This window comes from Proteiniphilum sp., from assembly GCF_034927365.1.
Lineage (GTDB): Bacteria > Bacteroidota > Bacteroidia > Bacteroidales > Dysgonomonadaceae > Proteiniphilum.
Map to the genome: position 1 here is coordinate 1 of NZ_JAYFQD010000018.1, position 57,671 is coordinate 57,671.

The 57,671-nt window shown below is 42.3% G+C and carries 52 protein-coding genes and 1 riboswitch (1 of these 53 running past the window's edge); of the genes, 20 read left to right on the forward strand and 32 right to left on the reverse strand.

Going from position 1 to position 57,671, the window contains the following annotated elements:
- Positions 1-212, reverse strand: a riboswitch (cobalamin riboswitch).
- A 66-nt stretch (positions 213-278) separates the two neighbouring features.
- The gene (locus tag VB073_RS12380) at positions 279-1,733 is read right to left on the reverse strand and encodes a hypothetical protein (protein ID WP_323404496.1); all 1,455 of its coding nucleotides are present in this window, start codon (positions 1,731-1,733) and stop codon (positions 279-281) included.
- Between the two features lie 52 nt (positions 1,734-1,785).
- Entirely contained in the window at positions 1,786-2,577 is a 792-nt protein-coding gene (locus VB073_RS12385; RefSeq protein WP_323404497.1) for a hypothetical protein, read from the reverse strand.
- A gap of 233 nt (positions 2,578-2,810) precedes the next feature.
- Here VB073_RS12385 and VB073_RS12390 point away from each other — a divergent pair, with 233 nt between their 5' ends.
- The 12 genes from VB073_RS12390 to VB073_RS12445 all read left to right on the forward strand — a co-directional run bounded on the left by VB073_RS12390 (position 2,811) and on the right by VB073_RS12445 (position 14,165).
- Positions 2,811-4,241 (forward strand): CCA tRNA nucleotidyltransferase, encoded by a 1,431-nt coding sequence (locus tag VB073_RS12390; RefSeq protein WP_323404498.1) that lies wholly within the window; start codon positions 2,811-2,813, stop codon positions 4,239-4,241.
- Positions 4,242-4,354: 113 nt separating this feature from the next.
- Positions 4,355-5,362: a TerC/Alx family metal homeostasis membrane protein gene (locus tag VB073_RS12395; RefSeq protein WP_323404499.1), complete on the forward strand. Its 1,008-nt coding sequence runs from the start codon at positions 4,355-4,357 to the stop codon at positions 5,360-5,362.
- A 122-nt stretch (positions 5,363-5,484) separates the two neighbouring features.
- The gene (locus VB073_RS12400; protein ID WP_323404500.1) at positions 5,485-6,363 is read left to right on the forward strand and encodes a cell division protein FtsX; all 879 of its coding nucleotides are present in this window, start codon (positions 5,485-5,487) and stop codon (positions 6,361-6,363) included.
- 14 nt (positions 6,364-6,377) lie between these two features.
- The gene (locus VB073_RS12405) at positions 6,378-6,626 is read left to right on the forward strand and encodes a DUF3098 domain-containing protein (protein ID WP_323404501.1); all 249 of its coding nucleotides are present in this window, start codon (positions 6,378-6,380) and stop codon (positions 6,624-6,626) included.
- 33 nt (positions 6,627-6,659) lie between these two features.
- Positions 6,660-7,544 (forward strand): undecaprenyl-diphosphate phosphatase, encoded by an 885-nt coding sequence (locus VB073_RS12410; RefSeq protein WP_323404502.1) that lies wholly within the window; start codon positions 6,660-6,662, stop codon positions 7,542-7,544.
- Positions 7,545-7,548: 4 nt separating this feature from the next.
- Entirely contained in the window at positions 7,549-8,265 is a 717-nt protein-coding gene (gene truB, locus VB073_RS12415) for a tRNA pseudouridine(55) synthase TruB (protein WP_323404503.1), read from the forward strand.
- Positions 8,266-8,286: 21 nt separating this feature from the next.
- Positions 8,287-9,339: a tRNA preQ1(34) S-adenosylmethionine ribosyltransferase-isomerase QueA gene (queA, locus tag VB073_RS12420; RefSeq protein ID WP_323404504.1), complete on the forward strand. Its 1,053-nt coding sequence runs from the start codon at positions 8,287-8,289 to the stop codon at positions 9,337-9,339.
- Positions 9,340-9,415: 76 nt separating this feature from the next.
- On the forward strand, positions 9,416-9,892 hold the full coding sequence (gene folK / locus VB073_RS12425) for a 2-amino-4-hydroxy-6-hydroxymethyldihydropteridine diphosphokinase (RefSeq protein ID WP_323404505.1): 477 nt from the start codon (positions 9,416-9,418) through the stop codon (positions 9,890-9,892).
- Between the two features lie 100 nt (positions 9,893-9,992).
- Positions 9,993-10,889 (forward strand): patatin-like phospholipase family protein, encoded by an 897-nt coding sequence (locus VB073_RS12430; RefSeq protein WP_323404506.1) that lies wholly within the window; start codon positions 9,993-9,995, stop codon positions 10,887-10,889.
- Between the two features lie 14 nt (positions 10,890-10,903).
- Complete coding sequence (locus VB073_RS12435) at positions 10,904-12,598, forward strand: alpha-amylase family protein (RefSeq protein ID WP_323404507.1); 1,695 nt, start codon at positions 10,904-10,906, stop codon at positions 12,596-12,598.
- A gap of 116 nt (positions 12,599-12,714) precedes the next feature.
- A complete protein-coding gene (locus VB073_RS12440; RefSeq protein ID WP_323404508.1) occupies positions 12,715-13,650 on the forward strand; it encodes a ribose-phosphate pyrophosphokinase in 936 nt (311 codons plus the stop codon).
- Positions 13,651-13,757: 107 nt separating this feature from the next.
- Complete coding sequence (locus VB073_RS12445) at positions 13,758-14,165, forward strand: DUF4332 domain-containing protein (RefSeq protein WP_323404509.1); 408 nt, start codon at positions 13,758-13,760, stop codon at positions 14,163-14,165.
- A gap of 67 nt (positions 14,166-14,232) precedes the next feature.
- On the opposite strand, the gene VB073_RS12450 is transcribed toward VB073_RS12445, so the two are convergent.
- The 3 genes from VB073_RS12450 to VB073_RS12460 all read right to left on the reverse strand — a co-directional run bounded on the left by VB073_RS12450 (position 14,233) and on the right by VB073_RS12460 (position 17,210).
- Positions 14,233-15,417 carry a 6-bladed beta-propeller gene (locus VB073_RS12450; protein ID WP_323404510.1) on the reverse strand — a complete coding sequence of 395 codons (1,185 nt, stop codon included), beginning with the start codon at positions 15,415-15,417 and terminating at the stop codon, positions 14,233-14,235.
- Positions 15,418-15,429: 12 nt separating this feature from the next.
- Positions 15,430-16,587, reverse strand: a complete 1,158-nt coding sequence (locus tag VB073_RS12455) for a 6-bladed beta-propeller (RefSeq protein WP_416349544.1) — start codon at positions 16,585-16,587, stop codon at positions 15,430-15,432.
- Between the two features lie 116 nt (positions 16,588-16,703).
- A complete protein-coding gene (locus VB073_RS12460; protein ID WP_323404512.1) occupies positions 16,704-17,210 on the reverse strand; it encodes a low molecular weight protein-tyrosine-phosphatase in 507 nt (168 codons plus the stop codon).
- 227 nt (positions 17,211-17,437) lie between these two features.
- Between VB073_RS12460 and VB073_RS12465 the strand changes: the two genes are divergently transcribed.
- Both VB073_RS12465 and VB073_RS12470 read left to right on the forward strand, forming a co-directional pair.
- Entirely contained in the window at positions 17,438-18,028 is a 591-nt protein-coding gene (locus VB073_RS12465) for a hypothetical protein (protein WP_323404513.1), read from the forward strand.
- 11 nt (positions 18,029-18,039) lie between these two features.
- Complete coding sequence (locus VB073_RS12470; protein ID WP_323404514.1) at positions 18,040-18,513, forward strand: YbaN family protein; 474 nt, start codon at positions 18,040-18,042, stop codon at positions 18,511-18,513.
- Between the two features lie 70 nt (positions 18,514-18,583).
- Here the strand turns inward: VB073_RS12470 and VB073_RS12475 are convergent, their stop codons facing one another.
- From VB073_RS12475 to tilS, 13 genes are all read right to left on the reverse strand, one after another.
- Complete coding sequence (locus VB073_RS12475; RefSeq protein WP_323404515.1) at positions 18,584-19,807, reverse strand: HD domain-containing protein; 1,224 nt, start codon at positions 19,805-19,807, stop codon at positions 18,584-18,586.
- A 26-nt stretch (positions 19,808-19,833) separates the two neighbouring features.
- A complete protein-coding gene (pyrF, locus tag VB073_RS12480; protein ID WP_323404516.1) occupies positions 19,834-20,661 on the reverse strand; it encodes an orotidine-5'-phosphate decarboxylase in 828 nt (275 codons plus the stop codon).
- A gap of 34 nt (positions 20,662-20,695) precedes the next feature.
- On the reverse strand, positions 20,696-21,781 hold the full coding sequence (prfA, locus tag VB073_RS12485) for a peptide chain release factor 1 (protein ID WP_323404517.1): 1,086 nt from the start codon (positions 21,779-21,781) through the stop codon (positions 20,696-20,698).
- A 9-nt stretch (positions 21,782-21,790) separates the two neighbouring features.
- The gene (locus tag VB073_RS12490; protein WP_323404518.1) at positions 21,791-22,966 is read right to left on the reverse strand and encodes an AIR synthase related protein; all 1,176 of its coding nucleotides are present in this window, start codon (positions 22,964-22,966) and stop codon (positions 21,791-21,793) included.
- 264 nt (positions 22,967-23,230) lie between these two features.
- On the reverse strand, positions 23,231-24,502 hold the full coding sequence (locus VB073_RS12495; RefSeq protein ID WP_323404519.1) for a hypothetical protein: 1,272 nt from the start codon (positions 24,500-24,502) through the stop codon (positions 23,231-23,233).
- A 130-nt stretch (positions 24,503-24,632) separates the two neighbouring features.
- Complete coding sequence (gene gyrA / locus VB073_RS12500; RefSeq protein ID WP_323404520.1) at positions 24,633-27,152, reverse strand: DNA gyrase subunit A; 2,520 nt, start codon at positions 27,150-27,152, stop codon at positions 24,633-24,635.
- Positions 27,153-27,323: 171 nt separating this feature from the next.
- Positions 27,324-30,623 carry a preprotein translocase subunit SecA gene (secA, locus tag VB073_RS12505; protein WP_323404604.1) on the reverse strand — a complete coding sequence of 1,100 codons (3,300 nt, stop codon included), beginning with the start codon at positions 30,621-30,623 and terminating at the stop codon, positions 27,324-27,326.
- A gap of 223 nt (positions 30,624-30,846) precedes the next feature.
- Positions 30,847-32,436 carry an alkaline phosphatase family protein gene (locus VB073_RS12510; protein ID WP_323404521.1) on the reverse strand — a complete coding sequence of 530 codons (1,590 nt, stop codon included), beginning with the start codon at positions 32,434-32,436 and terminating at the stop codon, positions 30,847-30,849.
- A gap of 25 nt (positions 32,437-32,461) precedes the next feature.
- Positions 32,462-33,697, reverse strand: coding sequence for a DUF4105 domain-containing protein (locus tag VB073_RS12515; RefSeq protein ID WP_323404522.1), 1,236 nt, complete (start codon positions 33,695-33,697; stop codon positions 32,462-32,464).
- A gap of 242 nt (positions 33,698-33,939) precedes the next feature.
- Positions 33,940-34,197: a type B 50S ribosomal protein L31 gene (locus tag VB073_RS12520; RefSeq protein ID WP_019540833.1), complete on the reverse strand. Its 258-nt coding sequence runs from the start codon at positions 34,195-34,197 to the stop codon at positions 33,940-33,942.
- A gap of 221 nt (positions 34,198-34,418) precedes the next feature.
- On the reverse strand, positions 34,419-35,690 hold the full coding sequence (gene serS / locus VB073_RS12525; RefSeq protein WP_323404523.1) for a serine--tRNA ligase: 1,272 nt from the start codon (positions 35,688-35,690) through the stop codon (positions 34,419-34,421).
- A gap of 113 nt (positions 35,691-35,803) precedes the next feature.
- A complete protein-coding gene (locus tag VB073_RS12530; RefSeq protein ID WP_323404524.1) occupies positions 35,804-35,941 on the reverse strand; it encodes a hypothetical protein in 138 nt (45 codons plus the stop codon).
- A 150-nt stretch (positions 35,942-36,091) separates the two neighbouring features.
- Complete coding sequence (tilS, locus tag VB073_RS12535) at positions 36,092-37,429, reverse strand: tRNA lysidine(34) synthetase TilS (RefSeq protein ID WP_323404525.1); 1,338 nt, start codon at positions 37,427-37,429, stop codon at positions 36,092-36,094.
- A gap of 144 nt (positions 37,430-37,573) precedes the next feature.
- On the opposite strand from tilS, the gene pheS reads away from it, so the two are divergent.
- The 3 genes from pheS to VB073_RS12550 are packed head-to-tail and all read left to right on the forward strand — an operon-like array spanning position 37,574 to position 40,607.
- A complete protein-coding gene (pheS, locus tag VB073_RS12540; RefSeq protein ID WP_323404526.1) occupies positions 37,574-38,593 on the forward strand; it encodes a phenylalanine--tRNA ligase subunit alpha in 1,020 nt (339 codons plus the stop codon).
- A gap of 12 nt (positions 38,594-38,605) precedes the next feature.
- Positions 38,606-39,685 carry a DUF4831 family protein gene (locus tag VB073_RS12545; RefSeq protein WP_323404527.1) on the forward strand — a complete coding sequence of 360 codons (1,080 nt, stop codon included), beginning with the start codon at positions 38,606-38,608 and terminating at the stop codon, positions 39,683-39,685.
- 52 nt (positions 39,686-39,737) lie between these two features.
- Positions 39,738-40,607 (forward strand): DUF3298 and DUF4163 domain-containing protein, encoded by an 870-nt coding sequence (locus VB073_RS12550; RefSeq protein ID WP_323404528.1) that lies wholly within the window; start codon positions 39,738-39,740, stop codon positions 40,605-40,607.
- 72 nt (positions 40,608-40,679) lie between these two features.
- Here the strand turns inward: VB073_RS12550 and VB073_RS12555 are convergent, their stop codons facing one another.
- A complete protein-coding gene (locus tag VB073_RS12555) occupies positions 40,680-41,249 on the reverse strand; it encodes a YceI family protein (protein ID WP_323404529.1) in 570 nt (189 codons plus the stop codon).
- 252 nt (positions 41,250-41,501) lie between these two features.
- Between VB073_RS12555 and sufB the strand changes: the two genes are divergently transcribed.
- Positions 41,502-42,953, forward strand: a complete 1,452-nt coding sequence (gene sufB, locus VB073_RS12560) for a Fe-S cluster assembly protein SufB (protein WP_323404530.1) — start codon at positions 41,502-41,504, stop codon at positions 42,951-42,953.
- A gap of 32 nt (positions 42,954-42,985) precedes the next feature.
- Here sufB and ung read toward each other — a convergent pair whose 3' ends face one another.
- The 7 genes from ung to VB073_RS12595 form a co-directional block, all read right to left on the reverse strand.
- Entirely contained in the window at positions 42,986-43,648 is a 663-nt protein-coding gene (gene ung, locus VB073_RS12565; RefSeq protein WP_323404531.1) for a uracil-DNA glycosylase, read from the reverse strand.
- A 134-nt stretch (positions 43,649-43,782) separates the two neighbouring features.
- The gene (gene asnA, locus VB073_RS12570) at positions 43,783-44,820 is read right to left on the reverse strand and encodes an aspartate--ammonia ligase (RefSeq protein WP_323404532.1); all 1,038 of its coding nucleotides are present in this window, start codon (positions 44,818-44,820) and stop codon (positions 43,783-43,785) included.
- 137 nt (positions 44,821-44,957) lie between these two features.
- A complete protein-coding gene (locus tag VB073_RS12575) occupies positions 44,958-45,869 on the reverse strand; it encodes a dihydroorotate dehydrogenase (RefSeq protein ID WP_323404533.1) in 912 nt (303 codons plus the stop codon).
- Between the two features lie 101 nt (positions 45,870-45,970).
- Entirely contained in the window at positions 45,971-46,738 is a 768-nt protein-coding gene (locus tag VB073_RS12580; protein WP_323404534.1) for a dihydroorotate dehydrogenase electron transfer subunit, read from the reverse strand.
- Between the two features lie 155 nt (positions 46,739-46,893).
- Positions 46,894-47,427, reverse strand: a complete 534-nt coding sequence (locus tag VB073_RS12585; RefSeq protein ID WP_323404535.1) for a class I SAM-dependent methyltransferase — start codon at positions 47,425-47,427, stop codon at positions 46,894-46,896.
- A 64-nt stretch (positions 47,428-47,491) separates the two neighbouring features.
- Positions 47,492-48,847 (reverse strand): APC family permease, encoded by a 1,356-nt coding sequence (locus VB073_RS12590; RefSeq protein ID WP_323404536.1) that lies wholly within the window; start codon positions 48,845-48,847, stop codon positions 47,492-47,494.
- 253 nt (positions 48,848-49,100) lie between these two features.
- Entirely contained in the window at positions 49,101-49,556 is a 456-nt protein-coding gene (locus VB073_RS12595; protein ID WP_323404537.1) for a helix-turn-helix transcriptional regulator, read from the reverse strand.
- Between the two features lie 918 nt (positions 49,557-50,474).
- On the opposite strand from VB073_RS12595, the gene VB073_RS12600 reads away from it, so the two are divergent.
- Entirely contained in the window at positions 50,475-50,966 is a 492-nt protein-coding gene (locus VB073_RS12600; protein ID WP_323404538.1) for a glutathione peroxidase, read from the forward strand.
- Positions 50,967-51,001: 35 nt separating this feature from the next.
- On the opposite strand, the gene holA is transcribed toward VB073_RS12600, so the two are convergent.
- Both holA and VB073_RS12610 read right to left on the reverse strand, forming a co-directional pair.
- Entirely contained in the window at positions 51,002-52,024 is a 1,023-nt protein-coding gene (gene holA / locus VB073_RS12605; protein ID WP_323404539.1) for a DNA polymerase III subunit delta, read from the reverse strand.
- A gap of 58 nt (positions 52,025-52,082) precedes the next feature.
- Positions 52,083-52,859 (reverse strand): AMP nucleosidase, encoded by a 777-nt coding sequence (locus VB073_RS12610; RefSeq protein WP_323404540.1) that lies wholly within the window; start codon positions 52,857-52,859, stop codon positions 52,083-52,085.
- A gap of 65 nt (positions 52,860-52,924) precedes the next feature.
- Between VB073_RS12610 and VB073_RS12615 the strand changes: the two genes are divergently transcribed.
- Entirely contained in the window at positions 52,925-53,392 is a 468-nt protein-coding gene (locus tag VB073_RS12615) for a type I restriction enzyme HsdR N-terminal domain-containing protein (protein WP_323404541.1), read from the forward strand.
- A gap of 24 nt (positions 53,393-53,416) precedes the next feature.
- Here the strand turns inward: VB073_RS12615 and panB are convergent, their stop codons facing one another.
- The 4 genes from panB to VB073_RS12635 all read right to left on the reverse strand — a co-directional run.
- Complete coding sequence (panB, locus tag VB073_RS12620; RefSeq protein WP_323404542.1) at positions 53,417-54,253, reverse strand: 3-methyl-2-oxobutanoate hydroxymethyltransferase; 837 nt, start codon at positions 54,251-54,253, stop codon at positions 53,417-53,419.
- Positions 54,254-54,388: 135 nt separating this feature from the next.
- Positions 54,389-55,942, reverse strand: a complete 1,554-nt coding sequence (locus VB073_RS12625) for a hypothetical protein (protein ID WP_323404543.1) — start codon at positions 55,940-55,942, stop codon at positions 54,389-54,391.
- Positions 55,943-55,972: 30 nt separating this feature from the next.
- Positions 55,973-57,415, reverse strand: coding sequence for a hypothetical protein (locus VB073_RS12630; RefSeq protein ID WP_323404544.1), 1,443 nt, complete (start codon positions 57,413-57,415; stop codon positions 55,973-55,975).
- 212 nt (positions 57,416-57,627) lie between these two features.
- Positions 57,628-57,671, reverse strand: partial view of an MBL fold metallo-hydrolase gene (locus tag VB073_RS12635; protein WP_323404545.1) — the end only. 715 nt of this gene lie beyond the right edge of the window; only the last 44 of its 759 coding nucleotides appear in the window; its start codon lies beyond the right edge, outside the window; it ends in the stop codon at positions 57,628-57,630.

Genomic DNA, 57,671 nt, shown 5'->3' on the forward strand with positions numbered 1-57,671 from the left:
GAAACTTGGTGATCTTGGCAGGTCTTCTGACTTACTCCCGTGCCGGACGCCTTCCCATCCCGGTTTATCGGAACAGTGGCAATTGTGGTATTTGTCCGGCACGTAAGCGGAGCTTACAGCAGCGGGTCTGTTCAGGATTTACACCTGATTCCCTTTTCATCATTCACTTCGAAGCCGTTAAAGTGAACAACACCAAAATTCGATACAAAGATAGTTATTTTATTATTCTTTTAAAGGTTTTTCTGTTTTTCGTGAAATTAACGGAATTTCATTTGGATTTAGGGGATTTTCTCCTGTATAGGTGATTCCGAATAAATTACGACAGGATGCCGGTCAATTTCATTTTCAATTAAATGTTCACGGATATTTTTATCAAATGTAAATTCTGTCTTATCTGCATTTTCGCCGTAAAATCCAAAATTATTATCACGGTATTGAATATAAATGTTATTTTCAATCCGGGGCAGGCTGGTACTTTCTTCAGCACTGATATAGATCAGCTTGTCTCTGCTGCGATCGAAAATATTTCCTCTGATCACAAAATTCTCAGCCGGATTCCTGTGAGGCCATGACTGTATGTGCATTCCCATCTTGTCAGGTCTTTGCCATCCCCAGCCATATCCGGCAAAGCGACAAATATTATTTTCAAAAAGGATATTTTTCATCTTATTTCGACCGGTATCTGACTGGTCCAAAAAATACTCTATTGAGTAGATACAATATTCAATCAGATTATCTCTATAAACAATATCTTCCATAAGGATGATTTCATCCGGTCCCGAAAACTTGTATTGATGCGTGATGCCGGCATCATATATCTGGTAGATATAACAGGATTCAACACGGTAATCGGTACAACCTCCCCATATTTCAACTGCATTCCCGTAACGGGTAGTTCCCGATAATATCGAACCGCCGATCCATCCTAATTCGCAGTTGGAGACATGCAGTCTATTTGTCGAACCGGAACCAATTCCATGGGCACCTCCATATTTTATACACAGGTTGTCTATAGTAATGTTATCTCCTCCTATCTTTACAATGTGGTCTTTTTGACAAACTTCAATGGAGGAGAACCGATCGGCCGGATTTCCTGTTTCCGAATAAAGATATACTTTGCTTTCTTCTAAATGATGGTACATATCCAAATCATTCCTTAACGCAGAGATCGATCCGTCAAATCCATCCACTCCCGCAATTTTTTTGAAAGTATGGGCTACACCATCATTGAAAACGATGACTCCCACATCATTTTTAATCTCCTCGTCGAGATAATAGACATTATCAACCCCTGTCTCTTTCCATTTATACTTTACAGAGTAATTTTGTCTTGATCCGAATATCTTCGGTTTTTCACCATTACCATAGGTAGAATAACTGACACCGGCCTGCGTGTGCAGACTTCCGCGCCAAAGTTCCCCCCGTTTGAAGAACACTGCATCCCCCGGATTGAGTATCGTATTTGATACTTTGTCGAGTGTTTTCCACGCTTTATCCGGAGATAATCCGTCGTTATTATCATCCCCGCTATTGGAAACATAATAGTAAGTACCGGGGGCAGTCAATGTGGTTTTAGAATGAACAATCTTATTTTTCAGATGATGAGCCAAAGCATCAACCTCTGTCGCATTTTTTATATTATACCGGTAAGAGTGTCCGGTTGGATCATTACCTATAAGCAGTTTACCACAAAATAAAAACAAGATTAAAAAGGAAATATGTAACTTATTCATAGGAGTAAGGTATTATTTTCGGACTGAGCTACCGGGAAAGATAATTCTGTTTTTATTTATTCCTGCTCTCGAGGTAACGGATCAACGCTTCACTTTTCTCCTTTTCCAGCTTTAACTGTTCAATATCCAGCAATAAGGAAGATAGTTCAAAGGAATCGCTGACACCTTTTTTTAGAGCATCACTCATCCCAACGGTTATCGTACGGTTACCGATAAACTGAACGGAGAGTGGATAATCGCGAAAGGTGTAGATGAAACCGGCAACTCCATTTTCACTTTTTCCGCTGAAGCGCACAATCTCGTAACTATTATCTATCGTTTTAAATTGATAATTCAAGCCGTCGGATGTGACGGGGAGGGTCTCTGCATAATTTCTATCCTTAGTGCTGATTTTTATCTTGTTATGCTTGATGGCGTTTCCCGATAGAATACTCTCGATAAAAAGTTCTCCTTTTTCGCGAACACCCGAACGGAGTCCACTCCGGCTTAAGGATGACTGGTACGGATATGCTTTAGAGTAATACTCACCAAACTCCTGATACCGTTCATCCCGTATATAATCGAAACGGGGGAGCATCTGGTCAAGTTGAGTGTACTTTTCACGGAGCATGGAATCACAATAGGATATATTCCGTCTGTTTTCTGCCATTCGTATGTCTTGCATCAGCGCAAATCCGGCATTGATCTCATCAAAAGATTTAGGAAAAAGAATTTTAATACTGTCAATCTTCAACTTAGCTAATTCGTAATTACCATCCTGATATGCTTTTCCGGCATCCGCAAGATATTCCTTGGCCCCCTTGTTTCCCGAACAGGAAAAGAGAAGCAAAGAGAAAAGGAACATAACAAAGATTTTAAAAGAAGAACACATCTTAATAATAGCATTTTTGGTCCGTAGGAGATACTCTCCGGCCGGTTTAATCTCTACAAAATTACAAATATATTCCTCATCAGAAGCTGTTATAAAGCACATTTATTGTAATTTTGTAATTCGTAACAGATAATAGGCTGTAATGTAATCACTTCGCAAGTGTATATATTCTTCTGCCTACTGAAAATAAAATATTAAGTACAATAATGGAAATATCCCGGGAAGAGATAGTGGCGCATTTGGATAAGAAGATTTTCAGATTAATTTCCGAAACGGCTGATGAGATGGGGGTGGCATGTTACCTGATTGGTGGTTATGTGCGTGATTTTTTTCTCTATCGCCCGTCGAAAGACATTGATGTTGTGGCTATCGGTCAGGGTATTGAATTGGCAAATGCAGTAACAGAAAAATTGGGGAAGAAAAGCCGGATTTCAGTTTTCAAAAATTTCGGTACGGCCCAGATAAAGTATAAAGAGTATGAGATTGAGTTTGTAGGTGCCAGGAAAGAATCATACCGGTTGGATTCCCGTAAACCCATCGTAGAGGATGGCACGTTGGAAGATGACCAGAGACGCCGTGATTTCACCATCAACGCGATGGCTTTTTGCCTGAACGGTGACCGGTATGGGGAGTTGTTGGATCCTTTCAACGGGACGCAGGACCTGGAAGACCTGATTATCCGTACACCCCTTGACCCCGATATCACTTTCAGTGACGACCCCTTACGGATGATGCGTGCCATCCGATTCGCCTCCCAACTTGGTTTTGATATTTATCCCGATACATTCGATGCCATCGGGCGAAACAGAGAGCGTATAACTATCCTTTCCATGGAGCGGGTAACTGATGAACTCAACAAGATCATCCTCTCTCCCAAGCCATCCATTGGCTTCATACTATTGGAAAGGACGGGGCTTCTTGATATTATCTTCCCGGAATTGACAGCCCTGAAAGGAGCCGAAACCAAAGACGGGGTGGGGCATAAGGACAATTTTTACCATACACTTACGGTCCTGGACAATATCGCACAACAGACCGACAACCTGTGGTTGCGCTGGTCGGCCCTTCTACACGATATCGCCAAACCTGTTACCAAGAGATGGGATCCCAAACTGGGATGGACTTTCCATAACCACAATTATATAGGGGAAAAGATGGTGCCCAGGATATTCCAAAGGATGAAGCTACCACAAAATGAGAAGATGAAGTTTGTGCAGAAGATGGTATCGTTGCATATGCGTCCCATACAACTTGTGGAAGAGGAGGTGACCGATTCTGCGGTGCGCCGACTGCTTTTTGATGCAGGAAACGATATAGATGATCTCATGACACTTTGTGAAGCTGATATCACATCCAAGAATCCGGAGAAAGTACGCCGGTTTCTCAATAATTTCAAGATCGTCCGACGCAAATTGGAAGAGATAGAGGAGAAAGACCGGATTCGTAATTTCCAGCCACCGGTAGATGGTAATGAGATCATGGAGATTTTTGGCCTTCCGCAGTGCAGGCAAATAGGATTATTAAAATCGGCCATCAAAGAAGCGATATTGGAAGGGGAAATACCCAATGAACGGGAGGCAGCATTCCAATTTATGCTGAAGAAAGCGGAAGAGATGGGGTTAAGATGTAGGACGTAAGATTTGGGAGTGAAAAGTGAATGAGATTGGCTATATATGAACTTTCCGTATAAAAATTTGTTGTAGAAGGGTAGATTTTTTTAGGTTATATCAATTTTTATACATTATCACAAATGGAAGTGAGTTCCGCGTTTTGGATAGGTTTTATTATCCTCATTATTGTATTGTTATTACTCGACATGTTTGCCTTTCACAAAAAAGGGGAGGTGATCAACGTAAAAAAAGCACTGTGGCTAAGTTTCTTTTGGATTTCCCTCGCACTTATTTTTAATGCGGGGATTTATTTTGTTTTCGGCAAAGAGCCGGCACTCGAATTTCTAACAGCCTATCTGATTGAAAAATCATTGAGTGTGGATAATCTCTTTGTCTTTATTCTGATTTTTACATCATTCAAAATTATTCCTAAATACCAACATGGCATACTTTTTTGGGGTATTCTGGGAGCTCTCATTTTCAGGGCAATATTTATTTTTGCAGGTATTGCACTCTTAGAACGTTTCAGTTGGGTCATGTACCTGTTCGGAGGTTTTCTTGTGATTACCGGAATAAAAATGGTCGTTGACTTTATCCGTGAAAAAAGAGAGGAAGAGAAAAAAGAAGAGAAAGACTTGAACAATAGCTGGTACGTCAAACTTACCCGAAGGATAATTCCCATGACGAATGATGTCTCGGAACCCAAATTTTTCAGGAGGATTGATCATAAGATAGTGGCAACACCTTTTTTTCTTGCATTACTTGTTATTGAAATGACCGATCTGGTTTTCGCGATAGATTCTATCCCTGCAGTTTTAGCCGTCTCTACTGATATGTTTATCGTCTATACGTCCAATATTTTCGCCATATTGGGTCTTCGTTCGCTCTATTTTGCACTCAGAGGAGTGATGGATTATTTTTACTATCTGAGATATGCACTTAGCGCTATTCTCCTTTTTATCGGATGTAAAATGATGTTCAATCATTTCGCTCATACCTATGGAACGGAATTTTATATTCCTACGACCACATCTCTGCTTATCATCACAACATTGATCGCCATATCAATCGTAGCATCTATCATCAGAAGCAGACAATCACAAAAGAGTATGGTGATGAATTTTCATAGGAAAGAGGGCACAGTCTAGTTTATTAAGGTCGGGCTGGATAATGATAGAAAATCCATGATAGTGAAAAGAGCTTAATATTTTACATTCTATCCTTTTTTCTGCAATAATTTTTATTACTTTGCAGTTTATTTGGAACTTCTATGACTGGCAAGAAAAAGGTATCCACAGCACGGTTCTTAAACGCTAAGATAACATCCACCATCAGTATTTCACTGGTTTTGGTACTTCTGGGTATCACCATACTAATCCTTTTTATGGGGAACGGCTTGTCGAAGTTTGTAAAGGAGAATATGAGTTTCAACGTGATGCTTTCTTCCGGAGTGACAGATGCCGAAATATTGAAGATCAGGAATAGTCTGGATGCACAACCTTTTGTCAAATCATCACGGTTTATCAGTAAGGAAGAAGCCAAGGAGCAACTCATCAAGGATTTGGGTGAAGATCCTGAGGAGTTGTTAGGATTCAATCCGGCGCAAGACTGTATTGAGATTTTCCTCCATTCGGAATATGCCAACAGTGATAGTATCTCAGTCATCAACAAGGTGATCCGCCAGAATAATAATGTGACAGATCTGCTTTATCAGCAGGAGTCGATTGATTTGATCAACAACAATCTCTCGAAAGTGATGACTGTTTTGCTGATCCTTACAGCCGTGTTGTTATTGATATCCTTCACACTCATCCGCAACACCATTCGCTTGAGTATTTACTCCAAACGGTTCCTCATCAATACGATGAAATTGGTGGGCGCCACCGGGGCCTTTATTAGAAAGCCATTCGTGGTAAATAATATTTTTACGGGGATTATTGCAGGAATAATAGCCGATCTGATTATTTTTGGCATCATCTCCTATTTCAGTAGGGGCTATGCCGAAATACAACCGATTGTTAGTTCTATGGACCTGATCATTATTTTTGCAATTATTATTTTGTTGGGAGTGATCATATCTACTATAGCCGCTGCTCTTGCAGTGAACCGATATGTAAAAATGAAATCAGACCAATTGTATTATGTATAAATAAATTACACAATATGTCTCAAAAAAGTATTGCTTTAAGTAAAACGAATTTCATTATCTGTGGCATCGCTATTCTTCTTATCATTGCCGGTTTTCTGTTGATGACAGGGTCGGCAACAACTCTTGAAGGAGGATTCGAACCCGATATTTTCAGTGCCAGACGTATAAAATTGGCTCCTATAGTATCTCTTGCCGGTTTTGTGCTGATGGTAGTGGGTATCTTGTATCCCTCGAAAGAGAAAAACAGTGTAGCCGAAAAATAATTCAATCATCGGACACTGTAAAATAAATTATCCATGAACGTATTACAAGCAATTATCATTGCGATTGTAGAGGGGCTCACAGAGTTCCTTCCGGTTTCGTCTACCGGCCATATGATTATCACACAGGCTTTGCTGGGAATGGAAAGCACTCATTTTGTGAAAGCATTTACAGTGATTATCCAGTTTGGTGCAATTCTGTCTGTGGTGGTTCTCTACTGGAAACGTTTTTTTCGTCTGAACCCGATTATTGTTTTCGATAAAGAAGCGGTTCACGGTATGCCTGCCGGGAAAAAAGGGTGGACTTATCTTAGCCGGTTTATCCATAGATTCGATTTCTACTGGAAACTCTTTATAGCCGTTATCCCCGCCGGAGTCATTGGGTTGCTCCTCGGAGACCAGATCGATGCGTTGCTTGAAAATGTAACTGTGGTAGCAGTGATGCTTGTACTGGGTGGAATTTTCATGTTATTCGTGGACAAATGGTTCAACAATCCCTCGCAGGAGCAGTCGATGGGATGGAAGAGAGCCTTGAAGATAGGTTTTTTCCAATGTATCGCGATGATTCCCGGCGTATCACGTTCCATGGCTACCATAGTAGGGGGGATGACCACCGGACTCACCCGTAAGAATGCCGCTGAATTCTCATTCTTTTTAGCTGTTCCAACGATGGCTGCGGCAGCAGGGTATAAACTCTATCAATTACTGAAAGATCCTGTTAGCTCCGCAATGTTGAAAGAAAATATACTGTTGCTCGTTATCGGTAATGTAGTAGCATTCGTAGTAGCCATTCTGGCTATTCGGTTTTTTATTGATTTTCTCACCCGCTATGGGTTCAAAGCATTTGGTGTGTATCGCATTATCGTAGGGACCATACTGCTTATTTTGGTTTTCTCAGGCGTAGGCCTGAGTATGGCATAAAGATATGGATTTTATTGAAGGTGAAATTCTATATATTGACAAACCGCTACACTGGACTTCCTTCCGGGTAGTTCGGATAGTCCGTGCCAAATTATGCTACAGGCTGGGAATAAAAAAGCTCAAGGTGGGACATGCCGGGACACTTGACCCTTTGGCTACAGGAGTGATGATCCTCTGTACCGGGAAAAAGACAAAGCTGATAGAGCGTTTACAGGCTGATACAAAAGAGTATATTGCACATCTGCGGCTCGGTGCGACCACTCCTTCTTTCGATCTTGAGACAGAGATCGATGCCGAATATCCGACGTCGCATATCACCCGGGAGACGGTGGAAGATGCACTTTCCCGTTTCAAAGGTACGATAGAGCAGGTTCCACCTGTTTTTTCGGCTGTCAAAGTCGACGGAAAGAGGGCATATGAATTAGCCAGAAAAAATCAGGATATTGAACTAAAACCCAAATTATTGGTTATAGATGATATCGAATTGATTTCTTATAATATTCCGGATATCAGTATCCGGGTAGTTTGCAGTAAGGGCACCTATATAAGAGCGTTGGCCAGGGATATCGGGAAGGCGCTGGATACCGGTGCGCACCTTACCGGTTTGCGACGTACAAGGGTAGGGGATATAACAGTGGCTGACTGTCTGAATATGGATGATATCGATCGATTTTTAGACGGAAATATTCCTCATGCAACAAAAGAAACAGATAAAATATAATTGATACAGGATTTTTAACTTATGAAGCTTTCTCAATTTAAATTCAATTTGCCCGAAGAACTCATTGCGAAATACCCATCGGCACATCGTGATGAGTCCCGGTTACTGGTTGTCCACAAAAAATCGGATCAACTGGAACATAAGACATTTAAAGAGGTATTGGACTACTTCAATAAAGGTGATTTTTTTATTTTCAACGACACCAAGGTCTTTCCTGCAAGGTTGTTTGGTAACAAAGAGAAGACAGGTGCCAAGATAGAGGTATTTTTATTGAGGGAACTCAATCCCGATCAACATCTGTGGGACGTACTGGTCAATCCGGCACGGAAGATACGTATTGGCAACAAACTCTATTTCGGAGAGAATGAAGAGTTGGTAGCAGAGGTGATCGATAACACCACTTCCCGGGGACGTACCTTGCGTTTTCTTTACGACGGACCTTATGACGAATTTAAGAATCAGCTGTTCTCGATCGGTGAGACACCTATTCCTGAATACCTGGAACGTAATGCTGAGCCGGATGATGTGGATAGATACCAGAACATATTCGCGCAACACGAAGGAGCTGTGGTTGCTCCGGCGGCAGGCCTACATTTCAGCCGTGAGTTGATGAAAAGGATGGAGATAAGGGATATTGATTTTGGTTATCTTACTCTTCATAACGGATTAGGAGCCTATCGCATGATCGACGTGGAAGATCTGACGAAGCATAAAATGGAGTCGGAACAGATGATTATTACGGAAGAGTTGTGTGACAGGGTGAATAAAGCCAAAGATGAAGAAAAAAATATCTGTGCTGTAGGAACATCCGTACTTCGTGCAGTGGAAACTACTGTCAGCACTGACGGACACTTGAAACCACGGGATGGGTGGACCAATAAATTCATATTTCCTCCCTATGACTTCACGCTTACGAATAGCCTGATCACCAACTTTCATTTGCCCTATTCCACATTATTGATGATGTCCTGTGCATTTGGCGGGTATGAAAAGGTGATACATGCCTACGAAGAGGCTATCAAGGAAAAATATACCTTTGGAGCTTACGGCGATGCAATGCTTATAGTAGATTAGTTATTCGATTGTAATTCAATTACATTTGCGTGCGAAGCATGAATAACTATTGAATAACGGCGAAGCCAAAAATAATATGAACGAAACAAATGAATATACCGTTTATTTAGCATTGGGATCCAACCTAGGCGACAAACAGAAGAATATTGAAGAGGCTTTGGATAAAATAGAAGAGCGGATAGGGAGCATTATTTCCCTTTCCGCTTTTTATTTAACAACACCCGTTGGATTCCAATCGGAGAACATATTTGTTAATTGCGTTTGCGAAGTAGCTACTTTTATGAATATTTATAGTGTATTCTCAAAGACACAAGATATTGAAAAAGAGATAGGTAGAACCGTTAAAAGCAGGAATGGTCAATTTTCAGACAGGGTTATAGATATCGATCTGATAATGGTAGGAAATCTGGTGATAAATACGCCGGATCTGATCATCCCTCATCCCCGATTCCATAACCGTTCGTTTGTCCTTGACCCCTTGTATGAAATTGCGCCCGACCTCATCCACCCGCTGTTAGGAAAATCAATTCGGGAATTGAAGGAGAAACTATAGAGGTGGACAGGTGGATTAGCGAATAGGTGATTTTTTCGGTTGAAAGTTCGAAAAAAAGTGCCATATTTGTGTTACGAAATATCTGAAAGGAGATAAAATCATGGCAATCTTCAGTAAAAGCTACGATCATTTTTTAGGTTATGCCCTGAGTGGTGGTGGTGCCAAGGGGTTTGCTCATCTGGGCGCACTGAAAGTGTTGGAAAAATGTGGATTGAAACCCGATGTGATTGCGGGCACCAGTGCCGGGGCGCTTGCCGGTGTTTTCTATGCCGACGGCTACCATCCTGATGAAATAGTGGAACTCTTCCGTAAAAAAGAGTTCCGTGAGTTTGTGGAGTTGACCATTCCCACCGCCGGTTTTTTCAAAAGCACCGGATTGCATAATTTTCTGAAAAAAAATCTCAGGGCAAAACGTTTTGAGGAGCTACAAGTCCCGTTCTATGTGGTGACAACCGATTGGGAGAGGGCCTGCACTGTTACTTTCTCCAATGGAGACGACCTGGTAGATGCTGTAGTTGCCTCCTGTTCTGTACCCATCGTATTTCATCCCCAAATGATCCATGATGTACCCTATGTGGATGGAGGTCTATTGAAAAATTTCCCCGTTTCGGTCATCAGGAAAAAATGCAAATATGTGATCGGGGTGAATGTCTCCCTGATCCTGCCTCCGCCGGAGAAAAACAATATCCGAAGGATGCTGGAACGTACATTCAACCTAATGTCGAACTCCAACACTCTCATAGACAAGGCTTATTGCGATATACTTATCGAGACGAAGGGAATAGAGAAGTATTCCATGTTCGACCTGCAGAATCAATTAAAGATCATGGAGGCCGGATATCACTATGGTGTAATGAAAATGAGCGAAGAAAAATCGTGGGAAATCGTGAGGAAGTGCCACAGGCACTACGCTCTGACTAAGAAAGTACATGAGCAACTACAACGAATCAGGGGCCTGAATGAGGTATTACTCCCGGAAAAAACAGACATATCTTAAACGCCAGACGCCTAATGAACCCAAAGCTGTTTATCTATCAACTGCTGCCCAGACTCTTCGGGAACTCTGTGCCTACCAATACAGTCAATGGATCCATTGAAGAGAACGGGACAGGGAAATTCAACGATATTTCCGATGTGGTACTGCAAAAAATAAAAGCCAACGGTTATACCCATGTTTGGTATATCGGTGTATTGGCCCATGCTTCTACCACCGACTACACCGCATACGGACTCCCACTGGAATATCCGGAGATTATCAAAGGTAAAGCAGGATCGCCTTACGCAATAAGGGACTATTACGATGTGGATCCCGACCTGGCAGAGAGTGTACCCGACAGAATCGCTGAATTCGAAGCATTGATCCACCGGACTCATGCTGCCGGTTTGAAGGTGATTATGGATAATGTGCCCAACCATGTGGCCCGGAACTATCGCTCCATCAATAAACCCAACGGAGTAGAAGATTTTGGAGAAGGTGATGATACCTCACTGTCGTTCTCTCCTCAAAACAACTTTTATTATATACCCGGACAATCGTTAGAAATACAATATTCTTTGAGGAAATCTGCCAATTCTACCTACAGTGAGTTCCCCGCAAAGGCAACCGGTAACGATTGTTTTACACACAAGCCTACGCAGTTCGACTGGTATGAAACGGTAAAACTTAATTATGGTGTTGACTACCAGAACAGGAAACAGGAACATTTCAATCCTGTACCTGATACATGGATAAAGATGAAAGAAATATTCCTCTACTGGGCTAAAAAGAATGTGGATGGCTTCCGGTGCGATATGGCAGAGATGGTGCCGCTGGCATTCTGGAGGTGGGCTATCCCTCAGGTAAAGGTAAAATTCCCCGGTATATTATTCATTGCAGAGATTTACAATCCTTCGGTGTACCGCGATTTTCTGGCTGACAATATTTTCGATTATCTCTACGATAAAGTAGGGCTTTATGATACGTTACGTGATGTCTCCTGTGGCTACAGACCCTCTTCCGACATCACTTTCACGCTGGACAATGTAGGTGATATCCAGCACCGGATGCTTAGTTTCATGGAGAATCACGACGAACAGCGGTTGGCATCCGATTATTTCCTGAGAGAGGGTAGCAAAGGAAAAGCTGCCATGATCGTATCCTGTTGCGTCAACACCAATCCGGTGATGGTTTATGCCGGACAGGAGTTGGGAGAAAGAGGAATGGATGAAGAGGGATTCAGCGGAAAGGACGGTAGGACAACTATTTTTGACTACTGGTCGGTAGACACGTTGCGGAGATGGAATAATAACGGGCAATGGAACGATGTACAACTCTTCCCGGAAGAAAGTGAGTTGCAGGTATTCTACCGGCAACTGCTCACTTTATGCAACAAGGAACCGGTCCTTGCTAACGGTCTTTTCTACGACCTGATGCCGTCCAATTATGAAAACAGGGAGTTCGATTCCACCCGTCTCTTTGCATTCCTGCGTGGTAATAAAAAAGAATTGCTGTTGGTGGTAGTCAATTTTGATAATAGGGTGCAGGAGTGCACCATACAAATTCCGCAGCACGCCTTTACCTTTTTTAGTGTAGGAGAGGGGAAAGAGGGGATGGCAACCCCCTTATTGCGTGAAGAAGGGAAAGAACTGGCATTTACTTCCGGCATTTTAACCGGAATTTCGGTCAATTGTTATTCCGGGGAAATTTACAGGATTTCTTTTTCGTAATATATTCTTTAATGAGTTCACTTTTTTGTACTTTTGCCAAAAGTTTCGGTTTATAGATTTTAGAGAGAAGAGTTTTATCAAGATCCAAATAATTATTTTCAGAAAACTATCAATAAATGCAGGAGAAACCATTTAAAATCTTTTCAGGCACTAAGTCTCGTTATTTTGCGGAAAAGGTATGCAACAGTCTGGATTGCCCTCTGGGTAACATGATTATTGAACATTTTGCAGACGGAGAATTCGCAGTTTCCTACGAGGAGTCGATCCGTGGGAAGCAGGTATTTCTTATTCAATCCACCTTCCCCAGTTCCGATAACCTGATGGAATTGTTACTGATGATTGATGCAGCTAAACGCGCTTCGGCAAAATCGATTGTCGCGGTAATTCCTTACTTCGGCTGGGCGCGCCAGGACAGAAAAGACAAGCCCCGTGTGAGCATCGGAGCCAAACTGATTGCCGATATGCTGGCAGCAGCAGGGATCAACCGTCTGATCACGATGGACCTCCATGCCGACCAGATACAGGGATTTTTCAATACACCGGTAGACCACCTTTATGCTTCCGGCGTTTTCATGGATTACGTTCAACAGCTCAACCTGAGCAATATGGTTATAGCAACTCCCGACGTGGGTGGTACCAAACGTGCCAGCGCCTACTCCAAATTCCTGGGATGTCCGATGGTGATTTGCTACAAACTCAGGAAGAAGGCCAATGAAATATCTGATATGCAGATTATCGGGGATGTACAAGGTATGGATGTACTGCTCGTGGATGATATTGTAGACACGGCCGGTACCATTACCAAGGCCGCCGATCTTCTCATGGAGAACGGAGCCAACTCGGTAAGGGCGATTGCGAGCCATGCTGTGATGTCGGATCCCGCATCGATGAGAGTCGATCAGTCGAGGTTGACAGAAATCATATTTACCGACAGTATTCCTTATTCTCAAAAATCGGAAAAGGTAAGAATCCTTTCGGTTGCCGAAATGTTTGCCGATGCTATTATGAGGGTTTGTAACAACGAATCCATCAGTTCGTTGTATGTAGTGTAACAATATTAGGTATTTTTTCCACACTTTCACTGAATCAAAGACAAAGAAAGGGATAGTCATAATGATATGCCTATATTTGGAAACAAATTACCTAATTAATTATACATATGGCTTATAAAATTGAAGAAATTGAAGGTATCGGTCCGGTTTACGGCCAAAAGTTGAGAGCTGCCGGTGTTACCACTACTGAGGGATTACTCGAAAAATGTGCCGGTAAATCCGGTCGTGCCGCAATGGCAAAAGAAACTGGAATTGATGAGAGGTTGATCCTGAAATGGACCAATCATTCCGATCTTTTTCGTATTACTGGTGTGGGGGCCGAATTTTCAGAGTTGCTGGAAGCGGCTGGCGTGGATACAGTGAAAGAATTACGGAACAGGAATGCTGAAAACCTGTATGCCAAAATGCAGGAAATAAATGAAGCAAAAAAACTGGTGCGCCGTCTTCCTTCTTTGGGACAACTCACGGAGATGATCGAAGAAGCCGGAAAACTGGAACCCAAAATGACCTATTAATTTCAGAAATAATAAGGGTAGAGAAAAAACGGCTGGGGAATCGGCCGTTTTTTTATGTTCTCAACTCTTATTTCTTATGCTTTACCAACATGATTACCGGATTGTCTTCCTCATCCAGTTTTGCGGCAATTTCTTCTAACTTACCGGTCAGTTCACCTTTCTCGTAAGACTCTACAAGTACATCGGCATCCATTTTTCTACAGGAAGCAACATCCTTATCTACCATTTTACCAAAATAGCCCGTCATGCTCGCATGTCTCTTTTCTTTGTAATCACCGTTATATACGGCATATTCAAAAATGGCGTTTGCCTCTTTGTCGTACATCAGATAATTGGCCGGAGCACCTGTCTGTGTGGCAAAATCATACTCTTTCTTATAGATCTCCATAAAGTGATAGTGGTCGGTAATTACTCCCGGTAAAAGAAATACTTCCGGATTCATGGATTGTACAGAGGGTATCCTGGCCATAAAGGGAACCATACTATAATCGGGCTGATAACAGTAAACCGTATCCGACGAAGGTTCTACAAGTATCATCTGATCCCGGAAAGGGATGGTAGAGCGATAACTGGGACTGATCGAATAGGTCATATTGGTTTTTTCATCATGGGATATGGATACGGTGGATTTTCTTTGAGAAAAGGGAATTTTTATCTCTTTGTAAATAGCTCCATCCTGTTTTGATGTGATGAAAAAAGAGGATGTTTCTGTTGCATCCGGATTGAATTCAAAGGAGGAATTCCACCAGACAAAATAATCCTTATTAAAATTGTCTATCTGGTTATATCTTACATTATCAATATGTCCAAGAGATCTTTTAAAGTTTCCCTGTAGGTTGTAAACCAATATTTTTTTCTTTGAGTTATCGTTGACAAAGATTTCTTCATTCTGCTCATCCAGCATTACATCATAATTATATACATATTCTTCACCACTATTGCCCTTTCGATTGATCTTCTTCAGGCCTTTGCCGTTCCTGTCATATATAAAAAGATCACCATCACCCGATCCGTTTCTTATCACGATCATTTTCTTGCCAACAGCCAAGACTATACCCTGGCAGATAAATTCATCACTCGTCTCCAGAGGGATATATTCCACATCCATAAAATCCTGTAGAATCAACTCCTTTTTAGGATAGTTGGCTGTCACATCCACTGTGATCAACCCTTCAGTTTTTTCTGCTTCAGGTTGTTTACATCCTGCTATTACAAGCAGAATAGACGATAAAATTACGATTTCTGTTCTCATAGTGTTTCTCTTTTATTTCTTATGCTTTACCAACATGATTACCGGATTGTCTTCTTCATCGAGTTCCCCGGCAATCTCTTTCAGTTTATTCTTTAGTTTCCCTTCCTTATAAGCTTCTATCAGATCAAATGCGTTTAAAGTTATTGAAGTAACGACCTCGTGATTAACCGCATTTCCGGAATTCTGCCCTAATGAGACTGTCTGTTTGTTCGAAAAATCATCATTATAAAGGGTATATTCAAACACGATATTTCTCTGGCTGTCATATACCAGATCTTTGTGTGGAAATCCCTTAAATATTTTAAAATCAGCCTCTTTCTTTATGGTTCGTATGAAGTAATAACGGTTAGTAATGACTGTTGGGAATAGAAAAATTTTAGGATCCATGGAGTGTATAACGGGAGTTCTCACTATGATGGGATTTATTTTATCATCGGATCCATAGTGATAGATAGTATCAGATGAAGTTCTCATGATTATCCAGTCTGTTTGCCCCGGCACAGTTAAATAAAAGGTAGGCGTCAGACTTTCATTTCCCTCTACTATAGTCAATTTTATAATCTCTTTAAAAGGTAATTGAATCTCACGGGCTATACTTCCATCTTGTTTGGAAATAAGTATATGGGCAGACTTTTCATTTTCAACATCTATAAAATAACTCTTGTGACAAATCAAATGATCACGATCATAAACGAAAGGATAGCTATAATAACACATCTCATCCACATAGTTGAAACTCCTTTTAAAGTTTCCAGATAAGTCATATACCGATATCTTTCTGAAATTGAATATAAAGATTTCCTGGTTTTCTTCATCCAGGACAACTTCAAAAGAATCCGAATACTCTTCCGGTCCTTGCCCCAAACGGTTTATCTTTCTTAAACCTTTTCCGGTTGTACGGTCAAAAACAAAAATATCTCCATCCCTTCTTCTGTTTGTTATGATTAAGATCTCCTTCCCGACAGCTTTCACAACACCCTGATTTACAAAATTATCACTCATCTCCAGAGGAATATATTCCACATCCATAAAATCCTGTAGAATCAACTCCTTTTCAGGATAATTTGCCGTAACATCTACCGTAATAAACTCATCACTCCGGCTATCGGATTGATTGCAACTTCCCATTACTACCGTTATACTCAGAATAATGGTGCAGATTGTACGAATAGTATTCACTTTATTAATAATTCGTAACTGTATGATATTTATGCAAAGCTAAATAATTTTTATTGACCTTCAGCTAAAAAGTAATCGGATAATCGTTAAATTAATTAAAACGAGATTTAAAGGCTGTACTCTTTTTTGATGGTCTGGAGTAATCCTTCGCAGGCATCTTCCAACAGGTCGAGCACTAACTCGAATCCTGATGCACCACCATAATAGGGATCGGGAATATGATCGTGTAGGGAATATTGCCGTGAGAATTCAGTCATCATATGCACCTTGTCTGTTTGTTCCTTACTTGTGGCCAATGACCTTACATTGGAAAGATTCTGCCTGTCCATCACGATAATATAATCAAAATCATCAAAATCTGATCTTTTGAATTTCCTGGCGCGGCTATTGAAAATATAACCTCTTCTTTCACCATGTGAGCGCATACGCTCATCGGGGAGTTCACCTTCATGCCATGCCGAAGTACCGGCAGAGTCTACTTTGATAGTATCCTGCAGGCCATATTTATCCACAACAGTAGCCATAATGCCTTCGGCAGCCGGCGAACGGCATATATTTCCAAGACAAACAAAAAGCAAGCGGATCTCTTTTTTCTTTCCCTCTATAAAAGCCATCACTTATATTTAAAACAGATTTTTTATAACCTTAACAATATCTGCAAAGATAAGGGAATTTCAGTGAAATACAAAAATTATCATTCTCATTGTGATTAAGATCAGCCCAATTCTTATTTACGGATTTGTCCGATTTTGCCGATAGAAGAATGATTTGTATTTTTACTCCCGAAAATTGGACTAAAAAGGAATAAAACTACAGTGGGGAGTACCACTATTATATATTTATGGATAAGAGAATAATCAACAATGTTTTAAACAGCAAGATACTTAAAGAGTTGCAATCCATTGCAACAATCCTCTATATCTTTGGCGTAGGTATAGGTATGCTGTTTAATTACTATAAATATATGGAATTCGGCATTAATATATTTGACTATGCCACTATTCTGGATTTTTTAATTGCTCCTTTTGCTGATTTTAAAATTATATTTTTCACGCTGGTCACCTTTTTAATCACCTGGTTGATTTATCGATTGGACGTAATCTGGAAAAGATATCATCCCGCATCCTATTCCAGATTTTCGTTCAACCTGACTAAGTTTTCCTGGTATAAAACGCTGGAGTCTTTTTTCTCAATTATTGTATTTATTGTCTATCTGTTTGTCTCCGCCACCATATACGGAAAGGTATCAAAAAAAGTGTCATTATCCCAAACGGAGGTAAGTATCAGATTCAACGATAACGAAACCATATCAGGGCAAATGATAGGGAGAGCAGGAAATACCATTTTCTTGCTTCAGGATAACGCTGTGAAAGCTATACCTTCTTCTTCTTCCATGAAAGAACTCACTTACCCAATCACAACGATCAATTAAGATTTACATTTATGAACAAAAATCCAAATCTATATAGTCATCCGGTTACGCAGGATCTCTCTATCACAGCATCCGAGAAAGAGGTCAAACTGGAGATCAAAAAAAACAGAATTATACGTGCCCTTTATCTCATTGGGGGAACGCTCTCTCTTGGACTTGCTATTTTGGGCATCGTACTGCCGGGACTTCCTGTAACACCTTTGGCACTGTTGTCAGCCTTCCTTTACGCTAAAAGTTCCCCCAAGTTATATAACTGGTTATTGAATAATAAAGTACTAGGGCCCAGGATCAAGAACTACCAACGCCGGAAAGGGATTACCCGCAAAGGAAAAGTAGGAGTGCTTACTTTCATGTCGATCATGGTGTTGTTCTCCTCATTTGTGGTGGTGGGTAGCAGTACCCTCAGATGGATAATCGTTTCCCTTGGCATAATCGGATGCATCGTGGTATGGTTTATCGTGCCCACTGCGAAGGAGGAAGATTGATAAGATAATTCGGGATTTGTTGAATGATGCGTATTGATTGCAGGAGTGCAATGAGGGAGGAAGGGAAGAGTCAGTCTCTCAGATAGGCGAAGTAATATTTTTTCACTTTTTTCGATAACAGTTCGATATTGAGCATGTCGGATGCTTTGGAGATATCTTTTACTTCACCGTTTTTATAAATAATATCGATACTATCATCCTCCTCATTGTACATATCCGTGGTCAACATATCCGATGAGATGAAATAAGATGCTTCATGCGCTGTCAGACCGAATTTTTTCATGTATGAAGCTATCTGTCCCGACACCTTCTCCGGGTCGCTCTTTTTTTCAGCGATCTCGATTTTAAAAAGTTTCCTGTTGATCATACCATCACTTAAAATCGACAGTACCGTATCGGAATGAGAGCACCACACTTTGAGAGCACACCAGATATCATTGTCGTCGAGATTCACAAAATGATGCAATGCTTCACCGTTATTTTCAAAATCGCCTATGGCACTCTCCTGTGACAAGAAATAGGAGAGGGCAGGGGAGGCGAACAGTTTCTCTCCGTTCATGGATAATTCCTTGGCACGCCGCAGTACATTGACCATCATCTTCTCTGCCGCAACGGCAGTTTTGTGGAGGTAAACCTGCCAATACATCAGTCGTCTCGACATCAGGAAGTTCTCAATAGAATAGATACCCTTCGATTCCACCACCAGCTTATCATCCTTCACATCGAGCATCTTGATAATGCGGGCAGATCCTGTATTACCTTCTACCACGCCGGTAAAAAAACTATCGCGGCGCAAATAATCGAGCCGGTCCACATCTAACTGCCCGCTTACCAAACGGTGAAGAAACCGTTTGGGATAGGAATTTGTAAAAATATCAATTGCGGTCTGTAATTGTCCTTCCCATTCCACGTTCATCTGCTCCATCAACAGTAGAGACAGTGTTTCATGATGTACGTTGGTTACCAGTGCATCTTCTAAAACATGTGAGAACGGGCCATGCCCGATATCATGCAACAAGATGGCGGCCAAAGCACCATCGGTCTCCTCCTTCGATATCTCATGTCCTTTCTCTTTCAGTGTCTTGAGTGCTTCATCCATCAGATACATCGCACCGATGGAATGATGAAAACGGGTATGTTGTGCACCGGGATATACAAAGGGGGCCAAGCCAAGCTGACGGATACGGTTAAGGCGTTGCAAAAAAGGATGTTGAATGATCTTGTATATAAAATCATTCGGTATATTGATAAATCCGAAGACCGGATCATTGATTATTTTCCTTTTCTTCCCCACGGTTGTTGTTAATTCAAATAATCTTCTTATCCACAGAACTTTTCCAGCATTTCTTTCATTTCCTGCTGTAACTTCCGTGCTTCCTGGCCTGCGGTATACGCAAAATCCTCACTGCTGTCAGCATAGATGATACCTCTCGATGAGTTCACCAGCAATCCGCAGTATCTGTTCATCCCATAGCGACACACCTCTTCCAGAGAACCACCTTGCGCACCCACACCAGGAACCAGTAGAAAATGGTCGGGTACAATCTTACGTACATCTTCAAAAAGTTTACCTTGGGTGGCACCCACCACATACATCATCTGCTCGTCGTCTGCCCATTGCTGCGAGACTCTCAATACTTTCTCGAACAGACGTTCACCGTTTTGATCTTGCGTCAACTGGAAGTCAAGTGATCCCTTATTGCTGGTAAGTGCAAGCAGGATAACCCATCGTCCCGGATAAATAAGAAAAGGTTTTACGCTATCCTCTCCCATATAGGGAGCCACCGTCACAGCGTTCACTTTCACTTCATCAAAAAAGGTACGGGCATACATCTCACTGGTATTACCGATATCCCCACGCTTGGCATCGGCAATGACAAACTGTTCAGGAAAGCGCTGCCGGATATAGGCAACCGTTTTTTCAAAAGACATCCATCCATTCACCCCTTCGCTCTCATAAAAAGCGAGGTTAGGCTTATAAGCCACGCAGTAGGGTGCTGTCGCGTTAATGATTTCTTTATTGAATTCATAGATCGGGTCTTCCCTGTCCAGCAGGTGCTCCGGAATCTTTTTTATATCCGTATCCAGTCCCACGCAAAGGAAAGACTGTTTTTTCCGTATCTGCGCAAATAGTTGTTGCTTGGTCATATATTCTGTTTCTTTTTATTGCCATAGCGGGGATTTACAACTCCGCCTCTTTCATCCTCTCCGCATTTTCGCTTACCATCAGTTGATCAATAACCCCTTGTATATCACCCTCCATAAAAGCCGACAGGTTATAGATGGTGTAATTGATACGGTGATCAGTAATACGTCCTTGGGGATAGTTATAGGTGCGTATCTTGGCCGAACGGTCGCCCGTGGAGACCATCGTCTTGCGCCGTGAGGCGATATCGCCTTGCCGCTTGGATAGTTCTATGTCGTAGAGTTTGGTGCGCAGCATCTGCATGGCGATCTCCCGGTTCTTAAGCTGGGAACGGGCCTGTTGACAAATAACGACAATGCCTGACGGCCGGTGGGTGAGCTGTACTTTGGTCTCCACCTTGTTCACATTCTGTCCCCCGGCACCACTCGAACGGGCGGTATGAAAATCGATATCGGCGGGATTCAGTTCCACATCAAACTCTTCTGCCTCCGGTAAAACGGCAACGGTAGCCGCAGAAGTATGGACCCGTCCCTGGGTTTCTGTTTGTGGTACCCGCTGTACCCGATGTACACCCGATTCATACTTTAACGTACCATATACATCAATACCACTTACCGTGAAAATAATCTCTTTGTAACCGCCCGATGTACCTTCGGTAAAGCTGGCCAGTTCAGTGGCCCATCCTTTGCTCTCACAATATTTGGTATACATCTTATAGAGATCACCGGCAAAGATGGCCGCTTCATCACCTCCCGTACCGCCACGTATTTCCATCACCACATTCTTCGCATCTTCGGGATCGGCGGGAATAAGCAATAATTTAATTTTCTCTTCAAGTACAGGCAGTTTTTCGGTGTTGATCGCCAACTCTTCATTGGCGAGTTGCCTGAGATCGGAATCCGACTCGTTGGCAAGTATGTTCTTGGCTTCGACTACACTCTCTAACGCAATCTTATATTCATTACGTACCTCCACGATCTTTTGAAGATCGCTGTACTCCTTGTTCAGTTTCACGTAACGTTCCATATCCGAAATCACTTCCGGATCGGTAATCAATGTGCCCACCTCTTCGAAGCGAGTGACTAAATGTTCTAATTTATCGAGTAATGAGTTTTCTGACATATATACTGTTTATTCGTAACGGAATTGTCCGAATTCGCTTTCAATGAGCAGTTCACGAACATCCGATTTTTCTACCTGCCCCACAATCCGGGCGTCTATATTGAAAGAGCGGGAAATATCGATCACTTTTTGCGCGTGATCAGGAGAAAGATAGATCTCCATCCGGTGCCCCATATTGAATACCTTATACATTTCATCCCACGCTGTACCGGATTGTTTTTGGATCAGATCGAAGAGAGGTGGAATAGGGAAAAGGTTGTTCTTCACCACTTTGAGCCCTTTTCCCAGGAAGTGAAGTATTTTGGTCTGTGCACCTCCCGAACAATGAACCATTCCATGAATATTTTGTTTTAATTCACTGATTATAAGAGATATGACAGGCGCATAGGTGCGGGTAGGGGAGAGAACCAATTTACCTGCGTCAATACCCAGATTTTCAATCTCGTCGGTCAATTTCATCCGGCCGGAATAGACCAGGTCGGATGGGATGGAGGCATCGTAACTCTCCGGATACTTTTGCGCCAGATAACTGGCAAATACATCATGACGCGCCGAAGTAAGACCGTTACTGCCCATACCGCCATTGTATTCTTTTTCATAAGTAGCCTGTCCTGAGGAAGAAAGTCCTACAATCACATCTCCGGCCTCAATACGGTCATTATCGATGACGTCCGAGCGTTTCATGCGGCAGGTGACCGTACTGTCTACAATAATGGTCCGTACAAGATCGCCTACGTCGGCAGTCTCACCGCCTGTAGGATAAATATTTACACCAAGTTGTGACAGCTCCTCACATAATTCATTTGTACCATTGATGATGGCTGAAATTACTTCTCCAGGAATCAGGTTTTTATTTCTTCCGATGGTGGAAGAAAGCAGTATATTATCTGTTGCGCCTACACAGAGCAGATCGTCTATATTCATTACTAAAGCGTCCTGCGCAATACCTTTCCATACCGAAATATCCCCGGTCTCACGCCAGTAGATATAAGCCAGTGACGATTTGGTACCGGCTCCGTCTGCATGCATTATATTGCAGTAGTCCGGATCATTGCCTAAAAAATCCGGCACGATCTTACAGAATGCACTCGGAAAAATACCTTTATCGACCGCTTTAATTGCATTGTGGACATCTTCCTTGGATGCTGAAACTCCTCGTTGAATATATCGTTGATTATCAGTCATGAATTTTTTTATTGGTAATTTTTGCAGATGATTGCAAAAGTACAAAAAAAGTACGACATTCTGATTTCACGGATTCATTGATCTGCTAATTAAAGTGACAAATTGATCTGTTTTCCGAAGTATTTTTCCTATAATTACTATTATGTTTAATAATAAGATTTGATTTTATATTTTATAACCCCTCTATCTTCATTAAAAAGAAAGAAGAAAACCCTTCACAGGTTTTCTTCTTTCTTTTTATTTAATTGTATGAAGTTACTTGATTTATTCCAAGTCAAGTTGGTCTTCAATAGCTTTTAATTGATCTGATTTATCAACTCCTAATACACTTAAATTATAATATGCATTTCTAAGTAATAAAAGAATTGCATTTATTTCTTGCTGTGCAGCTGACCTACCTTTTAAAATCTTATCCAGATTTTCTAATAAAGGAAGTGCTTGTTGATAATAATCAATTGTTTTTTTATCGTTCTCAACCTGTTGTTGTCTACTTAATGTAGCCGTTGTTTCTTTTAGTTCCTGCGCCTGAATCATATAATTTCGGGCCAGGTTTTCCAGCGCTCTTTCGCAATTAGGATCATGTGCCAATGCTTTTTTGTATTCTACTTCAGCGTTGGTATAATCTTTTTTTTCGGCCAGAAGAGCACCCTTCACACTGTTCAGATCACAAGCGTTAGAGGGGTCATTGGCTATTGCCTGGTCGAGGTATTGCAATGCGTTCTCCGGTTTTCCTTCCTTAATAAATACATTGATGAGATTAAGCAGGAAGTATGAACTGGAGGGGAATTTCTCAGCACCTTTATAAAGTGTTTGTACGAATTTAACAGAATCTCCCAATGTCTTATATTCTTCAGCCATCAACTCATACACATCGGTTTCTTTAAAGGCGGGGTTTTCGATGAATGGTTCGCTGGCAACGCGTTCCAGCATCCGTAAAGCCCTCTCGTGCTGCTCTGCAGTGATAGCCGAAACAATAGCATAATATTTGATGGATTGATAGGTACTATCCAATACGAAAGATTCTTTCTGCCCTTCATACAGGGGCAACGTAGGTATATTCCAATAAATCTCAAAGAAATCCGCTGCCTTTGCGTAATCCTTCTGGCTATTGTAAAAGACCCCCCCATTAATATAAAAAGGGTGATTGGACCGGAGGATGCTAGACACATCCTTGCGTACTTTGTTTTTCACCTTACCTTTCTCGTCCGGTAGTTCAGACAAAGAATCAGCTTTCAGATAAGGTAGATAAGACTCCAACAGTCCATCATGCATTGCTTTCTCATTGTGACCCTGACCCAACGCCGCTTTGACTCTTTCAGCGTCGAAAGCTTTATTGCCAATATCGCCCATCACTTTCCATGTTTCAGGATCGTTAGCCGTCTCCGGATTGGTTGCGGCTTGCTTAATTAATGTTCTCGCTTCACCCAAGTCATCTTTACCTAATGCCCTCTTTGCATCTCTCAGCGCCGATTTCTGTGCGAAGACGGTACCCATAGAGAAAATGGCAATCATTGTTATGAATAAAATTCTTTTCATTTTGTTTTATTTTTTGATTAAACTATACTCGCATCATTTATATGATTATGATCATTTGTTGCAATGTATTGACTAAAATAGCTCAAAAAGTTTAATTAAATTATGATTTTTATTGCTTTATAACCATTCGTTAATCAATCACTGTTTCCTCGTTTTCTTCAGAAATATTTTCTATTTCTTCATCATTCGAATTCACTTTACAAACAGATGCAATCTGATCGTTCCTTTTTTCCAAATTGATCAGGCGAACTCCTTGTGTGGCACGCCCCATAATACGAAGATCGGAAATTTTTACACGTATTGTAACTCCAGATTTGTTAATTATCATTAAATCATTATCATCTGTTACACTTTTGATTGCAACGAGCTTTCCGGTCTTCTCTGTTATGTTCAGAGTCTTCACACCTTTTCCTCCTCTGCGAGTGATCCTGTACACAGGTTCACCATCTTCATCATTGAGTTTGGTCCTTTTACCGAATCCCTGTTCCGATACCACCAGGATTGTATCTTCGGAATCCGGCTTCATGCAGATCATTCCTACCACGCAATCCTGGCCATCTTCGTCCAACGTCATTCCTCTAACTCCGGTAGCAGTACGCCCCATGGGACGGACATCCTCTTCAGCGAATCGTATGGCACGACCGTTACGGTTTGCAAGGATTACATGCTGGTTTCCGTCGGTCAGGCGTACAGATATTACCTTGTCGTCTTCACGAATGGTAATCGCGTTTACACCGTTTTGTCTCGGCCTTGAATAGGATTCGAGGGGTGTCTTCTTTACCACTCCTTGTTGAGTACAGAAGAGCAGATTATGCGAATTGATATACTCCTTGTCTTGTAATGTTATCACCCGGACAAATGCATTGACGGCATCATCCGAATCGATATTCAGCAGATTTTGTATAGCTCTTCCTTTCGAATTTTTAGACCCTTCGGGAATTTCAAAAACGCGCAACCAGTAGCATTTCCCTTTTTGGGTAAAGAAAAGCATATAATTGTGCGTGGTAGCGGGATAGATATATTCCACAAAATCTTCATCGCGGGTATCGGTTCCTTTAGCCCCTACTCCACCTCTGTTTTGTGTCTGGAAATCAGCCAATGGAGTGCGTTTGATATATCCCATGTGGGAGATGGTGATAACCATGTCATCATTGGCATAAAAGTCCTCCGGATTCATCTCTTCTGAAGCAAAGATAATCTCCGAGCGGCGTTCGTCACCATATTTTTCACGGATCTCGATCAGCTCGTTCTTGATTACTGTCATACGAAGTTCTTCATTAACCAGAATTTCATTCAAATAAGCGATCAACTTCTGTATCTCTTCGTATTCAGCACGCAACTTATCCTGTTCCAATCCGGTGAGTTGTCTCAAACGCATCTCAACAATGGCACGCGATTGGATCTCACTAAGAGAAAACCGTTCCATCAATCGTTGTATCGCTTCTTGGGGTGTGGATGAACTACGGATAATGGCTATTACTTCGTCTATATTATCGGAAGCAATGATCAATCCTTCCAGGATATGAGCACGCTCTTCGGCTTTGCGCAGTTCATATTTTGTACGTCGTATCACCACGTCGATACGGTGCTCCACGAAGAGTCCGATCATTCGCTTGAGCGACAATAACTCCGGACGACCCTTTACCAGTGCAATACTGTTCACGCTGAAAGATGATTGTAATGCCGTAAGCTTATATAATTTATTCAGTACGACATTGGCATTACCATCGCGTTTGATATCCACCACAATACGCATACCGTCCCTGTCCGACTCATCGTTGACATTGGAGATACCGTCGATCCTTTTTTCAGAAACCAGATCGGCGATATGCTTGATCAGGTCGGCTTTATTGACCAAATAGGGAATTTCGGAGATGATGATCTTGTCATGGGGTTTACCCGTCTCGATTTCCGCTTTCCCGCGCATGACAATACGTCCCCTACCCGTTTCGAAAGCTTCCTCTACACCTTTATAACCATAAATATATCCTCCAGTCGGGAAATCAGGTGCTTTGATATATTGCATCAAGCCCTGGGTATCGATATCCCTGTCATCTATATAGGCGATAATCCCGTTGATACATTCAGTGAGGTTATGCGGTGCAATATTGGTAGCCATTCCCACGGCAATCCCAGACGAACCATTGATAAGCAGGTTGGGGATACGTGTGGGAAGTACGGACGGTTCTTGCAGTGTATCATCGAAGTTCAATTGAAAATCGACTGTCTCCTTATCGATATCCCTGAGCATTTCTTCTGCCAGTTTGTTCAAGCGGGCTTCGGTATATCTCATTGCCGCAGGACTATCGCCATCGACACTCCCCATATTACCCTGACCATCCACCAGTGTATAACGCATACTCCATAGCTGTGCCAGACGTACCATTGCATTATATACAGAGGAGTCACCGTGAGGGTGATATTTACCCAGTACTTCACCAACAATTCTTGCGGATTTCTTGTGGGGTTTATCAGCGGTATTACCCAATTCCGACATACCGTACAAAATACGGCGATGGACCGGCTTAAAGCCGTCACGTACGTCCGGAAGGGCCCGGGAAACAATAACCGACATCGAATAATCGATGTACGACGATTTCATTTCATCTTCTATATTAATCTTGATGATTCTGTCTTCCTGATCAATCATATTTAAAAGTGATTTTACTCCTCAACTTATATTTATATACGACTTATTTACAGTAGAATAAAAAAAATATATTCTCTGAATTTTGAACAGACTAAATTACTGCTTTTTTCCGTATTTAACAAAAAAAACAGGAAGTTTATTACTCCCTGTTTTAATTTTCTTTACCGACATTTATGCACCGTGACAGTTTTTATATTTCTTTCCGCTACCACAGGGGCAAGGATCATTTCTTCCCACTTTTTTCTCTACACGTATCGGTTCTAATTTCTGAGGTGGTCTTTGTGGTCCTCCACCATTGTTATTCCCTGATAACGGCATACTATCCGAGTCCTCTTTCTGGGTACGGTACTTGCTATAATCGGTCTTTTGCTCGGGGGCAGCCCGGCGTACACTTCCGGGATCCTGTATGGGTATCTGACCTCTCATCAGAATGGAAACGGCCTTCGAATTGATATTATTGACCATTGTCCGGAAGAGGTTAAACGACTCCAATTTATAGATCAACAGCGGATCTTTCTGCTCGTAACTCGCATTTTGTACGGATTGACGCAATTCATCCATTTCACGAAGATGCTCTTTCCAGTCCTCATCAATCGTATGCAGGAGGATCGATTTCTCAAAGGCTTTTACCAGTGCCTTCGAGCCTGTTTCATATGCCTCTTTAAGGTTGCATGAAATATTATATACCCTCTTCCCGTCTGTAATTGGTATAAGGATATTTTCATACATGGCACCCTGATTTTCATAGACCTGTTTAATAACCGGATGAGCGATCTCTGCCAGTCGTTCCGTTTTCCGCTTAAATGTTTCAAAAGCCTGATTCGTTATCGCCTGCAGTTGGTTGTCCGTTTTCATTCTCTTCATATCCTCTTCCTTGAAAGGAATATCAAGCGCCATTACACGGAGCAGGTCGAGTTTCATGCCTTCGTAATCATCTTCATTGATCTCCACAATATTCTTTGTGGTTTCAGTGATCATATTGGCGACATCATTATCGATACGCTCACCCATCAGGGCGTGACGGCGACGGCGGTAAATCACTTCACGCTGCGAGTTCATCACGTCGTCATACTCCAGCAATCGTTTACGGATACCGAAGTTATTCTCTTCCACCTTCTTTTGAGCGCGTTCTACCGATTTACTCAACATATTGTGTTCCAGGACATCGCCTTCCTTGAACCCCATCCGGTCCATCAGGCCGGCAATCCTCTCTGTAGCGAAGAGGCGCATCAGGTCGTCTTCCAGCGAAACGAAAAAAACACTCGATCCAGGGTCTCCCTGACGTCCGGAACGTCCTCTCAACTGCCGGTCTACACGACGCGACTCGTGCCGTTCCGTACCGATGATAGCGAGACCGCCCGCTTTACGCACCTCGGGGGTAAGTTTGATGTCGGTACCACGACCGGCCATATTGGTGGCTATTGTCACCATACCCTTTTGTCCGGCATTTGCTACAATCTCGGCTTCACGTTGGTGTAGTTTGGCATTCAACACGTTGTGTTTAATCTTACGAAGAGTGAGCATACGGCTCAGCAATTCCGAAATTTCTACAGAGGTAGTACCCACAAGTACCGGACGACCTTTGGCGATAAGAGCCTCGGTCTCTTCAATCACTGCCGTATATTTTTCACGTTTGGTCTTGTAGATACGGTCGTTCTGATCATCACGGATAATAGGCCTGTTGGTGGGGATCACCACCACATCAAGTTTATAGATATCCCAGAATTCACCCGCTTCGGTTTCAGCCGTTCCGGTCATACCGGCCAGCTTGCTGTACATCCTGAAAAAGTTCTGTAACGTAATGGTTGCAAAGGTTTGTGTGGCTGCTTCCACCTTCACCCTTTCCTTTGCTTCGATCGCCTGGTGCAAACCGTCGGAATAGCGACGTCCTTCCATCACACGGCCGGTCTGCTCATCCACGATCTTTACCTTGTTGTCGATCACTACATACTCATCATCTTTTTCGAACAGCGTATATGCTTTCAACAATTGATTGACGGTATGTACACGTTCCGACTTCACCGCATAATTTTGCAGCAACTCATCTTTTTTCGCTGCTTTCTCTTCATCCGAAAGGGAAGAGTTTTCCAGTTCCGACATCTCCGATCCAATATCGGGCAGGACAAAGAAGTAGGGGTCGTCCGATTTCCCGGTCAGCAGATCGATTCCCTTATCTGTCAGCTCGATACTATTTTGCTTCTCATCAATCACGAAATAGAGCGGATCAGTTACGACATGCATATTACGCATCTGCTCCTGCATATAGAATGCTTCGACTTTGAGCATAGCCGCCCGGATTCCTTGCTCACTGAGGAACTTGATAAGAGGCTTGTACTTTGGCATCCCTTTATAGGAGCGGAAAAGCAGTAATGCCCCCTCTTCCTGTACCTTAGGATCGGAAGAGGCCATCTTTGCTTTTGCTTCCGCCAGAAGATGGGTTGTCAGTTCGCGTTGTACCTTCACTATCATCTCAACCCGCGGACGGAACTGATCATATAACTGGTCATCGCCTTTGGGCACCGGTCCTGAGATAATCAACGGGGTACGGGCATCGTCAATCAATACCGAGTCCACCTCGTCCACAATCGCGTAATTATGCTTGCGCTGTACAAGGTCTTTGGGCGACACTGCCATATTATCGCGTAGGTAATCGAAACCGAATTCGTTATTGGTTCCGAAGGTGATATCCGATTCATATGCTTTACGACGGGCATCGGAATTAGGTTCATGCTTATCGATACAGTCGACCGACAAACCATGGAACATGTACATGGGTCCCATCCACTCCGAGTCACGTTTCGCCAGATAATCATTCACGGTCACTACATGTACCCCCTCGTGAGTAAGTGCGTTAAGGAAGACAGGAAGTGTAGCTACCAACGTTTTACCTTCCCCGGTAGCCATTTCGGCAATTTTGCCGCGGTGCAATACCACTCCTCCGAAGAGCTGCACATCATAATGAACCATATCCCAGATAATCTCATTCCCTCCCGCAATCCAGTGATTTTGATAGATAGCCTTATCTCCGTCAATGCGGACAAAATCGTGGCTCGCAGCCAAATCACGGTCGAAATCGGTAGCGGTAACCACAATCTCATCGTTCTGCGTAAAACGACGGGCCGTATCTTTCATAATAGAGAATGCCTCGGGAAGTACTTCTTCCAGCACCTTCTCATATTTTTCGGTCACTTCTTTTTCCAGTTTATCCACCTGATTCCAGACCGTTTCACGTTTATCCAGATCAATTGCATCGATACCGGCCTTAAGTTCCTCAATCTGCGCTTTATCTTCAGCGACATATTCCTGGATACGTATTTCAAGCTCTTTTGTCCTGGCGCGCAGCTCGTCGTTGGAGAGTCTTTCTATCCCGGCATAAGCCTCTTTTACTTTTCTCACGACCGGATTTATTTCGTTCAGGTCGCGTTGTGCCTTGTTGCCGATTATTTTTGATATAAAATCATTCCATCCCATATGTATATTTGTTCTATTGTGAGGCTCAAACAGGATAGTGGGTAGGTCTAATCGCCTTTCCACCTTTCCATTTCTTACCTCCTATTCGTTGTATTATTAAAAAAAATGTAATAGTTATTGCTGTTAAACAAGGCTTTGATTCTGCTCTCGTTTATCGAAAAAATTCAATTTCGTTAGACTTTTTCTACGTTCGATATAGCCCAAACTTGTTTGGACTATATTCTCACTTTCCGAAAAGTTCAACTAAAATCTTCGCTTTTGCGGCGTTGGGAGCGCGGATACGCAACCGATATGCAACACTGGGTGCTATTTCGGTAGCATCAATAGTTCTTTCAACTCTTTGAGGTTTGATATCACTCCCAAAAAATATCACCGGAGCTACAACAGCATTATTCCTGACTCTTTCGTTCTGATCTGACTGAGTGTCTACTATTCGCCAACCGGGTTGTAACTGAAGGAAGAGATCAGCCGAAACACCTTTATAAATACCATTTCTATAATATTGTAAATCTGGGTTATGAGCACCATGCAACATCTGATAGGATGTGATCACATCCTGGATACCGGCCGATTGTACTAAAAATTCGGCAGCTTTCTGCTGAAATTCCTTTAGATCGATCTTCTTATCCTCAATCAATTTTCTGTCGAAAAAAAATTGCCTGTCGTAATATTTCTTGATCCACTGTTCTCTACCGTAGAGAGCCATCAGGTACATATTGAGAAGCGCCTGACTCCGATCGGGATAGAAATCGCCACCTGAAGTAACCATCTCTTCAGGGATAATCTCCTGCTCATCGAAATAACCGGTAGACACCACAAATATAAGTGTATTTTTAAGACCCACGGAAGCGTCAATAGCATCAAGAAGCCTCTCCATTTCCTGGTCGAGACGGTAATAGGTATCCTGAATTTCTACAGAGTAATTCTTATCAAGGGCTTTTTCATAATTTCCGGCATAGAAGGTAAGCGCCAGGAAGTCAGGATTCATCCTTTTCCCCAGTGATCCCGCCTCGAGCAGCCTGAGTGCCATGTCGTTCACCTCTTTATTCACATAGGGTGACTGTTTGAAAAGGCGGATATTGTCTTTCTTGTCGACTCCGAAATAGTGTTGAAAATTATATTTGTTCCGAGTATATGGAAAAACATCATAACGATTAACATCAATGGCTGGACGCCATGTGATACTACCGATCGTATTACTAAGCGATTGCGTACTGCGGTTATGCTGATCTACAACCGGTTGTTTTGCCTTGTAAAACGTAGAGGTTGCCCATTTTCCGTTGACATCCTCAATCCAGAAAGCACCACTGGCGGCATGTCCTCCTGAAGCGAAAGCCTGAGAAGCATCAGGGGCAAAGGCCAGTATATCCGACTGTCCCGCTGAAGCCACTTTAAGCTCGTCGGCAATAGTGGATACCTTGATGGGAAGAGGTGAGAGTTTTTCTGTAGTGAAATTTCCCAGATAGTTATCGTCGAAGAAAGTGGATATCTCAAGATTTGATTCAACCAGATATTTATTTTCAGCCATAATTCCATGATAGGAAGGATTGGCCCCGGTAAAAATTGTTGTGATGGCAGATGCTTTGTTCAGATTTGGAAAGTCATAGTATATATTGTTGTACACCAACCCATTCGTTAACAATCTGTTAAACCCCCTATTCCCGAATTTATGTCTGAACATCTCCAGATAATCACCCCGGAACTGGTCTATGGTAATACTCACCACCAACTTGGGTATTTCACCTGAAGGCATTTGCGCAAAAAGCGTCGTAATTGAAAAAAAAGCAACCAGCGAAGATAATATTCTAACCATGTGTATATTTCTGTCTTTTAGCGATCTAAAGCCCTCCCCACCCTGCTTTCAGGTGCCTGCTTGTAGTGAACTGCCTATTTTTTAACCGCCTCTTTCTCAACATATAAATGTTTGTACCCGATCTAAGGCACAAACTCATTGAAAATGGGATTGTTGCCCAAGGTAATTGCTGCGGTATCAACCACCATAACAAAAGGAAAAGCATTAGGAGTGCAAAGTTAATAAAATGATAGAAATAAACCGCCTTATTTGCTGATTTCATCCAGAAGAAAAAAGCAGCAATCAGCGCAAAGGGATTCAACCATACAAAATTCCAGTTGGGGTTGGTTGCTGGGTGTTCCGAGAAATACATCAATACCAGAAGGATTATTCCGGCCAATCCGGCAATTGCAAACAGAATAGTATCATAGAGCCTGGTAAGTTTTGTCTGATTCATTTTAACAACCTGGATCATCGAGATGAGTATGGTAAGAAACAACAATACGAATGCTGTCAATAACGGTGTAAATACAACCCCTTCTTCTCTTTTATTTTTCTCTTTATCAAATGGTAAAATAATCTCGCTGTTTTTCACTAATGGCTCAGTTAAAGAGTCGCCTCTCTGAATGATTGCCCCTTCGAAAGAGTCCATCAGATAGGCCGGAATAAACATTTTGGTCCTTACATTAATGGTACTGTCAGCCGAACTTCCTATCAACAGGTCGATACCGAATCGGAACCAGGGATAACCATCTACACATTCATGTACAAGATCGCGATACGATTGGGTGGGTGTAGTTGCAGGATATTCGATCCTGCCATCTGTATATTTCTCCACCATATCACGGGGACGGGTCGCACAATTATCATAGAAATAGTTATATCGATAGCCACAGTTTTCCGGCAAAGCGTTGATAAACAGAGCCTGGTACAATTGTTGTTTTTCGGCCGGAGAGAGATTCAGTTCCTGTTCTGTCACTTGTTGCCCCTTATATCCATATTCATTGATAAACGAATCAAAAGGAATACCACCAAGAATATAATCAGTCTTTCCCCGCACGAAGTTATACAGGAAATGAGGTTGTGATGTATCAAAATAGCCATAATTATAGACCACATCCACACCGGTGGAATCGTCCAACACACGAATGGCGGTATGGCCGAAAAAACCATAGACCACAGCATACCAGGGCGATGCTGTCAAAAGGCTTATTTTTGCGTTATCATTGAGTTGCATCTGAGCCGGAGAAGGGATCGTACATAAAATGACAAGCAAAAGCATCAAAAGCTTTTTTTGACGAAAAAAATGGCAGAAATCTATTGGTAGTGTGAATTGTTTCATCCCTTATTTATTTGCTTTATCCGTATATCAGTGCATTTCGCGTCACCATGAATCCATAGCGGCAAGAAACCAAGCAAAAGTACATAATTTTACCAGAAACTCAAACATACTTTAAAGACAAATAGCGGCGATCCCTGTCAGACCGCCGCCATTTGTTACATTAAAATCCTTTGAAACGGGATTTATTTATTCTTGTTACGATTTCCGTAACGGCTCATAAACTTGTCAACCCGTCCTGCCGTATCTACCAGTTTTTGTTTTCCGGTATAGAACGGATGCGAAGAACTGGTAATCTCAAGTTTTACCAACGGATAAGTAACACCGTCTATTTCGATAGTTTCTTTTGCATTGATAGTAGATCGCGAAATGAAAATCTCTTCATTCGACATATCTTTGAAAACTACCGGGCGGTAATTGTTGGGATGGATCTCTTTCTTCATACTGATTTTTATTTTTTCCGGTCAGTGAAATCACTAATCATCAATGTGTAACCCTGTTTTGATGATCTTATGCAAACTCCATTGAACCTGCTGTTTGAATATTCTCAATTTTCGGTGTGCAAAGATATGACAATCATTTAAAATAAAAAAATAAATATCACTCTTTTTTCTGTTTGTACGGTTTCACCCCACTATTTCCGGTATGAGACCCTCTTGCAGTCTTAATCAATCAGATCAAAACCGCAGTATGGAACCAGCGGTTCCGGAATCCGTATGCCATCCTGTGTCTGATTATTCTCCAGTAATGCCGCCATGATACGAGGCAGGGCGAGTGCGCTGCCATTGAGGGTATGACAGAGTTCTGTCTTGCGATCAGCATTGCGGTAACGGCATTTCAGGCGGTTGGCCTGATAACTCTCGAAATTGGATACCGAACTGACCTCCAGCCAGCGTTTCTGGGCTGTAGAATATACTTCGAAATCGAAGGTCAATGCCGAAGTGAAACTCATATCACCACCGCAAAGGCGCAGAATACGCCATGGAAGAGTTAGCTTCTCTACCAACGTCTGTACATAGCTTACCATTTCATCAAGGCGATTATAGGAGTTCTCCGGTTTATCGATGCAGACGATTTCCACCTTATCAAACTGATGCAGACGGTTTAGGCCACGCACATCCTTCCCGTAGGAGCCTGCTTCACGACGGAAACAGGCCGAGTAGGCGGTATTCTTTACCGGGAGGTCTTTCTCGTCGAGGATCACATCCCTATAGATATTGGTCACCGGTACTTCCGCGGTGGGAATCAGATAGAGATCATCCAAACCCACATGGTACATCTGTCCCTCCTTGTCGGGTAATTGTCCCGTTCCGAAGCCGGAATCGCTATTCACCACATAAGGCGGTTGCACTTCCATAAATCCGGCATCACGTGCACTATCCAGAAAAAAGTTGATCAAGGCGCGTTGGAGTCGTGCTCCTTTCCCTTTGTACACAGGAAAACCGGCTCCTGTGATCTTTACTCCCAATTCGAAATCGATCAGTTCATATTTTTTTGCCAGATCCCAATGAGGAAGGGCATTATCGTCCAAAGACGGGATATCTCCCCCACTCCGCTCTATCAGGTTATCTTCGGCTGTACGCCCTTCCGGCACGGACTCATGGGGCAGATTGGGAATAGTAACCAACAAAACCTCTATTTTTTGTTCGGTATCTTTCAGAGTTTCCCCCAGTTCTGCGGAAGTTTCTTTCAGTAACCGTACCTTTTCACGTGCATTAGCCGCCTCGTCCTCCTTTCCCTCTTTCATGAACTGGCCAATCGACTTGGAAATAGAGTTGATCTCTCCCAAAATAGTATCGAGATGAGTCTGTGTCATGCGTCGTGTTTCATCCAGGTTGATAATCTGAGGGATAATCTCCCTGCCGTCGAAATGTTTTTTCGACAATTGGTGTATAACCTCTTCCGGGTTTTCGTTGATTCTTCTGAGTGTAAGCATAAAACTGTAATTGACCCGCAAAGGTACAAAAATTCCGGCATGGAAACTGCCGGAACAAAATTTAATTTAGCGATCAATAATGAACGCAAATAAAGCAGATAGAAAGGGAAACCTCAAAATAACTGGAAATGGAGACTTTCCCGCAATTCTCTCTCTTTTTGTTTTTTCTGTTGATAGTAACGGCTGACATAATAGGCAAAACCGACAAAAATACTCACTACCACCAAATCTTTGAATGTATTATTTTTCATACTTATTATTATAATTGAAAATTAAGATGTTTGATGTCAAGAAATCAAGAAGTTGAGAAGTCAAGAATAGTCTTGAATCTTGGTTCTTGGTTTCTTCTTATATTATAGATGCAAAAAAATGAAAAAGGTTGCATCGATTCCGGAATTTTTTTACTTTTTGCTTGCTATATGCTCATTATCTATCACTTCCATCACAAAAATATTGCTACTTTCTTCCGTCACCTTATAACGATCGTCGGGCCGTTCCCCTACAATCCATACGATTTCATCCCCGGAAAGAAGTATCCATGCGTTTTCTTTTTCCTTGAGATTGTATTTGCGGTCAGTAAAATAATCACTTACTTTCTTTCTGCCTTTCATCCCAAATGGGATAAACCAGTCCCCCTCTTTCCATCGTCTTAATGTAAGTGGAAAATTCAATCTACAGATATCGGCATACAAAAACCGTTTGTCCTTTTCTATGGAGAGTGGCATTTTCCCTTTCTTTATTTTCAGATGAAGGGGTTCGGTAATCTCTTCCGTTTCCGAATCGACATAAACCATGTCTACACTTGTATCATTGTCCGACTCACGGTCGAGGATAAAAAAATGGCGGTCCTTGATAAGTCGGTATGACCTGGAATGATATACTTTACCCGAATTGTTCTCCATACCAAGCCATATATCCTCAATCACCGACACACCAAACCCCAGCGGGGAAAGGATTTCAAATAAAATAGAGCGGGGAGATGCCGTTTCCCGAAGCTTCCGGATATCGATCTTATCATCCCGGAACAAATCTTTTATGGTATCACGTATGGAGGCATCATAGACTTTTTCAGTTTCGGCGAGGTTACAGGAGGTGCGCCAAATGGCTTCTCTTACCGACGGGTTTAACTTCTCTAAGTAAGGAATAATATTCAACCTGATTGCATTTCGCAGAAAGATATCGTCATTATTTGTGCTGTCGAACACATAAGGCATATCCCGTTGTGAAATATATTCCTCTATGTCGGTACGGGTAAGGCACAGGAGAGGACGTATTACCTTTTTATTTTTAGGCATAATACCGGTCAGCCCTTTGATACCAGTACCCCGGATCAGGTTCAGCAGGACAGTCTCTACCGAATCATCCCTGTGGTGTGCCACGGCGATGGCTTCGGCTCCATACTGACGACGGATAATTTCAAACCAGTCGTACCGCAGTTCACGTGCAGCCATCTCTATGGAGATCTTCCTGTCGGATGCATATTGCGTCGTATCGAAATCGATGGAGGTAAAGGGGATATCGATCTCTATACACCATTTCTTTACGAATGCCGCATCGCGCTCTGATTCCTCACCACGCAAATGGAAATTGCAATGAGCGGCTACGCACTGATATCCCGACAGAGTAAGGAGGTCGAGCAGTACCATGGAATCCATGCCACCGCTTAACCCTACGATGACTGTGGCGTCAGGCGTCAGTAGCTTCTCTTTTTCAATGAATCTGCGTACCCTGTCGATCATTTTTTTAATGATTTATCGGACAAAAGTACTAATTTAACCCTTATCCTACTGTGGTTTCTACCAAATCTTTCCCCAAAAACCGGGATAAATAGTAATAAAATATCTATTTTTGTACTGTATATAGGTTTATAAGATTCAATAACAATGATAGAAAAGATAGAGACTCTCCTCTCTGAAATTGAGCAACTGACGGTCTCCGCCCCGGAAGAGGTGGAAATGGCACGCATAAAATACCTGAGTAAAAAAGGGAGTATTTCTTCCCTGATGGATGATTTTCGTACTGTTCCTCCCGAACAAAAGCGGGAAGTGGGTATGCGGCTGAATGAGCTGAAGCAGAAAGCGACCGAAAAGATAGAATTATTGAAGAAACAGTTTGAAAATGACGGCGCGGCACATAGCAATATTGATCTGTCCCGTACGGCTTACCCTATCCCTTTGGGCACCCGTCATCCTCTCTCGATCATCAAAGAGGAGATCTGTGATATTTTCAAACGACTCGGATTCTCCATTGCGGAAGGTCCGGAAGTGGAAGATGACTGGCATGTATTTTCATCGCTGAATTTCGCGGATGATCATCCGGCGCGCGATATGCAGGATACCTTCTTTATCCAGAACGACCCTCAGATCGTATTGCGAACACATACTTCTTCGGTACAGACCCGCGTGATGGAGAAAACAGACCCGCCGATCCGTATTATCTGTCCCGGACGAGTGTACAGGAACGAAGCGATCTCTTACCGTGCCCACTGCTTTTTCCACCAGGTGGAAGCACTCTATATTGACAAGGATGTGTCGTTTGCCGATCTGAAACAGGCATTGCTTTTCTTTGCCAGGGAGATGTTCGGCGAGCAGACAAAAATACGTTTGCGCCCCTCCTATTTCCCCTTTACCGAACCTAGTGCGGAGATGGATATCTCCTGTAATATATGTGGTGGAAAAGGATGTCCCTTCTGTAAACATACCGGTTGGGTTGAAATCCTGGGATGTGGTATGGTAGATCCCAACGTGCTGCAAAACTGTGGCATCGATAGTAAAACTTATTCCGGTTATGCATTGGGGATGGGTATTGAACGAATCACCAATCTCAAGTATCAGGTGAAAGACTTGAGAATGTTTTCCGAAAACGACGTCCGCTTTTTGGAGCAATTCCAATCAGCTCACTGAAAATATAAAACAATGATGAAACTAAAATATTTGATCCTGACACTTATACTTGCGGTCACTGCCAATGTTTTTGCTCAGAAGACCACAAGGGTAAATGCCATCAAAGCAGACAACTGGGGTGTCATTTATTCATTGCCAAAGACTTCCTTCGAGGTGACGTTTCTGGTAAAGAAAACCACTTACCGCAAAGGTGAATTTTATCCTTACGCACAGCGTTATCTGGGGATAGATAATCCTGTGACCGAAGATCGGACGGTTTATACCCTGGAGGATATATCGCTGTTAAACAAAGGTATCGTTGATAAAACAAACTCTTTCATGGTAGAGTTTCGTCCCAAATCGTTGGATCCGTTCGTTTACCTGCGCGAAGACGGAGTCATTGTCACCATCAATGCAGATCCTGAACCAGAAACACCCCAGAAATTGGATATTCCCCAAGGGATCGCACCGACAGTTAATCCACGAAATTATTTGTCGCAGGAGACGCTTATGGCCGGCTCCACCGCCCGACAGGCAGAATTGGTCGCCCGGCAGATATTCAGCCTGCGAACCAGCAGAACGGATATACTGACTGGTGAAGCGGATAATATGCCTCCGGACGGAAATGCCTATAAGGTGGTGATGGAGGAGATCAACCTTCAGGAGAAAGCGTTGACGGAGCTCTTCATAGGGAGTGAGCAAACCGAATATTTTGTCCAGAGTTACACCGTCGTTCCGGATGAAAGGGATATTGATCGCAAGGTGATTGCCCGTTTTTCGGAGAAATTGGGTCCTATGGATGCCGACAATCTTGCCGGAGAGCCGGTTTATTTCTCATTGGTGAATAAAACCCCCAAGGTGGAGATGCAACTATCGGATAAGGATTTGAAACGATTGGAGACCAAACTCAGTGAAGGGATTGTATATAATGTTCCCGGAAAAGCGGCTTTGACCATCGAATTCAGGAACAAAGTGTTATCGAATAAGGAGGTCGATGTAGTACAGTATGGTACCCAGGACGTCCTTATCAGGAAAATGTTTGAAAACGCGAAGCAGCCGGTGAAAGTATATTTCTACCCTGAACTGGGTGCGATCAAACAGGTCATTCAATAGATATTCATCACCGTTTGCAATTGAGGCAGACCGGCATATAAACTGATTTTTTATGAAAACCAAAACAAGATCCATCTTATTTATCTCATTCATTCTCCTTTCTTTTGGAACAGGATTATTCACCAATTGTATTGGGGGTAGAGATGCAAAGTCATCCGGGATTGAGTATGACAGTATTGTCGTAGCGCGGCATATCCCTCTTTTACTGGAGAACGACACTACCCTTCCTTATGCCGATGTAAATGTCTCTTTTACCTATCCGGTGAAATTCCACGATAGTGAAAGCCTGGCACGCCTACAACAAATATTTATAGGTACATTCTTCGGGGACAGTGATTATGATATGCTCTCCCCGCAAGAGGCAATTGACAGGTATCTTAGTGAATATACAGAGAGGTACCAGTCGTTATCGAATTATTATTACGAAGACAAAGCACGCATTGGAGAGAAGATGCCGTCTTGGTACTGGTACATTATGAACAATACCAACAAGATGCTTTTTCAAAACGATTCTATATTGAGTTATGCAGTAGAATATAGTGATTATGAGGGTGGAGCTCATGGATCCTATAGAATCACATATACCAATATCGACCTGAACAAACTGGGTACCTTATCGGAAGAAGATCTATTCAAACCGGGGTATTTCAAGCCGCTTACGGAAAAAATTGTAGCCCAGTTGATGAAGGACTACGAAGCAACTGAGCCGGATTCCCTTCTCATGAAAGGGTTTTTCAATATTGAGGATATAGCACCCAACAACAACTTCTGGCTCGATGGAGAAAAGATTCATTACTCCTATAACCAATATGAGATTGCTCCTTTTTCTATGGGGGTAATTGATGTGTCCGTACCCTATTCGGAGTTATCGGATATCTTATTGCCGGATGGTATTATTGCAAGATATTTCCTGGGAAAATAAAACAAGGGAAAAATATTTTTAAAGAGGGTAAAACCATAACGATTTCACCCTCTTTTTTTAATTAAATACTGATTAATTATTTTTAAACTCAAGGTAAAGGGTTATGATAACATCTTTCCCGATCCCAATCCCTTCCGAGTCAAAACTGATATTATAGTCCAGGCGATTAATCTTCTTAGTAGCTTTGAATCCAACTATCTCCGATCCGTCTTTTCCTTTCACCGAGCCACCATACACCACGTCGAAGGTTACATCTTTGGTCACATCCTTGATCTGTAATTTCCCATGCAACTTGTACTTGTTTTCCTCCACCTTCTCAATACCCGTACTTTCAAATGACATGGAAGGGAACCGTTTCACCTCAAAAAAATCGGCACTCTGCAAATGTTCATCACGCTTCGCTATACCGGTATTGATACTTTCCACATCCACGTTGAAAAAGACCCTTGCCGATTCAAACTGTTGCGGACTACCGATGATGGCTCCTTCAAATTTGTCGAAACGACCCTGCACGAACGTGATTCCATTGTGCTTCACCAAAAAATTGACCGAAGCATGTGCCGGATCTACCTTGTAGTTGGATTGGGCTACTAAGCCCAAGCAAGAGGTAAAAATGATCAAAAAAAATATTCCTCTCTTCATAGTTTGGTAAATTAATTTATTATTATATGATTAACATTACCAAAGCTATGATTGTTCAGTCCCACAAATGTACGATAATAAAAAATTATTTCAAAAATGCTCCTGTGTCCTATACCTTTCCGCAGGTAGGTAAAATTGATGAAAAAGCACTATCTTTGTACAACAAAAGCACCAGATTGGTTGTTACTAAAAGCCGGAGGTTTTATCTCCTAAACAATCGGTAGTAATAACCGAGTCAAATATAAATCAGTTATGCAAGAATTAGATCAAGATCAGATATTAAACGAGTTAACTACCCAGGATTATAAATTTGGTTTCACTACGGATATAGAGACCGAAGTCATAGAAAAAGGATTGAACGAAGATGTAATCCGGTTGATTTCATCCAAAAAGGGGGAACCCGAATGGTTACTCGAATTCCGGTTGAAAGCTTATCGTCACTGGTTAACGATGGAAATGCCGGATTGGCCGCATCTTAATATTCCCGAGATTGATTATCAGGATATCATTTACTATGCCGATCCTACGAAGAAGAAAACGCCTAAAAGCCTCGACGAGGTGGATCCGGAGTTGCTAAAGACTTTTGAGCGCCTGGGAATTCCCCTCGAAGAACAGAAGCAACTTACAGGGGTGGCTGTAGATGCCGTCATGGACAGTGTTTCCATCAAAACCACTTTCAAAGAGGTGCTGGCTGAGAAAGGAATTATCTTTTGTTCTTTCAGTGAGGCGGTAAGGCATCACCCCGACCTGGTAAGGAAATACCTGGGGACGGTCGTTCCCTACAAGGATAACTATTATGCCGCGCTGAATTCGGCTGTATTCAGCGACGGTTCATTCGTATATATCCCGGAAGGGGTACGCTGCCCGATGGAACTCTCTACTTACTTCCGTATCAATACGGCCAACACCGGCCAGTTTGAACGCACCCTGATCGTGGCTGACAACAATGCTTATGTAAGCTACCTCGAAGGATGTACCGCTCCTATGCGTGATGAAAACCAATTGCATGCTGCCATCGTGGAGATCATCGCCCTCGACCACGCCGAAGTGAAATATTCCACGGTGCAGAACTGGTATCCAGGCGATAAGAACGGGAAAGGCGGAGTGTATAACTTCGTCACCAAGCGGGGTATCTGTAAAGGGGTTCACTCCAAAATTTCATGGACGCAGGTGGAAACCGGCTCTGCCATCACCTGGAAGTATCCCTCCTGCGTACTGGCCGGAGATTATTCGGTAGGAGAATTTTATTCGGTCGCTGTCACTAATAACTATCAACAAGCCGACACCGGTACCAAAATGATCCATATCGGGAAGAATACCCGTAGCCGCATCGTCTCCAAAGGAATCTCCGCCGGCAGTAGCCAGAATAGTTATCGGGGATTGGTGAAGGTGACCCAAAAAGCGGAGAATGCACGTAACCATTCACAATGCGACAGCCTATTACTGACCGACCACTGCGGAGCACATACTTTCCCCTATACCGATATCCAAAATCCTACCGCAGTGCTCGAACATGAAGCTACCACCTCCAAAATCAGCGAGGATCAGGTCTTCTACTGTAATCAACGCGGACTGGGTGAAGAGGAAGCAATCGGATTGATCGTGAACGGATACGTGAAAGAAGTGGTGAACAAACTCCCGATGGAATTTGCGGTAGAGGCACAAAAATTACTTCAAATCAGCCTTGAAGGAAGTGTAGGATAACCTACCAACCGATGCTTTACCCTACTTCATCCCTACCAATTGATCGGCTCCATATTGTGTGCCGATAGATAATTATTTGCTTTGCTAAAGTGCTTGTTTCCAAAAAATCCTCTGTGTGCAGATAATGGCGAAGGATGAGGTGAACTTAATACGAGATGTCTATTCGCATCTATGTTGGCTCCCTTTCGCTGCGCATAAGCTCCCCAGAGAATAAAGACCAAGTGTTCGCGTTCTTCGGCAAGGCGTGTGATAGCGGCATCGGTAAATTCTTCCCAACCTTTTCCCTGATGTGATCCGGCCCGGTGTGCCTGTACGGTGAGTGTAGCGTTCAGCAGAAGTACTCCCTGTTGCGCCCAACGGGTCAGGTTACCCGAACGGCGTACAGGTATCCCCAGATCATCTTCTATCTCCTTATAGATATTGACCAACGACGGAGGGATTTGTACCCCATCATTCACCGAGAAGCACAGCCCATGCGCCTGCCCCGGCTCATGATAGGGATCCTGCCCGACTATTACCACCTTCACTTTGTCGAAAGGGCAACTGTCAAATGCATTGAAAATCAACTTTGCCGGAGGATATACGGTCCTGGAGGAATACTCTTTCCTCACGAAATCGGTCAACGCCACAAAATAAGGTTTGTCGAATTCACTCTGCAAATGTACCTTCCAGCTCTCCTCTATTTTTACGTTCATACAACTGTTTTATATGATTTTTATTTTGGTAGCCTCGTTCTTATCAAACAAGGCCTCTAAAATACAAAAAAATTAAGAGTAACGAGCCAAAAATAAATCATAAAAACAATAGAGAAAAGTATTTCGGGGTATTGCTAAATAAGAAATATGCCCTGTTTTCTGGCCTCATCCTTCATCTCACGTGGCCAGAGGCTGGCCTGGATCTCTCCGATATGTGCTTTACGCAGATAATACATACAAAGCCGCGATTGTCCAATACCACCACCGATAGAAAGCGGTAATTCACCGTCCATCAACCGCTTATGGAAATAGAGGGCCAACCGGTCTTCTTTACCACGCAGCTCCAATTGTCGCTTCAACGCTACCGGATCTACCCGGATCCCCATCGAGGATAACTCCACAGATTTTTCCAACACAGGATTCCATACCAGCAAATCACCATTTAATCCCAGGTAGCCATCATTATTGGGCATACTCCAGTCGTCATAATCAGGAGCTCGTCCGTCATGCGGTTCACCATCAGACAACGGAGCACCAATACCCACCACGAAAACAGCGCCATGCTCTTTTGTGACAGCATCTTCCCGCTGTTTTGCATCCAGACCGGGATATTGCTGCAATAATTCTTCGGAATGAATAAAATATATTTCGGGGGGAAGTTGGGGTTTGATGGCGGGAAACAGTTCGTAAACAAGGTATTCAGTACGGAGCATGGCTGCATAAATCCGTCTTACTACCTGCTTCAGGAACTCTATCGTCCGGTCCTTCTCTCCAATTACCAATTCCCAGTCCCATTGGTCTACATAGAGGGAATGGAGATTGTCCAGCTCTTCATCCGCACGGATGGCGTTCATATCGGTATATATACCAAATCCCTCTTCTATCTCGTAATCGGCAAGCGTAAGCCGTTTCCATTTTGCCAACGAATGTACTATCTCCGCTTTCCGATCGTTCATATCCTTGATCGGAAACCGTACGGGACGCTCTACACCGTTCAGGTCGTCATTGATCCCCGTTCCACTCTCTACGAAGAGAGGTGCGGTGACACGGCGAAGGCGTAACTCGGAGGAGAGATTGGCCTGAAAAAAATCTTTGATACTCTTTATTCCCAGCTCCGTCTGCTTCAGATTAAGAAGCGGAGCGTAACCGGCTGGAATTTGTAGCTTTGACATATTACTTCAATGTGAATTTCGATTTTGAATAGGCAAAGATATGATTTTTATTCATTTTGTCAAATAAAAACCGATTAAAAATATCATTATGATAGATTTCAGGCTAAAATAGAAGCAATTATCACGAAAATCATCTATCAGACAATCATCTTCCCAATCAATTCATTCACAGAGGAAATATGATGCCGCTCGAGATAGTCATTAATGCCGTCTACAATTTTCACTGATGCAACAGGATCGATAAAATTATAGGTACCTATCTGTACTGCTGTGGCGCCGGCGAGGATGAACTCTATGGCATCCTGCCAGTTACAAATGCCCCCCATTCCGATGACCGGTATCTTTACGGCACGGAATACGTCCCATACCATACGTACGGCAATCGGTTTGATACAGGGACCGGAAAGTCCACCCGTGATAGTGGATAACTTCGGTTTTCTACTCTCCACATCGATAGCCATTCCTAAAAAAGTGTTGACAAGAGATACCGCATCCGCTCCTTCATCCTCCACACCTCGGGCAATTTCGGAAATATCGGTCACATTGGGTGATAATTTTACGATCAATGTCTTGGGAAATACCTTTCGTACCTCTCTCGTCACCTGGGCGGCCGACTGGCAGGAGGTACCGAACGCCATACCACCTTCTTTCACGTTGGGACAGGAGATATTCAACTCAATAGCCGGCATCTTGTCAAGATCGGCCAATTTCTCCGCGCAAGCCACATACTCTTCGACAGTAGAACCCGATACATTCACGATCATATGGGTATCATATTCCTTAATGACCGGATAGAGATGCTCTACGAAATAATCCACTCCTTTGTTCTGAAGGCCGACAGCATTCAGCATCCCGGACGGAGTCTCAGCCATTCTCGGATAATCATTCCCCTGTCGGGGGGCAAGAGTGGTTCCTTTCACGAAAATACCACCTAAACGCCCCAAATCGATAAAATCGATATATTCCGTTCCATATCCGAATGTGCCGGAAGCGGTCATCACCGGATTTTTCAGTTTTAAATCTCCTATATGTACTTCTAATCCAGCCATGTCAGTTTAATTTTATTACTCTATTTGAGTCGCCTTTGCTCCTCGATTTTCAATTTTCGCTATGGCATAGTCTAAGCAAGCTTAGTCTCGGCTCATTTAGCTTACCAAAATAGTTCGTTGATGTTAAAGACAGGTCCTTCGGTACAAGCACAGATATTTCCCCTGACGGTTTTCTCCACGCAGCAGAGGCAGGCACCAAACCCGCATGCCATCAGGTTTTCAAGTGAAACCTCGCAACCGATGCCCTGCTCGCGGGCATATCTTGCTACCGCCACCATCATTGGTTTTGGACCACAAGTATAGATAAAATCATATTTTTTTTCTTTCAGCACAGGATGATGGGTGACAAACCCTTTCTCTCCCAATGAACCGTCTTCGGTAGTACAATAGAGTGTTCCATACCGTTCGAAATGGGCCCGTTGCAGAATATCCTTCTCCGAACGCCCACCCAAAAGAAACTCAGGTTCGAACCCATTCTCTTTCATCTCCTTTCCAAGAAAAAGCATGGGAGCAGTACCTACTCCTCCAGCGACAAGCAGGTACTTACCTTTCTTTTCGGGCAGGGTAAATGAATTTCCCAAAGGATAGATCAGGTTTATGATCCCCCCCACGGGAATATTGCAGATCTTTTCCGTACCTTCACCCACTCTTTGAATCAAAAGCCATATCTCATTCTTGCCCCTGTCGACAAAATTGATAGATATAGGCCTTCTTAAAAAGACATGAGAAGAATTATCGACCAGTATCTGTACAAACTGACCGGGATACATAACGGGCAATGTACTGCTATCTGTCGGTGCTACCTTTAGGAGATAATTCTGATTGTTCAGGGCTTCGTTGGAGCGAACAATGAAATCGAGTATTTGCATGCAAGTCGTTTAAAGTACAAAAATACATCTTAATTTTTATATCGACAATCAGTCTGTAAAAAATCACCAGGTAGAATTGTAAAGGCCAGGATTGAACTAACCCCAGGAAATTTCTGCCAATTTCCCGGGGTTACTACATATTTTCTTCAGACGGGTTATTTTTTTTCAGGAATAGTCCATAGAAAGATAGATATTCCATCTACCAGAATTTCCTTGTCAGGTTTCCAGCTACCCATATCGAATGCATGGGACACTACACGGCTACCGGGTTTCATCTCTGCCAAAATCTTCGGCATCAACTTCAAATTAATTTCAGGAAAAAGATAAAGTGTCAGTACCGTGGCTTTGCTAAAGTCAAAATCAAAAAGATTTCCTTCGTAAAAAGTCACCTTTTTTTCCACTTTCGCCTCTTTGGCATTTTCTTTGGCTTCTTCTATCCTTACCGGATTAAGGTCTACCCCTACTCCGGTCGCCCCGTACTTCTTCGCCGCAGTGATTACTATTCGTCCATCTCCGCATCCCAGATCATACACGACATCCCCTTTACCGACTTTGGCAAGTTCCAACATACCCTCCACCACTTTTTGAGGTGTGGGAACGAAAGGAACATCCAGTTTAATTTCCTGTCCACTTAGTTGTAAGAATCCGCACAAGAATAATAATGCTAATAAATAATTGATTGTTTTCATTTTCCTTGTATTTTTAAAATTTCACATTCCAGGGTCGTTTCATATCAACACACCCTTTACTTACTCACTCTCCTTCCAACCTGTTTCTTTGAAAAAACGAAACTCCCCAACCGATCAATAACAGAGCTACTCCCACTAAAGCGCCTGCACCTGTGACCGATAGGCTGGAATAAAGCATATAGCCACAAAGCACAACGAATATAAAAGGGATAACCGGATATAACGGTACTTTGAAAGGCCGTTCCACCTCCGGTTTTTTTATCCTCAATACAAATAGGCTGATGCCGGTACATAGGAAGAAAAACCAGAAGACCGGAGCAGTAAAATCAACCATCGCTTCAAAACCATTACGGGTGAATGCACCAAAAGTGATCAACACAACGGCGATCACACCCTGTAATATTAATGAATTGATCGGTGATGACTTTGTCTTATTCCATTTTCCCAGAAACGAGAGAGGAGAGAAATCCTTTCCCAACGCATAATTGGATCTTGCTCCCGTAAAAATGGTGGTATTAAGCGAAGTAAGAGCAAAGAGAGAGACCAGGATACCAATCAATATCACCCCCTTTTCACCCATTGTCGCGCGCATCATATCAACACCAACAGCTCCTGATACAGCCATCCCCCTCAATCCCAACACATTCAGGAAAGCCATATTCATCAGCAGATAAATCACAGTGATAATCAGTATACTGACAATCAGTACTAACCCCATTTTACGACTGCCAGTCTTTAATTCTGCCGAAATATAGGCTGCCTCATTCCAGCCCCCAAATGTCAATAGTACAAAGATAAGTGCCAGACCGATCGAAGCATTGGACGAAAGTCCGATATCTGCCGGTAGTTCTGTCAAGGCACTATTGGAAGATGTCTCTGCAAATAATCCGGTGAGGATGATAATCATGATGCCGACAATCTGTAACGCCATGAATAATTTCTGGAATCCTGTACCAAAACGGATACCCAATATGTTAACTATGGTCAGGGAAATGACGATGGCCGCTGCATAGAAGGAAGAACTATAACTTCCCAAAGAAGCAACTTCCGCCAGATAATCCCCTGCAATATAAGCCAACAAGGCAATAGATCCTGTCTGGGTTACTGTAACGCGCGACCAGGCAAATAAGAAAGAGAATCTTTTACCAAAGGCTTTTTTCAGGAAGTGATAATCTCCGCCAGCATTAGGGAAGGTAGAACTCAGTTCGGAATAGCAGAGTGCGCCGGTGAGCGAAATCAATCCTCCCAATAGCCATATGGCTATAAACCAGTATTCATCGGGTGAATTTGCTGCGACTACCGAAGGAGTCCGGAAAATTCCTACACCAACCACAATTCCAACAATAAGGACTATTGCATCAATCAACCTTAATACCGGTGCTGGTGAAGCGAGATTTGTATATCGATCTTTTTCATTCATCGGGCAACGCTCTTATTGTACATCCGGTGGCTATGTAAAGACTGGCGTTTCAGTATCTAACCCAAAAAGCTTGTCCTTCTTCATCGACAAAAGTATGTCGAATACACAAATACCGAAGAATCAAAGATATAACGATTTACGCCCAAAAAAGTGAATTGTTTTTGAATGTTTAACTTTTTTAGGAAGCTATTTTGAAAACCCGGATAACCACCTGTTATCATCGATACGACAAAGACCTACTGATTTATGATAGCTATTTTATATGGGGTCCGAATATCTCAAAAGTATTATCATTATAATAGATAATTATCTGGGTTATTTTCCGATCATTATTTTTCACGGGATTAACTAATTTATTTTCTGATATTTGATAACTATTATTAAAGCCCCTAAAGCTTGTTTCTTTTGATTTTTCTATTGTATCTGATGGCTTGGTAGTATCCAGCGCAACCTGATTGAATAAATCTGGTTCTTCCGGATGAGAGACTCCGCTGACTCCATCCTTGTACATATTACCGGTACCATTGATCAACCATTCAGCATTGATGTAGTCCATTTCTGAAAGAATCTTAGCGACTACATCGAGACTTGGATTATTTCGGCCATTCAGGATATGAGAAACAATGGCACGGTTGATTTGTAACCTGTCCGCAAATTTTGCCGGAGACAGGTTCTCCTTTTCCATGATAAGTTTGATACGATCCTTCATACAATCACTTTTAATTCATTATTCATCGCAATGATAATTTTTATTATTACAAAAGTAACGATACAAATGTATAGCTAATTATTCACAAATGAAAATAACTGATAGTTATAATTGTAAATTACAAATGTATTCGGCAACCGAATACATTTGTATATAATACATAGTACTATATAAAAACAATTGAAAACATAATAAATAGCAACTTTATTATAGATATATAATATAATGATATAAAGATATTTATATATATAAAAAAATATATTTTTAACATTATAGGAAGAAAAATGGACCTATCCTTTTTAATATCTGTTCTTACAGTTTATAAATTTAGCATAATCATATCATTTATAATTATATGTATATATTATTCATGTTAATAATTAAGTGTTAATAGGGAATTTATAAAAAATCATCTGGTAAATTTACATCAGTATACAGGATACAATACAAATGTTTTAATCTCTATCATTTACTTTTGTATTCTGATTATAGTCACCTTTTATATATATTTGTAAGTTAAAAATATTGTAATGTGACTTTACAATACTATTTTTCATGAGAGTGAGATAAACGTGCAAGGGATGACGACAGATCATTGATAAAGCTATCCACAGAGAGTTAAGAATAGAGATATCATCCTGATATAAAGGTATTTTAAGCTTAATTTTCTTATATGTTTTTTTGACCTTGAAAAATTATTTCGAGAAATGAACTGTTTGTCCTCCATTTCTGTTTAACTAAAGGATTCACTCTTGATAGCAGGATGGATTAGACAATTAAATGGATTTAAATATGCAATTATTTATGATAAAATTTTGGGGGATCTTACTATTAACTCTTACGACAATACAGTGTAACAGTCAGTCAAGACAGCAACCCCATATAGAGACAACCGAAAGCAGGGAAAATAACCAAAATATGGAAGGAAAAAAAACGCTATACAATTTCACGGTGAAAGATATTGATGGAAACGACTTCAGTCTGGCCACCCTGAAAGGGAAAAAAGTACTGGTGGTGAATGTAGCATCAAAATGCGGATTAACCCCACAGTATGAACAATTACAGGAACTTTATGAAAAATACAAGCATCTCAACTTCACTGTGATTGGTTTTCCCGCTAACAATTTTATGGGGCAGGAACCGGGTAGCAATCTTGAAATCAAGGAATTTTGTACTACAAAATATGGGGTAACATTTCCCATGATGGAAAAAATCAGTGTGAAGGGAAAAGACCAGGCTCCTTTGTATAAATGGCTCACGGAAAAATCAGAAAATGGGGTTCTGGAACAGGAGGTAATCTGGAATTTTCAAAAGTTCATGATCGATGAAGAGGGACATTTGGTGGGTGTGGTGATGCCTAAAGAAAGCCCAATGAACGAGAAGATTCTGAATTGGATTACCGGAAAATAATCAGAATGCTCCGGGATACATCATATTTCACAGACTCAGTGCATAATTCTGTAGACCAACTCTTTTAAGAGATCGCCTTGTGATGCGGACACATTGTCGACACCTTTTGACTTGCCATCGAAAGTACGCAAGTCGGAAATGATTTCCATTACCTTCTGGGCACTATAATTACGTAGTCCTGTCATATAATCACGCACAAAAAAAGAAGATTTCATATTCAGTGCATGCATGATACTCTGTTCATCTTTACGGGGCAACCAGAAGCATTCCAGTAAATTGCTGAAATAGTTGAACAATATGGCAATTGTAGCCATCATAGGATTATCTTTAGGGTTCTTGTCAAAGTAATCCACTATCCGGTTTGCCACTATTATATTTTTTGAAATAATGGCTTTCTGTAATTCAAAATTATTGTAATCCTTGCTGATTCCCACATTCTTTTCGATCAATTCCGATGTAATACGATTCTGTCCTTCGGGAAGGGAGACCTCTAACTTCTGAAGTTGGGGAATCAGTTTACTGATATCATTCCCTACAAAATCGGTAAGCATCTGAGCCGACTTCTCATCAATGCTTATTCCTCTCTCTTTCAACCACGACTGTATAAAAGCCGGTATTTGGTTTTCGTATAGTTTTTTAGATTCAAACAACTCTCCCGTTTTCTGAATGCTTTTGACTACTGCTTTCCGCTTGTCGAGCGTTCCATGCTTATAATTGATCACCAGGATGGTGGAAGGCATCGGATTCTTGGCATACAGATCAAGTAAGTCGAATTTCTCGAGATTCTGAGCCTCTTTCACAATGATTAGCTGATATTCGGACATCATGGGAAATCGACGTGCAGAAGCGATAATGAGGTTCACATCTGCATCAACCCCGTAGAAAGTAAGCATATTGAAATCTTTCTCTGTTTCCGTGAGCACTTTACCACATAGTAACTCCGTCAATACATCGATGAAATAGGATTCATCTCCCATAAAGAGATAGACCGGCTTGAAGCGACGGTGCAGGATATCATCGCGGATAGTATTGAATGATGATTGTGTGGATGCGGCCATTTTATTTGATATGATTTGGTGATTTACTGATGAGTTGATGATTCCAATAATTGATTGATCACCAGTCGAACCGAAGATGCTTGATTGTAGATCCTCTGTTCATGATGGAAGAGAGCGATTTGATCCCGATTTTCACATGCTCTTCCACAAAATTTTCAGTGATATGCTGATCACTTTTCTCTGTCTTTACACCGGTGGAAATCAGCGGTTGGTCAGACACCAGGAGTAATGCTCCGGTAGAAATACGATTGGCGAAACCACAGGTAAAAAGTGTGGCTGTCTCCATGTCGACTGCCAGTGCACGTATCTGTCTCAGATAATTCTTAAAATCATCATCATATTCCCATACACGGCGGTTAGTCGTATAAACAGTGCCAGTCCAGTAATCACGGTTAAAGTCCCGTACGTTGGACGAAACGGCCCGTAGGAGGCTAAAAGCAGGCAAGGAAGGTACCTCCGGCGGGAAATAGTCGTTGGAAGTACCTTCACCGCGAATAGCAGCGATGGGAAGGATATAATCTCCCAATTCGCTTCTCGATTTCAGAGCACCGCATTTACCCAGGAAAAGTACTGCGGATGGTGATACTGCGCTTAGCAGATCCATGATGGTCGCAGCGTTGGCACTCCCCATTCCGAAGTTGATAATCGTAATCCCGTTAGCGGAAGCATTGGGCATATTGGCATCCAGACCGACGATGGGAGCATTGAAGTGATTAGCAAAAATTTCGACATACTTCTGAAAATTAGTCAGCAAGACAAATTTCGAAAACTCAGCAAGTGGCCTTTTTGTATATCTGGGGAGCCAATTCTCCACAATTTCCTGTTTGGTCTTCATACGATTTGATATAAAAGAGGTAATTTTGTACCGGGTAAACCACTATTGTTCAAACAAAGATACAAATGTACGACTTAAATTTGCCATCTTTCGATACAAAAATCCGTAAAAAAGGCGAAGGATTAGAGATTTTCGATCCACTACGACGAAAATATGTGTCGCTCACTCCCGAAGAGTGGGTACGCCAGCACTTTGTTCATTATCTTATCTCGGAAAAAAAATTCCCTGCTTCACTGATAGCCAACGAGACTGCGATCAGGTTGAATTCGCTTTCCAGAAGGTGCGATACTGTGGTCTATAACCGGAAAGTTGAACCGGTGCTTATCGCTGAATATAAAAGGCCGAATGTAACCATTACTCAGGAAGTCTTTGATCAGATCACCCGTTACAACAGCGTATTAAGAGTTCCCTATATCATCGTCTCCAATGGATTAATACATCATTGTTGCCGGATAGACTACGAAAAGCAGTCATACCATTACCTTACTGAAATTCCCGATTATAACGAAATTAAAATGAACAGTGAAAAATGAAAAAGATCCATTTTACCACATTAGTCAATAGCTTTCTTCAACTGAGGGAAACTCAGACGATTTGACGTCGGTTATATATTGTTGTACGGCAGAAGTAACCTCGTCGAATAAATTTGCGTATCGGCGCAGGAAACGCGGTGAGAAGCCTTTATTCAATCCAAGCATGTCATGCATTACCAATACCTGCCCATCCACATAAGGTCCGGCACCAATCCCTATCATCGGGATATTCAATTCTGATGATACTTTTGCAGCCAATGCAGCCGGAATTTTTTCCAGTACCACGGCACAACATCCTACTTCCTGCAACAGACGTGCGTCTTCCATCAGTTTTCCCGCTTCCTCCTCTTCTTTGGCGCGCACGGCATAAGTCCCGTATTTGTTGATTGATTGCGGCATCAACCCCAGATGACCCATCACGGGAATACCAGCATTCAAGATGGCCCTGATCGATTCCAGAACCTCTTTTCCTCCTTCTAACTTCAGGCAGTCGGCCTGGGTTTCTTTCATCATCTTCACAGCATTGGTAACAGCCTCATAAGGGTTTCCCTGATAACTGCCAAAAGGCATGTCGACCACCACCATTGCCCGTTTCACAGCGTTCATTACCGACTTTCCATGATAGATCATCTGATCCACCGTCATCGGTAAGGTTGTAGTGTTTCCCACCATTACGTTGGAGGCGGAATCACCTACCAGGATCACATCTACACCCGCTTGATCGATCACAGATGCCATGGAGTAATCATAAGCAGTAAGCATTGATATTTTTTCACCCTGTTGCTTCATCTCGAGCAAACGGTGCGTAGTAACCTTCTTTTGATTGCCGCTGGCAAGATATCCTTTTTTATCTTCTGACATCTGATTTACAATTTTAAAAGTTTACTTGAGTTCCGATTTGCAAAGGTACTGCTTTTGGAGGTTCTTTTTCAATTATGCCACAAAAAAACCGGGAACTAAACCGTCCCGGCTTTTCTGACAGAATTTTTTAATTATTTAAAACCTATACCCTAAAGTGAGTAATCCTCTTACAGAATTGCTTTTCAGGGAAAAGGGAGCTGCATCGATAACAAGCCTGTCACCTTCATATACATTAGGGAAAGGATAGAGATCGTCGTTCCGGGTCTTATAGACAAGTGCCATATCCAGATAGAAGTTTCTGTTGAAACGGTATCCCACTCCACCTGTAAAATAGTTTGAATCCCCTTCCATACGGTATATGGTATTTGTTCCTGCCACAACTGCATCGCCAAATTCCACGACATCGGCATCATAGGGATTTTGCATCCATGCATATCCCAATCTTCCCGAGAATTGGGGTGTAAAACGATATTCAATTCCCGCTTTTACGGTTGAAGCCATCTTGTGGTGCTGCGAGATAACCTTGTTATCCAGATCATACCAGGAAGGATCATCGGTAGAATTGGATGGAAGCTTTAATTTCATATTGCTGTAGTTCACCAATTCATAGTCTAGACTGGCGATAAAACTGTTACCCAATACGGTCGCAACACTGGCTACAATCTTACCCGGTGTCTTCAGGTCGTAACTGCTGGGATAACTTCCGGAATTTCTTATATCGGATTTATAATTGGGATCATCTACAAAAGCATCCATGACATCATGAATCTGGGCCTCATATTTTTCCGTCAACGCATACCATGTAGGTGTATGCCATGCAAGTCCAATCCGTAGTGCATGTATCGGCTTGTAAATCGCACCAAATTTGGCACCCACCCCAGCACCCCTGACATTCAACCAGTTGGTCATGGTATATCCACCCTTATCATCAAAATCTTCCAAATAATCGGTCGCAAGATCATAATAGATATCCTTGATAGAAAGTGACAAGCCCAGGTTCAATACATTGTTTACGGTAGTTCCTATCGTAAAGTCGTAATTATCAATATATCCATTTTCATAGGTACGGATGCCACTATATGGTGTCGTGCCGTTTGTATTCACAGGAACATATCTATAGCGATCACCCTCTTTCACCGGATTGATAAGGTATGCATTATATCCCAAAGCAGACAACCAGTATTCTGTAGTAAAAGGGTCGAAGTCGTCCGTCTTTTCCAGAAATTTGAGATCAACACCATCACTTTGATGCGCTATATATTGAATCATAGTGTTCCTGGGAGTTCCCGATGCGGAAACATCCTTATCGAATGATTTCAACTTATTATAGGAAAAACCGAAGTTGATCAATGGCATGATATCATTCCTCAACGGGAAATAACCTACGAATCCAAGATTGTCCATACCAACCCTGCTTTTATTGATACCGGCACTACCTACCGTCGATTTTTCTCTTGAGAGATTCAGCGTACCCATCACCTCAGAACTACGGTACACAGCGATACCTGCCGGATTGATGGAAACGCCGGTCTGGTCACCCCCTAAAGCCCCGAAAGCTCCTCCCATTGACATGGCACGGGCTGTGCCTTGAATATCTTCCTGCGAAAATCGCAAAGCGTCGATTTCACTCTGGGCAAACAGAGGTGCTGATAGGATAAGTGAAAAAAGGATATAAGTGATCTTTTTCATATTCTTTGCATTAAATATCATTTCATCTTATTACCTGCGACCACCACCGCTACTGGAGCGACTGCTGCCACTGCTGCCACTACTGCTACTACCAGAGGAACGACTTACACCGCTGCTTCCGCTGCTTCCGATTGATCCGGAGGAAGAACTGCTTCTGCTTGGAGCGGAATAGGTAGAAGAGCTGCTGCTCGAACTGCTTCTGCTGGGGGCTGAATAGGTGGAGGAGCTACTGCTCGAACTACTCCTGCTGGGAGCAGAATAGGTGGAAGAACCACTGCTCGAGGAACTACTCCTCGATGGAGTTGAAAAAGTGCTATTATTCCGGGATGTGCTAGTTCTCTCATATGAACGGGAGGGAGTTGTAACACTACTCCTTGATGAAGAAGTCACACTCCTTTCGTAGGATGAAGCAGAATTATTCCTTCCGGGACTATTTACACTCGACGAACGGTTCGACTCTATTGCGTTATTATTTACTGAAGCAGATCTTGATGTAGAGTTGGAACGGTTAATTACCTGTCCATTCCTGGAGTCATAAACTCTTCCTGAATTATCGACAATCCTAGTCCTGGGTGAAGAAGAGTTATTTCTGTTTACAGTTGAACTGCTCCTTCCTGAAACAGAACTTCTCGTTAAAGAACTGTTTCTTTCCGACATTGCATTGCGGCTGCTGCTTCTCTCTGAAATGGCACTACGGCTGCTGCTCCTGGATGAGGATCTTCCCAGATTCGCCATGGAGGAGTTATTGTTGGCAGAACTTCTTCGATGAAGTCCCGAACTCCTCCCCCCACGATTATGGGAGACGCTGCCGTAATATCCGTCATGGAATCCATGATAATAACCACTGTAATAACCACCGCCGTAATACCACGGATCATACCAACCACCGTAATACCAGGGATCATACCATCTGCTGTAATACCACGGGGAATACCACCGACTGTAATACCAGGGGCTATACCAGCCGTAGCCATAGTACCATGGATCGTACCAGCTATCATACCAGGGATAATAATGGGATCCCCATCCTATGCCATAGTATATGTTGGTGCTCGATCCACGATTATTATAATTCTCATACAGATCGTCACCTATATAGACAATCACCTCGTCTGCACCGCTGATCCTGATACTCGACTCAGGATCGTGGAAACGTACTATCCTGTCAGTATAGGCGTACTCTTCATAATTATTCAAATCTTGTTGACTAAGGGAATCGTCTGTAAAATCGAGATCATTATTACCGCGACGATTGTATTCATCAACATCTCTGCCGTTGGCTATTACCTCCATGTTCGCTGCATCACCTTGTACTATCACCACTTTTTTCTTTTGTGGCTCCTGGGCTTTCTTCTGAACCTTTACAGGCTCACTTCCGGCAGGATCGGCATAAATATCATCCCATTCCTGGGCGAAACCGAACAACGGTAGTGCTACCAGCAAAACCGTAAGTAAGTTTTTTAAAGTCTTCATAGTTTCTCCCTTTTTTATATCTGTTTATAAATAATTTTATCTGTCACAATCTATGACTGAAAAACTTTGGGAAAGTTTAAAAACTGATCTATTAATAAACTTAAACCTAGTTCTCACGCCTAATTTACAAAAATAGCAAATGTTATACAATAAAGATGCCTACCACTATAAAAACGCTGCACACGGTCAAGTTAAAAAAACAAAATCGGACTTCATATCGATATCTCCAGACCATCATATGCCAGAGAAACACCTT

Bases quoted from the DNA above. Each gene is read 5' to 3' on its own strand.
- pyrF (WP_323404516.1), bottom strand. From the start codon at position 20,661: ATGACCAAGCAACAACTATTTGCGCAGATACGGAAAAAACAGTCTTTC.
- VB073_RS12625 (WP_323404543.1), bottom strand. From the start codon at position 55,942: ATGAAAAAGATCACTTATATCCTTTTTTCACTTATCCTATCAGCACCT.
- VB073_RS12465 (WP_323404513.1), top strand. From the start codon at position 17,438: ATGGATAAGAGAATAATCAACAATGTTTTAAACAGCAAGATACTTAAA.
- VB073_RS12405 (WP_323404501.1), top strand. From the start codon at position 6,378: ATGTCTCAAAAAAGTATTGCTTTAAGTAAAACGAATTTCATTATCTGT.
- VB073_RS12555 (WP_323404529.1), bottom strand. From the start codon at position 41,249: ATGAAGAGAGGAATATTTTTTTTGATCATTTTTACCTCTTGCTTGGGC.
- VB073_RS12410 (WP_323404502.1), top strand. From the start codon at position 6,660: ATGAACGTATTACAAGCAATTATCATTGCGATTGTAGAGGGGCTCACA.
- VB073_RS12460 (WP_323404512.1), bottom strand. From the start codon at position 17,210: ATGGCTTTTATAGAGGGAAAGAAAAAAGAGATCCGCTTGCTTTTTGTT.
- VB073_RS12550 (WP_323404528.1), top strand. From the start codon at position 39,738: ATGAAAACCAAAACAAGATCCATCTTATTTATCTCATTCATTCTCCTT.
- gyrA (WP_323404520.1), bottom strand. From the start codon at position 27,152: ATGATTGATCAGGAAGACAGAATCATCAAGATTAATATAGAAGATGAA.
- VB073_RS12395 (WP_323404499.1), top strand. From the start codon at position 4,355: ATGGAAGTGAGTTCCGCGTTTTGGATAGGTTTTATTATCCTCATTATT.
- VB073_RS12530 (WP_323404524.1), bottom strand. From the start codon at position 35,941: ATGAAAAATAATACATTCAAAGATTTGGTGGTAGTGAGTATTTTTGTC.
- VB073_RS12580 (WP_323404534.1), bottom strand. From the start codon at position 46,738: ATGCAAATACTCGATTTCATTGTTCGCTCCAACGAAGCCCTGAACAAT.
- VB073_RS12440 (WP_323404508.1), top strand. From the start codon at position 12,715: ATGCAGGAGAAACCATTTAAAATCTTTTCAGGCACTAAGTCTCGTTAT.
- prfA (WP_323404517.1), bottom strand. From the start codon at position 21,781: ATGTCAGAAAACTCATTACTCGATAAATTAGAACATTTAGTCACTCGC.
- sufB (WP_323404530.1), top strand. From the start codon at position 41,502: ATGCAAGAATTAGATCAAGATCAGATATTAAACGAGTTAACTACCCAG.
- VB073_RS12515 (WP_323404522.1), bottom strand. From the start codon at position 33,697: ATGCTTTTGCTTGTCATTTTATGTACGATCCCTTCTCCGGCTCAGATG.
- VB073_RS12400 (WP_323404500.1), top strand. From the start codon at position 5,485: ATGACTGGCAAGAAAAAGGTATCCACAGCACGGTTCTTAAACGCTAAG.
- VB073_RS12600 (WP_323404538.1), top strand. From the start codon at position 50,475: ATGGAAGGAAAAAAAACGCTATACAATTTCACGGTGAAAGATATTGAT.
- serS (WP_323404523.1), bottom strand. From the start codon at position 35,690: ATGCTTACACTCAGAAGAATCAACGAAAACCCGGAAGAGGTTATACAC.
- VB073_RS12595 (WP_323404537.1), bottom strand. From the start codon at position 49,556: ATGAAGGATCGTATCAAACTTATCATGGAAAAGGAGAACCTGTCTCCG.
- VB073_RS12545 (WP_323404527.1), top strand. From the start codon at position 38,606: ATGATGAAACTAAAATATTTGATCCTGACACTTATACTTGCGGTCACT.
- VB073_RS12430 (WP_323404506.1), top strand. From the start codon at position 9,993: ATGGCAATCTTCAGTAAAAGCTACGATCATTTTTTAGGTTATGCCCTG.
- VB073_RS12385 (WP_323404497.1), bottom strand. From the start codon at position 2,577: ATGTTCCTTTTCTCTTTGCTTCTCTTTTCCTGTTCGGGAAACAAGGGG.
- VB073_RS12470 (WP_323404514.1), top strand. From the start codon at position 18,040: ATGAACAAAAATCCAAATCTATATAGTCATCCGGTTACGCAGGATCTC.
- pheS (WP_323404526.1), top strand. From the start codon at position 37,574: ATGATAGAAAAGATAGAGACTCTCCTCTCTGAAATTGAGCAACTGACG.
- truB (WP_323404503.1), top strand. From the start codon at position 7,549: ATGGATTTTATTGAAGGTGAAATTCTATATATTGACAAACCGCTACAC.
- VB073_RS12495 (WP_323404519.1), bottom strand. From the start codon at position 24,502: ATGAAAAGAATTTTATTCATAACAATGATTGCCATTTTCTCTATGGGT.
- VB073_RS12585 (WP_323404535.1), bottom strand. From the start codon at position 47,427: ATGAAAACAATCAATTATTTATTAGCATTATTATTCTTGTGCGGATTC.
- panB (WP_323404542.1), bottom strand. From the start codon at position 54,253: ATGTCAGAAGATAAAAAAGGATATCTTGCCAGCGGCAATCAAAAGAAG.
- asnA (WP_323404532.1), bottom strand. From the start codon at position 44,820: ATGTCAAAGCTACAAATTCCAGCCGGTTACGCTCCGCTTCTTAATCTG.
- secA (WP_323404604.1), bottom strand. From the start codon at position 30,623: ATGGGATGGAATGATTTTATATCAAAAATAATCGGCAACAAGGCACAA.
- VB073_RS12630 (WP_323404544.1), bottom strand. From the start codon at position 57,415: ATGAAGACTTTAAAAAACTTACTTACGGTTTTGCTGGTAGCACTACCG.
- VB073_RS12450 (WP_323404510.1), bottom strand. From the start codon at position 15,417: ATGAGAACAGAAATCGTAATTTTATCGTCTATTCTGCTTGTAATAGCA.
- VB073_RS12590 (WP_323404536.1), bottom strand. From the start codon at position 48,847: ATGAATGAAAAAGATCGATATACAAATCTCGCTTCACCAGCACCGGTA.
- VB073_RS12380 (WP_323404496.1), bottom strand. From the start codon at position 1,733: ATGAATAAGTTACATATTTCCTTTTTAATCTTGTTTTTATTTTGTGGT.
- ung (WP_323404531.1), bottom strand. From the start codon at position 43,648: ATGAACGTAAAAATAGAGGAGAGCTGGAAGGTACATTTGCAGAGTGAA.
- VB073_RS12575 (WP_323404533.1), bottom strand. From the start codon at position 45,869: ATGGCTGGATTAGAAGTACATATAGGAGATTTAAAACTGAAAAATCCG.
- VB073_RS12520 (WP_019540833.1), bottom strand. From the start codon at position 34,197: ATGAAGAAAGAGATCCATCCCAACAATTACCGCCCGGTAGTTTTCAAA.
- VB073_RS12615 (WP_323404541.1), top strand. From the start codon at position 52,925: ATGTACGACTTAAATTTGCCATCTTTCGATACAAAAATCCGTAAAAAA.
- VB073_RS12610 (WP_323404540.1), bottom strand. From the start codon at position 52,859: ATGAAGACCAAACAGGAAATTGTGGAGAATTGGCTCCCCAGATATACA.
- folK (WP_323404505.1), top strand. From the start codon at position 9,416: ATGAACGAAACAAATGAATATACCGTTTATTTAGCATTGGGATCCAAC.
- queA (WP_323404504.1), top strand. From the start codon at position 8,287: ATGAAGCTTTCTCAATTTAAATTCAATTTGCCCGAAGAACTCATTGCG.
- VB073_RS12490 (WP_323404518.1), bottom strand. From the start codon at position 22,966: ATGACTGATAATCAACGATATATTCAACGAGGAGTTTCAGCATCCAAG.
- tilS (WP_323404525.1), bottom strand. From the start codon at position 37,429: ATGATCGACAGGGTACGCAGATTCATTGAAAAAGAGAAGCTACTGACG.
- holA (WP_323404539.1), bottom strand. From the start codon at position 52,024: ATGGCCGCATCCACACAATCATCATTCAATACTATCCGCGATGATATC.
- VB073_RS12445 (WP_323404509.1), top strand. From the start codon at position 13,758: ATGGCTTATAAAATTGAAGAAATTGAAGGTATCGGTCCGGTTTACGGC.
- VB073_RS12510 (WP_323404521.1), bottom strand. From the start codon at position 32,436: ATGGTTAGAATATTATCTTCGCTGGTTGCTTTTTTTTCAATTACGACG.
- VB073_RS12390 (WP_323404498.1), top strand. From the start codon at position 2,811: ATGGAAATATCCCGGGAAGAGATAGTGGCGCATTTGGATAAGAAGATT.
- VB073_RS12435 (WP_323404507.1), top strand. From the start codon at position 10,904: ATGAACCCAAAGCTGTTTATCTATCAACTGCTGCCCAGACTCTTCGGG.